Below are 56,439 nucleotides of genomic sequence, written 5' to 3' on the forward strand. Positions count from 1 at the left end.
CACCCAGCGGAACGGGCCTTTGCCCTCGCAGAACAGCGGACGGATATACGCCGGCACGAAGCCCGGGAAATCAAAGGCGTTTTTCACCCCTTCATCCAGCGCTACCTGACGAATGTTGTTGCCGTAATCCACGGTCGGCACACCCATGTGGTGGAAGTCGAGCATCGCCTGTACGTGCTGCGCCATGGAGGCGCGTGCCGCTTTCTCTACCGCTTTCGGATTGCTGACGCGCTCGGCTTCCCAGCGTGCCACGTCCCAGCCCACCGGCAGATAGCCGTTGATCGGGTCGTGCGCGGAGGTCTGATCGGTCACGATGTCAGGCTTCATGCCACCCGCTTTCGCGCGCTGCACCAGTTCCGGGACCAGCTCGGCCGCGTTGCCCAGCAGGCCCACGGAGATCGCCTGGCCGGCTTCGGTGGCGTCTTTGATCAGCGCCAGCGCCTCATCCAGACTGTAGGCTTTATGGTCGAGGTAGCGGGTGCGCAGACGGAAATCGATGCGCGACTCCTGGCACTCAATCGCCAGCACGCAGGCACCGGCCAGCACGCCCGCCAGCGGCTGCGCGCCGCCCATGCCGCCCAGACCGGCGGTGAGGATCCAGCGGCCGGTCAGGTCACTGTTGTAGTGCTGGCGACCGGCTTCGGCGAAGGTTTCAAAGGTACCCTGCACGATGCCCTGCGCGCCGATATAGATCCATGAACCGGCGGTCATCTGGCCATACATCATCAGCCCGGCCTTATCCAGTTCGTGGAAGTGATCCCACGTTGCCCAGTGCGGCACCAGGTTGGAGTTGGCCAGCAGTACGCGCGGCGCATCGGCATGGGTGCGGAACACACCGACCGGCTTGCCGGACTGAATCAGCAGCGTCTCTTCCGGCTGCAGCGCACGCAGCGAGCGCAGAATCTGCTCAAAGCACGCCCAGTTGCGCGCGGCTTTGCCGATTCCGCCATACACCACCAGATCCTCCGGGCGTTCGGCCACGTCAGGATCGAGGTTGTTCTGAATCATGCGGTATGCCGCTTCAATCAGCCAGTTGGCGCAGTGCAGTTCATTACCGCGCGGCGCACGGATTTCACGGGCAACAGCCTGAGTCAAAGTTTCGCTCATCATCGGTTCCTTAATTAGCAGTAGAACGCTGGCTTGGCAGCAGCGCAGTAAGGGTTTCAGGCCAGACGTAACTGCTGGCCCACAGGCGCATGGCATCAATGTCCGGCGCCAGTAAACGGTCCTGATCGAGGAAGGCGACCTGCGCACGAATGCGGCTCATCTCCTGTTCGACCGCGGCAGAGCTTTGCAGCGGGCGGTGGAAGTCGATGCCCTGCGCCGCCGCCATCGCTTCAATGCCGACCACGGCAGCGGTGTTGAAGCACATCTCGCCCAGACGGCGTGCTGCGTAGGTGGCCATCGATACGTGATCTTCCTGATTGGCTGAGGTCGGCAGGCTGTCGACGCTGCCCGGGTGCGCCAGCGATTTGTTCTCCGAGGCCAGCGCGGCAGCGGTAACCTGCGCAATCATGAAGCCCGAGTTCACACCGCCGTCGCGCACCAGGAAGGGCGGCAGGCCGGAGAGGCCGGTATCGAGCAGCAGCGCCAGGCGGCGTTCGGAGATGGCACCGACTTCGGCTATCGCCAGTGCGATGATGTCGGCGGCAAAGGCCACCGGCTCGGCGTGGAAGTTACCGCCGGAGATCACGTCGCCGCTGTCGCTGAAGACCAGCGGGTTGTCAGAAGCGGCGTTGGCTTCAATCTGCAGCACGCGCGCGGCGTGGCTGAGGTTATCGAGACAGGCGCCCATCACCTGCGGTACGCAGCGGATCGAGTAGGGATCCTGCACGCGTCCGCAGTTGCTGTGCGAACTGAGAATTTCGCTGCCTTCGAGCAGCGTCGCTACCGCAGCGGCGACGGCAATCTGCCCGTGCTGGCCGCGCGCCTGATGGATGCGCGCATCAAACGGTTTAACCGAGCCTTTAATTGCTTCCAGCGACAGCGCGCCGGCCATCAGCCCGGCGGCAAACAGATTTTCGGCTTCAAACAGCCCACGCAGCGCCAGCGCGGTAGAGACCTGGGTGCCGTTGAGCAACGCCAGACCCTCTTTTGGCCCCAGCACAATCGGCTGCAGGCCGACGCGGGCCAGGCCTTCGCTGGCGGGCACCAGCTGGCCGTCAATGCGTACCTGGCCTTCACCGAGCAGCATCAGGGAGAGGTGCGCCAGCGGCGCCAGATCGCCGGACGCGCCAACCGATCCCTTCGCCGGGATGCACGGCATCACGCCGGCGTTGAACAGCGCCAGCAGCGCGTCAATCAGTTCCATGCGGATGCCCGAGTGGCCGCGTGCCAGGCTGATGATTTTGCTGGCGACTACCAGGCGGGTGACGTTGTCCGGCAGCAGATCGCCGAGGCCGACGCTGTGTGACAGCACCAGGTTACGCTGCAGTTCCGCCAGGCGTTCGGCGGGGATCTGCGTTTGCGCCAGCTTGCCGAAGCCGGTGTTGATGCCGTACACCACCTTGCCGGAGGCGACGATGGCCTCGACGGTTTCACGGGCGCGGTCAATATCCGCCCGCGCTTCCTCTGCCAGCTGCAGGGTCACCTTATCCTGATAAATACGGCGTAAGGTGGCGAGGTCCACTTCACCGGGAACGAGGCGAATTGCCTGAACCGAACCTGACATAGTCTACTCCTGTCTATACAAGTGATCTGCCACGTTGTGGCGGAGCGCAAGATGCGATGGCATCCGCCAGAGGCGCTATAAGTGTTGTGAGTGAAGCATAAGTGTCTAATCTTGTCTATACAAGTAGCAAGCGCTGTGCCAGATTGATCGTATTCTGTGAAACGCGCCGCAATGCGGGTGCGGCAACCTTCAGCCTGGTGCGCTGCACCAAAAGCGGGCGGCAGCTGCACCACGCAGGCAGGCTATGCACCATTGGATGTATATACATTTAGGCGGCGAGACAGTAAACTTCACACATCATTTGGAAAAGGAACAGGAAATGGCGGAGCAAACGGCAATCGCACAGCTGGCGGCAGCGATGGGGGATGAACCCGCGCCCATTTACCAGCGCGTTAAGCAGGCAATCGTCAGCCAGATCCGCGAAGGTCACTGGAAAGCCAATCAGCGGGTGCCGTCGGAGAGCGAGCTGGTCAATGAACTGGGCGTCAGCCGCATGACCATCAACCGCGCGCTGCGCGAACTCACCAGCGAAGGGTTTCTGGTGCGCATGCAGGGCGTAGGGACCTTTGTCGCGGAGATGAAGGGCTACACCGCAATGCTGGAAGTGCATAACATCGCCGATGAAATTGCCCAGCGCGGCCACACGCACAGCTGCAAAATTCTCTCGATAGGTCAGATGAAGGCCGATCCGGAACAGGCGGCGGTGCTGGGACTCTCCACCGGCCAGACGCTGTATCATTCGCTGATCGTGCACTACGAAAATGAGCTGCCGGTGCAGCTGGAAGATCGTCTGGTCAATCCGCTGGTCGCGCCTGACTACCTCAGCCAGGATTATCACAGCCTGACGCCGTACACCTATCTGATGCGCGTCGCCCCGCTGACCGCCGGTGAGCATATCGTTGAAGCGGTACTGCCGGATTTGCGCCAGCGTAAGCATCTGGCGCTGGACGAGCACGAGCCGTGCCTGCTTATCCGTCGCCAGACGTGGAGCGACAACAAAATCGTCACCTATGCGCGCCTGCTCTATCCAGGCTCACGCTACAAATTGCTGGGCCGCTTCAGGGGACACGGCTAAGCGCGATAAACAGCAGGCTGGCCTCTGCCGTTTGCGGCACCAGCTGCTGCTGCTCCTGCTCCTGCAGCCACCACATTCCCTGCTGCGCCTGCAGCGTCTCGCCCGCACTGCTGCGCCATGTACCGGCCAGCACATACGCCACGCCATGCAGGCTGCTGACCGTCTGCTGCTCCACGCTTACCGCCGCGCGCCAGCTGTCGCGCCGCGTCATGATGTTGAAGTCCTGACAGCTGCCGCTGACCTGCGCCTCTATCGCCCATTCGCCGGGAAAGGCCCACGGCTGATGGGGCAGCAACGTCTGTTCGGCCTGTTCACAGCGCAGCAGCACGCTATCGCCGTGCAGTAAAGTGATCACCCGATCGACGCCGGGGAAGGGCGAGAACGGCCCGTCGGCGTCGATGGTGGCGATGCTGGCGCGCCACTGGAACTCTGCTGCGCCCGGCGGATAGCTGATAATTTCGCGCGTCTCCCCGCCGCCATTGCGCCAGCGGCTGACCGGCAGCTGCGCGTAGTCAAAGCGCGCGTTCATTGCAGCGCCCGCATCGCCCGGGCAAAGCCAGCGGCGGCCGCTTCTTCCGCCGCGTGGTGGCCTTGCTGAATCACCGGCTGTCCGGCAACAAACACGTCACGAATCTGCTGGCTGCTGCCGGCAAAAAGCCAGCGATTGATCAGCGCGGCGGAGCTGACGCTGGCCAGCAGCGCATCCTCCTCCAGCACCAGCCAGTCGGCGCGTTTGCCCACCGCCAGCTCACCGCTGGCAATGCCACAGGCCTGCGCGCCGCCCTGCGCCGCCTGCTGCCACAGCAGATCGCCGACCGAGGGTTGATCGGTTAGCGTGATGCGGTTGCGGCGACGATCGCGCAGCCGCTGGCCATACTCCAGCCAGCGCAGCTCCTCGAGCGCACTGAGCGAAACGTGGCTGTCGGAGCCAACGCCCCAGCGCCCGCCGCGCCCGATATACTCCACCGCCGGGAAGATGCCGTCGCCGAGATTGGCTTCGGTGGTGGGACACAGCCCGGCAATCGCGCCGCTGTCCGCCATGCGCGCGATCTCCTGCTGATCGAGATGGGTGGCGTGAATCAGACACCAGCGCGCATCAACGGCAAAGCGATTATACAGCCACGCCACCGGCCGTTCGCCGCTCCATGCCAGACTGTCATTAACCTCTTTTTCCTGCTCGGCAACGTGAATGTGTACCGGCAGATGCGCAGCGCTGGCGGCCAGCACCTCATGCATCTGGGCTTCGCTCACCGCGCGCAGCGAGTGGAAACACAGGCCGTGGTTGATCAGCGGCTGCTGCGCGCTCCACTGCGCGACGCGCTGCTGCTGCTGCAGATAGGCATCGGTGTGCTGAATGAAGCGTCGCTGACCGGCGCTGGCCGGCTGCGCACCGAAGCCGCTGTAGCTGTACAGCACCGGCAGCAGCGTCTGGCCGATACCGGCGGTGTGCGCTGCCTGCATCAGCTGTTGCAGCATCGCATCGTCGGCATACGGCTGGCCGTGCGGATCGTGATGCAGATAGTGAAATTCCGCCACCTGGCTGTAGCCGCCCTTAAGCATATCTATGTAGAGATGGGTGGCGATGGCACCGACCTGCTCAGGCGACAGGCGCTGCACCATGCGGTACATCAGATCGCGCCACGTCCAGAAGCTGTCCTGCGGATCGCCTGCCACTTCCGCCAGCCCGGCCATGGCGCGCTGGAAGGCATGGGAATGCAGGTTGGCCATCGCCGGAATCACCGGGCCGGCCAGGCGCACGGCGTCACCGGGCGTACTGTTGGCGGTAAGGGCGCGAATAAATCCCTGATCGTCGGTCGCGATCAGCACGTTTTCCTGCCAGCCGTCGGCCAGCCGTGCGCGTGGGGCAAAATAAACTGCCATGGTTGATCCTCAATGGCGGAAAGTTGTATATACATATACATACTTTGAGGCGCAGTGTAAATCGCCAGACAAAAGGGGAGTGGGATGGCAAGTAAACAGATCGACAGCCTGTGGCTGGGGGCCGATGTGGTCACCATGCGTGACGGTCGCTATAACCTGATTGAGGATGGCGCCGTGGCGGTGGATAACGGCGAGCTGGTGTGGGTCGGCCCGCGCAGCGCATTACCGGACTTTGCCCCGCGCCGGCAGCAGCAGTTTGACGGCGGCATCATTACGCCCGGTCTGGTGGATTGCCACACGCATCTGGTGTTTGGCGGCGATCGCAGCCAGGAGTTCGAACAGCGGCTCAACGGCGTGAGCTATGCGGAGATCGCCGCGCAGGGCGGCGGCATCCTGTCGACGGTGCGCGCCACGCGCGCGGCCAGCCAGCAGCAGCTGGTGGCGTCGGCGCGCTGGCGGCTCGATCGCCTGCTGGCCGAAGGCGTTACCACGGTGGAAATTAAATCCGGCTACGGGCTGGACGAAGAGAGCGAGCTCACTCTGCTGCGCGCTATCCGCGAGCTGGCGCAGTCGGTGCCTGCCGATGTGCAGGCCACCTGCCTGGCGGCGCACGGCTTCCCGCCAGAGTTCAGGGATAACCCGCAGGGCTGGATCGATATTATCTGTCAGCACCTGTTACCGCGGGTGAAAGCGGAGGGGCTGGCGGATGCGGTCGACGCGTTTTGCGAACACCTGGCGCTGTCACCGCAGCAGGTGAGCGCGGTATTTGATGCCGCCAAAGCGCTCGGCCTGCCGGTGAAGCTGCACGCTGAACAGCTGTCGGCACTCGGCGGGGCCGCACTGGCGGCGCGCTATGGCGCGCTCTCTGCCGATCACCTCGAATATGCCACCGAACAGGATGCGCGCGCGATGGCGGAGCATGGCACGGTGGCGGTACTGCTGCCCGGAGCGTTCTATCTGCTGCGCGAGACGCAGCGTCCGCCGGTCGAACTGTTCCGCCAGCACGGCGTGCCAATGGCGCTGGCCAGCGATGCCAATCCGGGCACGTCACCGGCGCTGTCGCTGCGGCTGATGCTGAACATGGGCTGTACGCTGTTTGGCCTGACGCCGGAGGAAGCGCTGGCCGGCGTCACGCTGTGGGGCGCAAAGGCGCTTGGCCTGCAGGCCACGCACGGCTCGCTGGAGCCAGGCAAAGTAGCCAATTTTGTCCACTGGCCGCTGGCTCGCCCGGCTGAGCTGGTTTACTGGCTGGGCGGCGAACTGCCGTGCCAGGTTATCTATCGTGGAGAAGCGCAATGACCCCTTTTCATTTCACCGCCGGTAAGCTGCCGCTGCTGGTCAGTATTCCGCATGCCGGTACCCAACTGACGCCGGAGGTTGACGCCGGGCTGAGCGAGGCCGCGCGCGGCCTGCCGGATACCGACTGGCATATTCCGCTGCTGTACGACTTTGTGCGCGACCTCGGTGCCAGCGTGCTGATCGGACACTACTCGCGCTTCGTGATCGATCTCAACCGTCCGCCGGACAATCAGCCGATGTACAGCACGGCCACCACCGGGCTCTATCCGGAGACGCTGTTTGATGGCACGCCAACCTTCAAACCCGGCATGACGCCGGACAGCGCGGCGCGTCAGCGCTATCTGGAGACTATCTGGCAACCCTATCATCAGCAGATTCAGCAGGAGCTGGCGCGGCTGAAAGCCGAACATGGCTATGCGCTGCTGTTTGATGCGCACTCCATCGCTTCGGTGATTCCGCGCCTGTTCGACGGCCAGCTGCCGGACCTGAACATCGGCACCAACGATGGCGCCAGCTGTTCGGCGGCCAGCATCGCGGCGATTGAGCAGGTGTGCGCCGCGCAAAGCGACTACAGCTGGGTGGTGAACGGACGCTTCAAAGGCGGCTACATCACGCGCGCTTACGGCCAGCCAGCGCAGGGCGTGCAGGCGGTGCAGCTGGAGCTGGCGCAGCTGAATTACATGGATGAGGCGCCGCCGTTTGCCTGGCAGCAGGATCGCGCCACGCGGTTGCAGCACGTGCTGAAGCCGCTGCTACAGGCGTTTCTGCAGGCGGGGAAAGCCGTTTAATTGATGCGGGTCGCCATCACGGTGACCCCGTTTCTCATTTGGCGGATGTACATCCGCTGCCTCACTCCCCAATGCTGTGCAACCCCTGCCCTGAAAGTGTGCACGACGCGTTTCGTCTGACGCCGATCCCCTCCGTTTACCGTCTTTGCCGATCTGGCACAGCCCTTGCTAGCTTGTATGTACAAGTAAAGACCGCGCGGCAATGATGACTATTTATTCTGGCTGGCTCACAAAAAGCTTATGCCAACAATGATCTGCCGCAAGCTAACTTGTATATACATGAAATGTCATTTGCGCTGTATCAGCCAACAGAGACAGCCAGATTTGTTAACCACCAGGAGAAGACGTATGACACACCGTGCCCCGTTTCGCCGTTTTTGCCTTACCACGCTGTTTGCCAGCCTGATGCTGGCCGGCGTGGCTGCCGAGGCTAAAGAGTGGAAATCCATCACCATCGCCACTGAAGGCAGCTATGAGCCGTGGAACCTGACGCTGCCGGGCGGCAAGCTGGGCGGCTTCGAACCTGAACTGATGGAAGATCTGTGCAAGCGCATGAGCATTCAGTGCAAGCTGGTGGTGCAGAACTGGGACGGGATGATTGCCGGACTGAACGCCGGGAAATATGACGTCATCATGGATGCGATTGTGATTACGCCGGACCGGAAAAAAGTGGTCAACTTCACCACGCCGTACGCGTCAACGCCGGCGACCTTCATCACCAGCAAAGATAACCCGCTGCTGCCGGCCGATAAGAACATCATCAAACTGCACGACGACGAGGCTGCCATCAATGCGGCCATCGCCCCGCTGAAGGCGGCGCTCAAGGGCAAAACCATCGGCATTGCCTCCGGCACCGTGTATACGCCGTTTATCGATAAATACTTCAAAGACGTGGCCGACGTGCGCGAATACACCGCTTCGGCGGATGCGATTCTCGATCTGCAGGCGGGCCGCATTGATGCGGTGTTTGATGACGTGACCTTCGCGCAGTCGATGCTGGCGCGTAAAGAGAACAGCAACCTGACGTTCAGCGGCCCGCAGCTGGGCGGTCCGATCTGGGGGGAAGGCGAAGCGATGGGCGTGCGCATGGCTGATAACGATCTGAAGGCCAAACTCGATGCCGCCATTCACGCTGCGCTGGCGGACGGCACGGTGAAAAAGCTGAGCGAGAAGTGGTTTAAAACTGACGTAACGCCGTAAGTGAGGTGAAAGATGATGAGCCTGCTGAGTTTTGGTGCAGATGGCTGGGGTCGCCTGATTCTGAGCGCCGCCGGTACCACGCTGCTGCTGTCGCTGGCGGCGCTGATGATTGGCGCCGTGGTCGGTTCCGGCGTGGCGGCGGCGAAACTCTCGCACCAGCGCTGGCTGCGCTGGCTGGGTGAAAGCTATTCGGTGGTGTTTCGCGGCATCCCGGAACTGCTGGTGATCTACCTGTTCTACTTCGGTGGATCGGGGTTGATCACGCTGGTCGGCCAGCTGTTTGGTGCTGACGGCTTTATTGAAGCACCGCCGTTTCTGATTGGCGCGCTGGCTATCGGGCTCATCTCCGGATCCTATCAGGGTGAAGTGTATCGCGCTGCGCGCCTGGCGCTGGCGAAGGGCGAAGTCGAAGCGGCGGTAGCCATCGGGATGCCGCGCTGGCGTATCGCCCAGCGCATCCTCGTCCCGCAGATTGTGCGCTACGCGCTGCCGGGGATGTCCAACGTCTGGCAGATGAGCCTGAAAGATTCGGCGCTGGTGTCAGTGACCGGCATCGTCGAGCTGATGCGCGCCAGTCAGGTGGCGGCCGGGTCAACGCGCGATTACTTCACCTTTTACCTGATTGGCGGTGGCTGCTATCTGCTGCTGACACTGCTGTCGAACCATGCGTTTCGCCGCGCGGAATCGCGCCTCGGCCGCGCATGGCAAAGTCGCACTGCGGCACAGCACTAAGGAGCAGCAGCATGATCGACTTCGCTTTTCTTGCCGACACTTTTCTTAAGCTGAGCGCGGCGCTGCCGGTGACGCTCGGGCTGTTTATCAGCGCCTTTGTTTGCGGCGGGCTGCTGGCGCTGGGCATTCTGGCGCTGCGCATGAGCCGCTGGCGACTGCTGAGCGGTTTTGCGCGCGGCTATATTCTGGTGTTTCGCGGCTCGCCGCTGCTGATTCAGCTGTTTCTCATCTACTACGGGCTCGGCCAGTTTGGCGTGATTCGCCACAGCTTCGTCTGGCCGTTTCTGCGCGAGCCGTTTATCTGCGCGGTGCTGGCGCTGTCGCTGTGTACCGCCGCTTACACCGCTGAGATCCTGCGCGGTGCGCTGCTGGCGGTGCCGGCAGGTCAGGTCGAAGCCGGGCTGGCCTGCGGCATGTCACGCTGGCTGCTGCTGCGCCGCATCATCGCGCCGATCATGCTGCGCTATGCGCTGCCGGCGTACTCCACCGAGGCGATTCTGCTGGTGAAATCCACCGCGCTCGCCAGCCTTGTCACGGTGTGGGATGTCACCGGCGTGGCGCAGCAGATCATCCAGCGTACCTATCGCACTATGGAAGTGTTTGTCTGCGCTGCGGCGATCTACCTGATTCTCAACTTTATTATCGTCCAGCTGTACGCGCTGTTAGAGCGCCGTCTGACCCCGGTGCACCGCGCTGAAAAAAAGCCGCTGCCCGCCGTTAAACCGCTTGCCGGAGAGTAATATGCATTCCACTTCACCAGTCACCTTATCCGCCACTGATATCCATAAATCCTTTGGCGCTATGGAGGTGCTCAAGGGCATCTCGCTGCAGGCGCATCAGGGCGATGTTATTTCAATTCTCGGTGCCAGCGGCTCGGGCAAAAGTACCTTGCTGCGCTGCATCAATCTGCTGGAAACGCCGGATGCCGGCGTGGTGAGCGTCGGCGGCGAAACCATTGAAATGAAGCGCCACGCGCGCGGCCATCAGCTGGCGGCGAATCCTAAGCAGATTGAACGCCTGCGCTCGCGGCTGGGCATGGTGTTTCAAAGCTTCAATCTGTGGTCGCACATGACGGTGCTGCAGAACGTGATTGAAGGTCCGCACTATGTGCTGAAGCGCGATAAAAAGAGTTGTATCGCCCAGGCAGAGCAGTTGCTGGATCGCGTCGGGCTGCTTAACCGCAAGGATTTTTATCCGGCGCAGCTCTCCGGCGGCCAGCAGCAGCGTGTGGCAATTGCCCGCGCGCTGGCGATGGATCCGGAAGTGATGCTGTTTGATGAGCCAACCTCGGCGCTCGACCCGGAACTGGTCGGCGAGGTGCTCAAAGTGATGCGCAGCCTGGCGGAAGAGGGGCGCACCATGCTGGTGGTGACGCACGAGATGGGCTTCGCGCGCAACGTCTCTAATCGCGTGGTGTTTATGCATCAGGGCAACATTGATTGCGAGGGCACGCCGGAAGCGATGTTTGGCGCCAGCGGTTCATCGCGCTTTAAGCAGTTTATCTCCAGCCATCAGAGCCATCACGCGGAGCAGCCAGTATGACCGTCGTCTGGGGCGATGCGCCGCTGACCTGGCAGGCGCTGGTACAGGTAGCGCGACATAACGCCGAACTGACGCTGAGCGCCGCCGCCTGGCAGCGCATTGCGCGCGGTCGCGAGATCGTCGAACAGATCGTTGCCAGCGGCCAGATTGCCTATGGCATCAACACCGGGCTGGGGGCGCTGTGTAACATCACGCTGCCGGAAGACCAGCTCAGTCAGCTGTCACGCAATACGTTGCTGAGCCACGCCTGCGGCGTCGGTCCGCTGCTGACGCGCGAGCAGACGCGCGCCATTCTGTGTGCGGCCATCGCCAACTACAGCCACGGCAAATCCGGCGTTTCGGTGGCGCTGGTGCAGCATCTGCTGGCGCTGCTCAATCAGCAGATCACGCCGCAGGTGCCGTCGCAGGGTTCGGTCGGTTATCTCACCCACATGGCGCATATCGGGCTGGCGCTGATTGGCGTGGGCGACGTTGAGTACCAGCAACAGGTGATGCCGGCGGAGCAGGCGCTGCGGCTGGCCGGTTTACAGCCGTATCGCCCCGGTGCCAAAGAGGGCCTGAGCCTGGTCAACGGTACGCCGTGCATGACCGGGCTGAGCTGTCTGGCGCTGGACGATGCGGCGCGGCTGCTGGATTGCGCGGATGTCACCGGCGCGATGAGCTTCGAAGCGCTGCGCGGTCAGCTGGCGGCGTTTGATGCCGAGGTGATTGCGCTGAAAGCCAGCCCCGGCATGCAGCACAGCGGCCAGCGTCTGCGTGCGCTGCTGAGCGACAGCCCGCTGCTGGCGGCGAGCTGTGGCATACGCACCCAGGATGCACTCAGCCTGCGTTCGATGCCGCAGGTGCACGGCGCCAGCCGCGATCAGTTCGCCCACGCGGCGCGTCAGGTTGAGATCGAGCTGAATGCCTGCACCGATAATCCGCTGGTGCTGGGCACGCCGGACGACTGGCGCGTGGTGTCACAGGCCAATCCGCACGGTGAATCGGTCGCCATGGCGGCCGATCTGCTGGCGATTGCCATGGCGGAGATCGGCAGCATAGCCGAGCGCCGGCTGGACCGGCTGGTCAATCCGCTGGTCAGCGGGCTGCCGCCGTTTCTGGTGGCGCAGCCGGGCGTCAACTCCGGGATGATGATCGCGCAATACGTGGCGGCTTCCCTGTGCGCGGAGAATCGTCAGCTGGCGCAGCCGGCGGTGCTGGACAATTACGTCACCTCGGGACTGCAGGAGGATCACCTCAGCCTCGGTACCGGCGCGGCGCTCAAGCTGATCAGACTGCTGAATAACCTCTGGCAGGTGCTGGCGATTGAGTACCTGCTGGCGGCGCAGGCGCTGGATTTTCACGGTGAGGCGCAGCTGGCCCGCGGCACGGGCCGGGCGCTACGCGCGCTGCGCGCTGAGGTTGCCACCTGGCAGGAGGATCGCTGGCTGGCACCGGAGATAGCCCGGGCGGTGAAGGTGTTACAGACGCTGGCCTGCTAGCGGCGCGAGGTGACGCGCCGCCAGTGTCCAGATTTAACCGCGGCGCGCGTCCGGGCGCACCAGATCAAAACGCTGATCTTCGCTGATCGCGTAATAGGCGGAAGGACCGCCGGCGCGCAGAATCGGCTGCGCTTTGGCGGTCTGGTAGATGCCGTTCTCCAGCAGCGCTTCATCGATATGAATCGCCACCGCTTCGCCTAGTACCAGCCAGCTCTCCAGCTCGCCTCCCTGTGCATCCTGCAGGCGAATCAGCTGCGTCAGGCGACACTCAAAGTTGACCGGGCTCTCCGCTACCATGCTGACGTTAACGTGGGAAGCGGCCAGCGGCGTCAGGCCGGCGAGGGCAAACTCGTCGTGATCGGGCGGTACCGAGGCGGAGCTCTCATTCATGGCTTCTGCCAGCGGACGCGTCGCCAGGTTCCAGACGAACTCGCCGGTTTCACTGATATTCTGCACGCTGTCTTTCCAGCCGCTGCTGGCAAAACCAATGATTGGCGGATGGTAGTTAAAACAGTTAAAGAAACTATAGGGCGCCAGATTGCGCTGGCCGCTGGCGCTTTGCGAGCTGACCCAGCCAATCGGGCGCGGGCCGACGATGGCGTTGAGCGGATCGTGAGGCAGACCGTGTCCACTGCGTGGCTGATAAGTGTAACGTTGACGCATTTGCGCTCCTGATTCGTCCTTTATACTGCGTGTTCCGGCGGCGCTGGCGGCTGGACGCAGTATTGCGGATGCAGTTTTAGGGAGAATAGATTTAAATTCGTTGCACTAAATTTTCCTGGCGGATTGTGCGCTGCCGTCATCCAGCGTATCTTACGCGCGCATTAATGTCCGGAGAATCTATGAACAAGCCTGCCGCTACCGCGCTCTTTCATCCGCGTAACCGCCATCAGGGCCGTTATGATTTTGCTGCCCTGACTGCCGCGCATCCGCCGCTGGCGGACAAAGTGCGCCCCAACGGTTACGGTGAGCTGTCGGTTGATTTCGCCGATCCGCACGCGGTGCTGCTGCTGAACCAGGCGCTGCTGAAACTGTTTTATAACCTGAACTGGCAGCTGCCGGAAGGCTATCTGACGCCGCCAGTACCAGGCCGCGCTGACTATATCCATGCGCTGGCGGATCTGCTGGCCAGCGATAACGGTGGCGTGCTGCCGCGCGATCTCGACGTGATGGATATTGGCTGCGGCGCCAACTGCATCTATCCGCTGATCGGTCACGCGGAGTATGGCTGGCGCTTTACCGGCACCGACATCAGCGCGGACGCCGTTAACGCCGCCAGTCAGATTGTGGCCAGTAATCCCGGCCTGCAGCGCGCCATTCGCCTGCGCCGTCAGAAGCACGAGAGCGCGATTTTTGCTGGCGTGGTGCACAAGAATGAACGCTATCACGCGGTACTGTGTAATCCGCCGTTCCACGCCTCGGCGGCCGATGCGGCGGCCGGCAGCCAGCGTAAAGTGCGCAATCTCGGCCTGAGCAGGCAGGCACCGCTTAACTTCGGCGGTCAGCATAACGAGCTGTGGTGCGACGGCGGTGAGCGTGCGCTTATCGGCCGGATGATCGATGAAAGCGTCGCATTAGGCGATCGCATCGTCTGGTTTACCTCGCTGGTGTCGCGCAAAGAGCATCTGCCCGAGCTGCGCGACCGGCTGAAGGCGCACGACGCTTATCAGGTACGCATCGTCGACATGGCGCAGGGCCAGAAGCAGAGCCGCTTTATCGCCTGGACATTTTTACCGCCCGCCACGCGCGCGCAGCGGCTGGCACGCTAAGCGCTGCTCAGGTAAAAAAAAAGCCGCTACGGGGATCCGCAGCGGCTTTGTTGTTTTTACGCCGTATTAAGAGACGTGCTGCAGGAACTCACGCAGACGGTCGCTCGGCGGGTTAGTGATCAGATCGTCCGGATTGCCATCTTCCGCGATGGTACCTTTGTCGATAAAGATCAGGCGCGACGCCACTTTCTGTGCGAAGCCCACTTCATGGGTCACGATCACCATGGTCATGCCTTCTTCCGCCAGATCCTGCATCACTTTCAGCACTTCGTGACGCAGCTCGGGATCGAGTGCCGAGGTAGGCTCATCGAACAGCATCATCTTCGGCTTCACCGCCAGCGCACGAGCAATCGCCACGCGCTGCTGCTGGCCGCCGGACAGCTCAGAAGGGAAGTGGTGGGCGCGCTCGGCGAGGCCGACCTTGCCCAGCAGCTCACGTGCCAGTTTGTGTGCGGCGTCTTTCTTCGCCCCGCGCACGCGGATCGGACCAAAGGCCACGTTGTCCAGCGCGCTCATCTGCGGGAACAGATGGAACTGCTGGAACACCATACCGGCTTCCTGACGGATCAGGCGTTCATCCACTTTCGGATCGTTAACCTTCATGCCATCGACAATCAGTTCGCCACTGCTGATCTCTTCCAGCTTGTTGATGCAGCGCAGCAGGGTAGATTTACCGGAGCCGGACGGCCCGATGATTACCACCACTTCACCCTGATTAATTTTCAGGTTGATGTCGTGCAGTACCTGAGTCTGGCCGAAGTTTTTCGAGACGTTTTTAAATTCAATCACAGGATTTTCACCCTTTTCTCAATACGGCGCAGCACAAAGCTCAACACCAGCGTAATAACCAGGTAAATGATGGCAACGGCGCTCCAGATCTCCAGCGCGCGGAAGTTACCGGCGATGATCTCCTGGCCCTGACGGGTCAGTTCCGCCACGCCAATCACGATGAACAGCGAGGTATCTTTGATGCTGACGATCCACTGGTTACCCAGCGGCGGCAGCATGCGGCGCAGCGCCAGCGGCATGATTACGTAGCGCAGCGTTTCGCGGCGCGACAGGCCAAGCGCCAGGCCGGCTTCACGGAAACCTTTGTTGATCGACAGCACCGCACCGCGGGTAATCTCCGCAATGTAGGCACCGGAGTTGATCATGATGGTCACGACGGCGGCGGTGAACGGGTCGATGCGCAGGTCCGGGAAGGCCATCGGCAGGGCGAAGTAGATGAACATCACCTGCACCACGATCGGCGTGCCGCGAATCAGTTCAATGAACACTAACGCGATGTTGTTGGTGATCCAGCCGCCGTAGGCGCGGGCGAAACCGGCTACGAGGCCGATAACCAGGCCGCCAATCAGGCCGAGGATCGAGATAAGCAGGGTCATTTTGGCGCCTTCGATCAGGATCGGTAAGGCGGGCCAGATGACGCTCCAGTCAAACTCCATGGTGTGACTCCAGAATCTGTTGCAGTGGAAATGTAAAAAGCAGGGAGAACAAAGCTCCCTGCTGATAAAAAGGCGTCAGGCCTGAATTATTTAGGTTCGCTGCCGAACCATTTTTTATAGATAGTGTTGTAGGTACCGTTGTCGTGCAGGGTTTTCAGTGCGCCATTCACTTTCTCACGCAGGTCGTCGCTGCCTTTCGGGAAAGCGATGCCATACTGCTGCGCTTCGATGGAGTCACCGACGGCTTTGAAACGGCCTTTGCCAGCGGTGTGGATGAAGTACAGGATGTTTGGCGTGTCGTGCAGCACGGCGTCAGCACGGTTAGTGCCTAACTCCATGTACGCGTTATCGATGTTCGGGAACTGGCGCAGATCTTTGGTTTTGATATGCGCTTTGGCGTAATCCACCGAACCAGTGCCGCTTTTCACTGCGACCACTTTACCGTTCAGATCGTCGATGCCTTTGATGTCGTTTTCGTTGTTACGCACCATCACCAGCAGGCCGCTTTTGTAGTAGCCGTCAGAGAATTCGATGGCTTTTTTACGTTCTTCGGTAATGGTGATGCCGGCCAGCGCCAGGTCAACGTTTTTGGTTTGCAGCGCCGGAATGATGCCGCTGAAATCCATCGGCTTCAGGGTGTAATCCAGCTTCAGCTGTTTAGCGATAGCGTCCCACAGGTCGATATCAAAGCCGACGTACTTGTCGCCCTGTTTGAATTCAAACGGAACGAAGGCGGTGTCGGTAGCGACCACCAGTTTTTTGTCTGCTGCAGTGGAGGAAAGCGAGAAGGCCAGCGCCAGCGCGGCCACGGAGACTTTAATCAACGACTTCATCATTTTTTTCCTTATTACCCGTCAGGCCTGGTGGCCTGATGTACGGCTCATCATATGAAAAAATTATGCCAACTTTTCTCAAACGCGAAAATCAACAGATTGCCGGGGCAGGCTGACACGATTCTGCACGCCGGGAAAAGTTTGCACCAGAATGAATCACCAAAATGGTGCATTGTGCTGTGGTGGTGCAGGCACAGTGTGCATCAGAGTGATAATAAGGGAAAGAAAGGATTAAGGAATTGTTAACGGCGTCAAAAAAGCCGGGCGGGTAGCAGGCATAAAAAAGGCGGGATAACCCGCCTGTTTGAGCATTACTCGATATTTGATTCGATAAACCACAGGAACTTATCAAGGTCACGCGATGCGGCAGTAAAGATATCGGCCGTATCTTCGTCTTTCACTTCACTGATGGCTTTACGCGTATCGTTAGCGACGACGGCGTAACGATCGGCCAGCGCTTTCAGGTGATCCTGTACGCTGTGAATATTCAGCGGATAGCTTTTCAGCGGTGACTTGTCGTTAACCACCTGCGTGGTGCCCAGCGCAACGCCGCCCAGCTGTACCACACGTTCTGCAATGGTGTCCTGGTGATCGGTAATCGCGGTACGGAAGCCATCCAGCATTTCATGTACGCCAATGAAGTTCGCGCCACGCATGTTCCAGTGCGCCTGCTTGGTGATCAGCGACAGGTCAATAAATTCCACGACCAGACGGTTGAGCACCTCGATGGTAGCTTTCTTCTCGCTATCAGCCACGTCATTGCGGGTATAAATCAGATCGGAAGATTTTGTTTTAACCAGTTTTGCGGTACTCATCATTAATGTCCTCTTATTGATGGTTGTCCTAATCAAGCACGGGAATAAGTATAGCAGCAGTTTTTCGCTCTGCAGGATTGATTAAATCAATGACAGGAATAGCTAAAGCTTAATGTTAAGCCGCGAAAATAGCGGTTTTATTAAAATCGATTAAAATCAGTTTGTTATGGTGAATGTTAATTAATCTTCTATCATGTTGCAAAATAATAACAGCTTACCGTGTGGCTATTTAAGAAATGATAATGAGAATGTGTCTATATACAGCCGGTTAAATAACCGGCTGACCTGTACGGCTTATTGCGGCGTGTTGATATCCACTTCATTTATATGTGCCGCTTTCTGTTTCATGGTGAGCGTCGAGCCGGCAGACGCGGCGATGATCGCCAGTAGCGCCAGCCATTGCTGCAGCGTCAGCAGCTCGCCGAGGAACAGCATGCCGGAGAGCGCCGCCATCGCCGGTTCCAGACTCATCAGCGTGCCGAAAATGCGCGCCGGCAGACGCGTCAGCGCCATCATTTCCAGCGAGTACGGAATGGCGCTGGAGAGCAGGGCGATGAGCAACGCCAGCGGCAGAATTTCCCACTGCCAGATACCGGGCGCGGCAAAGGTCAGACCGAGCGGCACAAAAATCACTGAGGCGATCAGCGAGCCCATTGCCACCGTGGCCGGGCCGTGTTCCGCGCCTGCCCGCTGGCCCGCCAGAATATACACCGCCCAGCAGGCGCCGGCACCCACGGCCAGTAGCGCGCCGGTGGGATCGATATGGCTGAGGCCATGACCAATCGGCAGCAGGAACCACAGGCCGGTGACCGCCAGCAGCACCCAGAGAAAATCCAGCGGACGGCGTGCGCCGGCCAGCGCCAGCGTCAGCGGGCCGAGAAACTCCAGCCCCACTGCTACGCCCAGCGGCACGGTGCGGATCGAGAGATAGAACAGGTAATTCATGCTGCCCAGCGCCAGTCCATACATCAGCAGCGGTTTGCGCTGCTTTGCACTGAAGCGCAGGCGCCAGGGTTTGAAAATCGCGCACAGGATGAGCGTGCCCAGTCCCAGACGCAGCGCGGTAATGCCAGGCGCACCGACGGTGGGAAACAGCGATTTCGCCAGCGATGCGCCGCCCTGCAGCGACAGCATGGCGATCAGTAATACGGCAACCGGCAGCACTACCGGCGCCAGTTTGGGGTGGGAAAGAGGTGCAGACATCCTGTGATCAATTCCTGTGATGATGAATAACCAGGCAACGAGTAGCCAGTGTAAAGCAATCGGCGGGAAATAAGGAGGCGGCTGAGGTAATGATGCGGGGTTTCTGTCACCGCTTTATCATCGGGCGCGGCCGCCTCGCATCATCTGGCGTCAGTGACACCTCATTTACACCGCTTTTCGGGCGAAATTTCCGGCGAATAAAGCGCGACGGCGGAAAAAATGCACCAGCGACTGGCTGAAAAAACGCCATTTTCAGGGCCATTTCCGTAAAGAAATGTCAGGTTAGTTTAGGAATTTACTTAAACCGATAATTTTCTGTGCGCAGGATTATTGCAGAAAGATGATGCTTTTTATAAGAAAAATGAATGACATACGAAAGTTCATTAACTTTCTGTTACACCAAACAATCTGTTAGACAACAAAATGCGGGCAGAGTTTCTTGCTAAGTTTTGTTATATTTTTAGCGTTGTCAGGAGAGAAGTATATTCACATTTGAGGTGGTTATGAAAAAAATTGCATGTCTTTCAGCACTGGCTTGTGTACTGGCAGTTTCCGCTGGTTCCGCCATGGCACAGAGCACCGTTTCTGCCGGCTACGCGCAGAGCGACTATCAGGGCGTTGCTAACAAAGCTAACGGCTTCAACCTGAAATACCGCTACGAAGACGGTTCTAACCCACTGGGTTGGATCGGTTCTTTCACCTACACCGAAAAAGATCGCACTGAAGATGGCGTGTACAACAAAGGTCAGTACTACGGCATCACCGGTGGTCCGGCTTACCGTCTGAACGACTGGGCCAGCATCTACGGCGTAGTAGGTATCGGCTACGGCAAATACCAGCAGAACCAGACTGCCGGTCAGTCTAAAACCGACAGCAGCGACGTAGGCTTCTCTTACGGCGCAGGTATGCAGTTCAACCCAATCCAGAACGTTGCTCTGGACGTGGGCTACGAGCAGAGCCGCATCCGTAACGTCGACGTGGGCACCTGGATTGCTGGCGTAGGTTACAGCTTCTAAGTTTTTGCTTAGACCAGAGTTGCACAGAAACGGCCCTTTACGGGCCGTTTTTTTATGCCTGAAAACGCTGCCGTGAAGGGCGTTTTTCGCAGGCAAAATAAAACCCGCTGCAGGCAGCGGGTCAGACTGTGAAGCCCTGAGGAAACTCAGCCGCGCCAGATCAGATTCGGGCAGGGCTGCGCGGCGATTTTTTTGCCGGTCAGTTTTTCAAGCAGCATCAGGCGCAGGGCAAAAGGCGAGCGGCTAAACAGACACAACAGCGACTTCAGCTCAAAAGCCGGTTTGCTTTGTACGGTCTGGAAGCATTTGCCGCAGTCGAGGCAGCTTTTCATCGTGCTCATCTTTACCTCCTGGAAAACGGGTAACTCAACAGTAAGCACAGCCCTGCAATAAACAGCAGGAAAAGGAGCAGCAACAGCCAGGGTTCGTTCATCGTTGCCTCCTTTGTAGGCTATTCGCTTACAACATGTACAAAGATAGCACTGGCTATACTCTTTAGCCAACACTATTCAGGAAAAATTTGTGCTTATTTGTGCCTGGTTTACAATGAGCGCAGCCAGCCCGCACCGCAGGTAAAGTGCGGCAGATAATAAAGAGGAAGCTGAATGAGTCGTCGTGCGAAAAGCGCCACCCACATGCCCCAGGGGCCGCTGAAAGATATTGAGGAGCATGTCGAAGGATTTCGCCAGGTACGCGAAGCGCATCGCCGTGAGCTGATTGATGATTACGTTGAGTTAATCTCTGATTTAATTCGTGAATTTGGCGAGGCGCGCCAGGTCGACATGGCGGCACGCCTGGGCGTTTCGCAGCCGACCGTGGCCAAAATGCTGAAGCGTCTCAGTACCACCGGTCTGGTTGAGCAGGTGCCGTATCGCGGCGTGTTCCTCACCCCGGAAGGCGAGAAGCTGGCTGAAGCCAGTCGCGTGCGCCATCACATCGTTGAAACCTTTCTGCTGGCGCTGGGCGTCAGTCCGGAAACCGCCCGCCGGGATTCCGAAGGGCTCGAGCATCACGTCAGTGATGAAACCCTCGCCGTGTTCCAGAAATTTTACGAGAATCGCTAACCTACAAGGCCTTCTGCCATCATGCCCATCGTGCTTCGTTCCTTAATGCGTGACCGCGTTTTGCATTTACTGTTGCTGTTGGGCGTGATTCTGTTGCCGCTGGCGGATTACCGCTGGCCGCAGCTGCCCGCCGCCGTTGACTGGCACACCATCATGACGCTCACCGGTTTGCTGATGCTGACAAAAGGGCTGGAAAACAGCGGCTATTTTGATGTGCTCGGTGCGCGGCTGGCGCAGGGCTTCCAGCACGAACGCACGCTGGCGCTGTTTATGGTGTGTGCGGCGGCGCTGCTCTCGACCTTCCTGACCAATGATGTGGCGCTGTTTATCCTGGTGCCGCTCACGCTGACGCTGCGCAAGTTCTCGCGCCTGCCCATCTCCCGGCTGATCATCTTTGAAGCGCTGGCGGTCAACGCCGGCTCGTTGCTGACGCCGGTCGGCAACCCGCAAAATATCCTGCTGTGGAGCCACGGCACGCTCAGCGTGGCCGGTTTTATCGGTCAGATGGCGCCGCTGGCGGCGATGCTGATGCTGACGCTGGTGGTGCTGACGTGGTTTAGCTTCCCGGCGCGCAGCATTGAGAAGCATGATGCACCAGGCAACCAGCAGTGGCAGAAACCGCTGTTTATCGTCAGCGTCCTGCTGTACGTGGTGTTTATCGTCGCGCTGGAGCTGAAACTCACCGGCTGGGCACTGCTGCTGGTTGCGGCCTGTTTTCTGCTGATGGCGCGTCAGGTGCTAGCGACCATCGACTGGAGCCTGCTGCTGGTGTTCGTGGCGATGTTCATTGATGTCTTTTTACTGATGCACCTGCCAGTTCTGCAGCCGCATTTTGCCGCCATCGGTCAGCTGGGCGAGGGCGGTATCTATCTGCTGGCGATTGGCCTGTCACAGGTGATCAGTAACGTACCGGCCACCATTCTGCTGTTACAAAAAGTCCCGCCTTCCGAGGTGCTGGCCTGGGCGGTGAATATCGGCGGTTTTGGCCTGCTGCCGGGATCGCTGGCCAACCTGATTGCGCTGCGCATGGCACAGGACGCCAAAGTGTGGTGGCGTTTCCATCTGTTTTCCCTGCCGATGCTTGCCTGGTCGATGCTGTGCGGCTGGCTGTTGTTACAGCTGCTGCGTTAACCCTGACCAACCTGTCCGCCTCTGCAAGACGCGCTGATTTATCAGCGCGTTAAGTGATGTGGCAGAAAATGCGTCGGATGTTAGCTTATGTAAAGTTACACTGGCATTTGTCAATTTCCCATCTAAGGTTAAGTTGACCGTTTCGCCCCGGGGATCGGGATTACCAGCCAGTGATGACAAATTATGAGTGAAAACCACAATCCGCCATCCGCCGATGAGCAAAAAGACAACAACACGTCAGATTCCAGTCAGGATAACGAGCAATCACCCCGTAAACGCCCCGGCAAAAAGCCGCTGATCATTCTGGCGATTGTGGTGGTGATTATGCTGCTGGTGGGATTCTGGTTCTGGTTTAGCACGCGCAACATTGAAACCACCGATGATGCGTTCACCGAAGGCGATGCCGTGACCATCGCGCCCAAAGCGTCGGGCTACGTGGTGCAGCTGCTGGTAAAAGATAACCAGCGGGTGAAGAAGGGCGATCTGCTGGTGCTGATCGACCCGCGTGATAACGCCGCACAGCGCGATCAGGCCAAAGCACAGCTCGGTCTGGCGCAGGCGCAGCTGCATCAGGCGCAGGCGCAGCTGGCGCTGGCGCGAGTGCAATATCCGGCGCAGCGCGATCAGGCGCTGGCCGACCAGGCGCGGGCGCAGGCCAATTTACTCAATGCGCAGGCAGATTACCGTCGTCAGCGCGGTGTTGACCCGCGCGCGACCTCGCAGCGCAATATCGATACCGCCGCCGCGCAGTTACGCTCGGCTGAAGCGCAGCTGCAAAGCGCCAAAGCGCAGGTCGAAGTGGCCTCGCAGGTGCAGTTGCAGATTCGCCAGCAGGAAACCAATGTTGAAGCGCGGCAGCAGCAGGTCGAACAAGCCCGGGCTCAGCTCAACACTGCCGAGCTTAACCTCTCTTACACCGAAGTACGCGCGCCGTATGACGGTTTCGTCACCAAACGCAACGTGCAGCCCGGTACGCTGGTGCAGGCCGGCAGCGCGCTGTTTTCGCTGGTATCGCCGGATATCTGGATCACCGCCAACTTCAAAGAGTCGCAGCTGGCGCGCATGAATCCGGGCGATAAAGTGGAGATTGGCGTTGATGCCTGGCCGGACATGAAGCTGGAAGGGCACGTTGACAGCGTACAGATGGGCTCCGGCTCGCGCTTCTCTACCTTCCCGGCCGAGAACGCCACCGGTAACTACGTGAAGATTGTGCAACGCGTGCCGGTGAAAATTGTGATTGATAAAGGGCTCGACCCGAATCATCCGCTGCCGCTTGGCCTGTCGGTTGAACCGAAGGTGACGGTTGAATGAGTGCGAGCGAAAGCTGGCGTCCGGCCAGCAATCCCTGGCTGGTTGCCATCACGGTAACGCTGGCGGTGTTCATGGAAATTCTGGACACCACCATCGTTAACGTCGCACTGCCGCACATCGCCGGGTCGCTGTCATCCAGCTACGATGAATCCACCTGGGTACTGACCTCCTATCTGGTCGCTAACGGCATTGTGCTGCCGATCTCGGCCTTTTTCAGCCGCCTGTTTGGGCGCAAGCAGTTCTTTCTGATCTGCATCGTGATGTTTACTATCTGCTCCTTCCTGTGCGGCATTGCCACCGAGCTGTGGCAAATCATTCTTTTCCGCGTGCTGCAGGGCTTCTTCGGCGGCGGGCTGCAACCGGTGCAGCAGTCGGTGCTGCTGGATTACTTCAAGCCGGAAGATCGCGGTAAGGCTTTTGGCCTGTCATCGATTGCCATTATTGTCGCGCCGGTAATTGGCCCGACGCTCGGTGGCTGGATCACTGATAACTACAGCTGGCGCTGGGTGTTCTTTATTAATATTCCGGTGGGGATCCTCACGGTGCTGGCGATCTATCAGTTGCTGGAAGATCCGCCGTGGGAGCGCAAGTGGGCGAAGGGCCGGCTGAAAATCGACTATATCGGTATCAGCCTGATTACCCTGGGTCTCGGCTGTTTGCAGGTGTTTCTCGATCGCGGTGAAGACGAAGACTGGTTCGCTTCACACTTCATTCGCCTGTTTGCCATGCTGGCGGCCGTCGGCATCGTCGGTGCGGTTTACTGGCTGCTGTATGCACGCAAGCCAGTGGTGGATATCACGGTGATGAAGGATCGTAACTTCTGGGTGGCCGGTCTGCTGATGGCGGGCATGGCGATGATTCTTTATGGCAGCTCGGTGGTGTTACCGCAGCTGGCGCAGCAGGATCTGGGTTATACCGCCACCTGGTCCGGGCTGGTGCTGTCGCCCGGCGCGGTCCTGATCGTGCTCACCATCCCGCTGGTGCTGAAGCTGATGCCGATTGTGCAGACGCGCTACATCATCGCCTTTGGCTTTACCTGTCTGGCGCTGGCCTTCTTCTATTCCAGCACCCTGACGCCCAACGTGGATTTCACCACGCTGGTGCTGATGCGCAGCGCGCAGTCGATTGGCCTCGGCTTCCTGTTTGTGCCGCTCACCACCATTGCCTTTATCACCGTCCCGCAGCGCCTGAATGCAGATGCTTCCGCGCTGTTCACCATGTTCCGTAACGTGGCCGGTTCGATCGGCATCTCGCTGGCCACTGCCGGCATCACCGAACGTGAACAGGTGCGATCGGCCCACATGGTGCACAACATGTCGCCGCTCAATGAGCAGTTCAACCTCACGCTGCAGCACTGGGCGCAGGCGATTCGTGACTTTACCAGTGCGGTGGGCGATCCGCTGACGCTGGCCAGCGGTCAGCTCTATCAGGAGATGATTGCCCAGGCGCGTATTCTGGCTTACATCGACGTGTTCATGGGCCTGAGCATTGTCGCCGTGCTATTGATTCCTTTTTGTTGGTTGCTTTCGCCGATCAAGAGCGAAGGCAGTGCAGGAGCACATTAACATGATCACCTCTTCGCGCGTTACGCCGTCGCTGACGCTGCTGGCGCTGTCCATGCTGCTGGCGGGTTGTGCCGTCGGGCCCGATTATCAGCCGCCGCAGGCGCACACGCCCGGTAGCTACCGTGATTTGCCCTCTCAGGAAGCCTCAAAACCGCTGGCGTCCGCGACCAATCCTTCATGGTGGAAAAGCTTTAACGACCCGCAGCTCGATAGCCTGATTGAGCGCGCCATCGCCGGCAACCTGACGCTGCAACAGTCGGTGCTGCGCATCGCCGGTGCGCGCGAACAGCTGGCGCAGGCACGTGGCGGGCTGTTCCCGTCGCTTAACGGCTCGGCCAAAGTGACGCGTCAGCAGCTCGGCCTGAAAGGCATGCTGAAATCCAACGGGGTATACGATCAGGTGGATGATGACGTGGCGGATCAGCTCAACGGCCTGACCCATTCGGTCACGCTGTATCAGGGCAGCTTTGACGCCAGCTGGGAACTGGATTTATGGGGCAAAGTACGACGCCAGATGGAGATGGCGGACGCGCAGCAGCAGGCGGCGATTGAGCAGCGTAACGATGCGCTGGTGTCGCTGGAAGCTGAGGTCGCGCGCGCGTATCTGCAGCTGCGCGGCGCGCAGGCGGTGCTGGCGACGCTGCAACAGCAGATTAACGTGGCGCAGCAAACCTGGGAGCTGACGCAGAGCCAGCAGCGTAACGGTCTGGCGCCGCTCACCGACGTTGAGAATGCCCGTGCGCAGCTGGCCTCCCTTAACGCGCAGCTGCCACAGTATCAGGCCCAGGAACGTCAGGCGATGAACGGGCTGGCAATGCTGCTGGGCAAAACGCCGGGCGCGCTGGATAACGAACTGATGAGCAGCAAAGCGCTGCCGGCGTTGCCGAAGCTGGTGGCGGTGGGCATTCCGTCTACGCTGGCGCGTCGTCGTCCGGATATCCGCCAGGCCGAAGCGAATCTGCATGCGCAGACCGCCAATATCGGCGTATCAGTCGCGAACCTGTTCCCCAGCCTGTCGCTTACCGGGCAGCTGGGCGTGCGCAACACCGATGCCAGCTACCTTGACGACTGGAGCAGCCACTTCTTCAGCGTCGGCCCGACGCTGTCGATCCCGATTTTTCAGGGCGGACGTCTGGTTTCCAGTGTGAAACTGGCGCGCGCGCAGCAGGCGAGCGCGGCGCTCGATTATCGCCAGACGGTATTGACGGCGCTGCAGGATGTGGAAAATGCGCTGGTCAGCTACCGCGCCGATCAGCAGCAGGTCACCGCGCTGGATGAGACCACCGGCGCACTGCAGCGCGCCTTTGACCTCGCCAGTGACAGTTACAAACAGGGCATCTCCACCTTCCTTGAGGTGCTGGATGCCCAGCGTCAGCTGGCGCAGTCGCAGGCGCAATCCACCCAGGCGCGCATGCAAAGCGCGCTGGACCTGGTAGCGCTGTATAAAGCGCTGGGCGGCGGCTGGGAGCCGTATCAGCAGGTGACGCTGCCGGACTATGACGTCTTTGGTCCGGCCACCGCAGTCAATTAATCTGCCATCGCTGACCGCATTCACTGCGTGCGGTCAGCGCCTTCCGTGAAATAAATATTCTCCCTTCTGTTTGTTGTGCAAAATTTGCACTGCCTTCTCTGCGCCCTGAATCAGGTTGTGTGATCATTATCTCAATTAAAGGCAAAGATAATGACCCGTGGCGCAAAATTTAAATTTCATATTTATTCATTGTGGTTGAAATAATCTATTTTAAGGCTTCTTATCTCAGGAAAGGAGTTGGTTATGTCCCGCGAAACCTGGATGACGCCCAATCCGGCATCAGGGCCAAACAGCAGCACGCGCACCGAGCCTTTTGTGAAGGTCATTGCGCTGATTGCCACCCTCGGTGGTTTGCTGTTTGGCTACGACACCGGCGTGATCTCTGGCGCACTGTTATTCATGGGCGACGATCTGCATCTCACCCCATTTACCACCGGGCTGGTGACCAGCAGCCTGCTGTTTGGCGCGGCGTTTGGCGCACTGGCTTCCGGTCACTTTGCCGCCGCGGTCGGGCGGAGAAAAATTATTCTGGTACTTGCGATTATTTTTGCACTCGGCGCGCTGGGTACCGCACTGGCACCCGATGTCAGCTGGATGATTTTCTTCCGCCTGGTTCTTGGCGTGGCCGTGGGCGGTGCGTCCGCCACCGTACCGGTGTATATCGCCGAAATGGCACCGGCCAACAAACGGGGTCAGCTGGTGACCATGCAGGAGCTGATGATCGTTTCCGGCCAGATGCTGGCCTATATGTCGAACGCCGGCTTCAACGCGGCCTGGGGGGGCGACACGACCTGGCGCTGGATGCTGGCGGTCGCCACGCTGCCGGCGGTGCTGCTGTGGTTCGGGATGATGTTTATGCCGGACACGCCGCGCTGGTATGCCATGAAAGGCCGTCTCGCTGAGGCGCGCAAGGTTCTGGAACGCACCCGCGCGCGCGAAGACGTTGAGTGGGAGATGATGGAGATCGAAGAGACGCTGTCGGACGAGCAACAGCAGCGTCCGCGTCTGCGGGAACTGCGCCAGCCATGGCTGATCAAACTGTTCCTGATCGGTATCGGTATTGCCGCCATCCAGCAACTGACCGGCGTAAATACCATCATGTACTACGCGCCGACCATGCTGAAAGCAGTGGGGATGAGCAATGACACTGCGCTGTTTGCCACCATTGCCAATGGCGCGGTCTCGGTATTAATGACCTTTGTGGGGATCTGGCTGCTGGGGCGCATCGGTCGCCGCACCATGGCGATGATAGGTCAGTTTGGTTGTACCGCTTGTCTGGTGTTTATTGGCACCGTCAGTTACCTGATGCCGGAAACAGTTAACGGTCAGCCGGATATCTTGCGCAGTTATATGGTGCTGCTGGGCATGCTGATGTTTCTGAGTTTCCAGCAGGGCGCGTTATCGCCGGTGACCTGGCTGCTGCTGTCAGAAATTTTCCCCACACGGTTACGCGGTATTTTTATGGGCGGCGCGGTATTTGCGTTGTGGATCGTCAATTTTCTTATTTCTCTGCTGTTCCCGGTTCTGCTGGCGTCGGTTGGCTTATCCGGCGCGTTCTTTATTTTCGCGCTGATTGGCATAAGCGGCGCGATTTTTGTTATTCGCTGGGTACCGGAAACACGCCATCGTTCACTGGAGCAGATTGAACATTATTTGCACGACCGGCTGTCTGATGCGCCGGCGCCCCAGCTATTGCGACCGGCAGTGAAGAAAAGCGGATAACCACAGACATACGATTTTTGCATGATGGCCGGTGAACAACCGGCCTTTTTTTATTTATTTAATGGCAAAATGAGATATTGCTCGCATCTGTGACGCTAATGCCATCCGCGTTAAAAACGGATTTTACTTACACTATTAATGTTTTTTTACCTTTATGCTGACTACTGCCTCAGCGCACAATAAGCGCTAAACGCTTGTTTCCTACGCGTGAATAAGCAATGAAATCGATTCCAGTTCCAGCCGGTGGTACTGAACCGCTGATGTTAATTCACCGTTAATTCACGCCGCACATTGGGTTTAAACGCGCCTGCCAGGAATAGGCTAATCCATTCGGATTAATCCGGTCTGCAAAATTAATTTATTTTTTTATTTGAATTGGGTAATCTTGCCACTACAGTTTATTTAACCCCCTTAAGCAAGGACATTGTGATGAGTGACGCATTTAAAGTTCTGAACAACATTCGCACATTACGTGCACAGGCTCGTGAACTGCCACTGAGCGATCTGGAAGAAATTCTGGAAAAATTAACCGTCGTGGTGACTGAGCGCCGCGACGAAGTTGAAGCGGAAGAAGCGCAGAACCGCGAAAAAGAAGAGAAGCTGTCTAAATACCGTGAAATGCTGCTGGCAGACGGTATCGACCCGAACGAATTACTGGGTGCACTGGAAACCGGTAAAAAACGCGCCAAGCGTGCGCCGCGTCCGGCGAAATATTCTTACACCGACGAAAACGGTGAAGAGAAATCATGGACCGGTCAGGGCCGTACCCCAGCTGCGATTAAAAAAGCGCTGGATGCAGGTAAAAGCCTCGACAGCTTCCTGATCAAATAATCTGCACAATCCTTGTAAGCGGGAGCCGGAGGCGTCAGCGTCTCCGGCTTTTTTATTGGCCTCGCTCCAGGCACGGGCGGCGGTTCATTTCCCGCGCCGTGGATAACCTGTCCGGCACGGTCGCAATTATTTTACCTCTGGCAACAAGGTGTTCTCCGCCTTGCCTCTGCGTATCCGGGTGCAGAGGTGGCTCATCCAGGCCGCTTCTGGCATAATGCCCGCTGTTTTTTCCTCCACTGCGTAACAAAGGTCAATGCCGTGTTAGTTTCCAGCAATATCACTATGCAGTTCGGCAGTAAGCCACTGTTTGAGAATATCTCCGTTAAATTTGGCGGCGGTAATCGTTACGGTTTAATCGGTGCGAACGGCAGCGGTAAATCGACCTTCATGAAAATACTGGGCGGCGACCTGGTTCCGACTAACGGAAATGTTTCCCTCGACCCTAATGAGCGCATCGGTAAGCTTCGCCAGGATCAGTTTGCTTTCGAGCAATATAGCGTGCTGGATACCGTGATTATGGGTCACCAGGAATTGTGGGCGGTGAAGCAGGAGCGCGATCGCATATATGCATTGCCGGAAATGAGCGAAGAGGAAGGCTATAAAGTCGCCGACCTTGAGGTCGCCTACGGTGAAATGGACGGTTACAGTGCCGAATCACGCGCCGGAGAATTATTACTCGGCGTGGGCATTCCGGTGGAGCAGCATTACGGTCCGATGAGTGAAATTGCCCCAGGCTGGAAATTGCGTGTGCTGCTGGCGCAGGCATTATTTGCTAACCCGGATATTTTGTTACTCGACGAACCGACCAACAACCTGGATATTGACACCATTCGCTGGCTGGAGCAGGTGCTTAACGAACGTGACAGTACCATGATCATCATTTCGCATGACCGTCACTTCCTGAATATGGTGTGTACGCACATGGCGGATCTGGATTACGGTGAGCTGCGCGTTTATCCCGGCAATTATGACGAATATATGACGGCGGCGACCCAGGCGCGCGAGCGTTTATTAGCGGATAACGCCAAGAAGAAAGCGCAAATTGCCGATCTGCAATCCTTCGTTAGCCGCTTTAGCGCCAACGCCTCAAAATCGCGTCAGGCCACTTCGCGCGCGAAGCAGATTGATAAAATCAAACTGGATGAGGTAAAAGCCTCCAGCCGTCAGAACCCGTATATTCGTTTCGAGCAGGATAAAAAGCTGTTCCGTAATGCGCTGGAAGTGGAAGCGCTGACTAAAGGATTTGATAACGGCCCGCTGTTTAAAAATCTTAACCTGCTGCTGGAAGTGGGTGAGAAACTGGCCATCCTCGGCGCCAACGGTATTGGTAAATCCACGCTGCTGAAAACGCTGGTCGGCGAACTGCAGCCGGATAGCGGCACGGTAAAATGGTCGGAGAATGCGCGCATTGGTTACTACGCGCAGGATCACGCCGAAGATTTTGCTGACGACCTGAGCGTGTTCGACTGGATGAGCCAGTGGAAGCAGGAAGGCGACGACGAGCAGGCGGTGCGCAGTATTCTTGGTCGTCTGCTGTTCAGCCACGACGACATCAAGAAGCCAGCGAAAGTGCTGTCCGGTGGTGAGAAGGGCCGCATGCTGTTTGGCAAGCTGATGATGCAGAAGCCAAACATCCTGGTGATGGACGAACCGACCAACCACCTGGATATGGAGTCGATCGAGTCACTGAACATGGCGCTGGAGATGTACGAAGGCACGCTGATTTTCGTCTCGCACGACCGTGAGTTCGTCAGCTCGCTGGCGACGCGCGTCATCGAGATGAAAGGCGATCGCATCGTTGACTTTACCGGCAACTACGAAGATTACCTGCGCAGCCAGGGCATCGTCTAACGGCGTAGCCGTTTAGCAGCCGCCATCATCAGCGGCGCAATTTATCGCCTGATAAATTGCGCCGCTCAGCAATACCTGACGCTTATGTCACGCCCCGGCGTTATTCCTCACGCTTGCCACACACTTCACATTGCGCATCCTGCGCCACTTTCAGGCTGCGAAACTCGGCGCTCATCGCATCGTACATCAGCAGTCGCGCGCTGGCCGGCTGGCCAAAGGCGCTCAGCACCTTTAGCGTTTCCATCGCCTGCATCGCACCCACCACGCCGACCAGCGGAGCCATCACGCCGGCTTCGACACAGCTCAGCGTCTGCTCGCCGAACAGACGGCTGATGCAGCGGTAGCAGGGCTCGCCGGGCTGCCAGGTAAACACGCTGAGCTGGCCTTCCATGCGGATGGCGGCGCCGGAGATCAGCGGCACCCGATGCTGAAAACATCCGCGGTTCACCTGTTCGCGCGTGGAGACATTGTCGCTGCAGTCCAGCACCGCATCGTGACGCGCAATCAGTTCGCCGAGCGCGGCTTCATCCAGCTGCGCATCGATCGCCTCCAGCGTGCAGTGTGGATTGAGCGCCGCCAGCTGCTGACGGGCCGAGGCGACTTTTGCCATGCCGATGCGCTCATCGCTGTGCAGAATCTGGCGCTGCAGATTACTCAGGCTGACGCGATCGAAATCCAGCAGCGTCAGATGACCGACGCCGGCGGCGGCAAGATAGGGCGCGGCAGCACAGCCCAGTCCGCCCAGGCCAACGATAAGCACCCGTGAGGCTTTCAGCCGTTCCTGGCCGTCGAAATCGAAGCCGCGCAGCACAATCTGCCGGTTGTAGCGCAGCATCTCTTCATCGCTCAGCTCTGTGTGCATTAGCCCTCCAGCAGGCTGTTGAAGGCCTCGACATCAACCCATTCGCCCGGCTCAACGTCACCACGATCGCGCTCCAGCACAATAAAGCAGTCGGCCAGCGCAAAGGAACTGAACACGTGCGAGCCCTGCGCACCGGTGCTGCGTACTTCCAGTACGCCATCATCGCCGCGACTGAGGATGCCGCGCTGAAAATCGAGTCGGCCCGGCGCTTTCTTCAGACGCTGCGTTGCGCGCGCGCGCTGGCGCAGCGGCATGATGCGCGTGGTCTGGCCGGTCAGCGTGGCCAGCAGCGGCTGCACCAGCTGATAGAAGGTCACGGCCGCCGACACCGGATTGCCCGGCAACCCGCAGAACCAGCTGTTGGCCAGACGGCCAAAGGCAAACGGCTTGCCGGGTTTAATCGCCAGTTTCCAGAAGGTAATTGCACCCAGCTCTTCGAGCATCGCTTTGGTGAAATCCGCTTCGCCCACCGACACACCGCCGGTGCTGATCACCACGTCGGCCTGGCGATCGGCTTCGCTGAAGGCCTGGCGCAGCTTAGCGGGATCATCAGCGATCACGCCGAGGTCGATCACCTCGCAGCCAAGTTTGCGCAGCATCAGCGCCACGGTGAAGCGGTTGGTGTCATAAATCTGGCCTTCAGCCAGCGGCTGGCCGACCGCCTGCAGTTCGTCACCGGTGGAGAAAATGGCCACGCGCAGCTTACGCAGCACGCTGACCTCCGCAATACCCAGCGACGCCAGCAGCGGCAGCTCCGCCGCACCAAGCCGCACGCCGGCATCCAGTACCTGCTTACCGGCCTGAATATCCTCCCCGATGCGGCGAATATTTTGCCCGGCACGCACTGGCGCGGTGATGACAATGCCGCAGTCACGCGATTCGGTTTGCTCCTGCATCACCACGGCGTCACAGCCGGCAGGAATCGGTGCGCCGGTCATGATGCGAATCACGCTGCCGGCTGGCCACTCGCCATTAAACGGGGCGCCGGCAAACGCTTTGCCCGCTACCGGCAACACGCGGTCAGCGGACAGGTCGCTCAGACGCAGCGCGTAGCCGTCCATCGCGGAGTTATCGAACGGCGGCACGTCCAGCGGCGAAATCACCGGCTTCGCGGTAATGCGCCCGGCGGCATCGGCCAGCGCGACGCTCAGGCAATCACTAATCGGTTGCAGCTGCTGCAGCATTTTCTGCTGCGCGTCTTCAAGGGAAATCAGTCCGGCGGTAAAAGGTTCCATGTCCATCTCTGTCGGGTTAAAGGCGAATGCTGCCTATTATGGTGGCTGTTGTCGGCTGAGTCACATGCGAGATCAAAGGGAATGGAAATTTAGTGCGCGGTGACGTATCCGCCGACGAACATGCTTTGTCTCAGACTGAGAGTGATAGTCATGTTAACAACCGTGCTGAAGTTATGATGTGAGTGCGGCAGATACTTTCTTATGCACCAGTGACAGAAACGCGCCCGCAGTGGTATCCCAGTTGGCCGGAACAAACTCTCTTTTATAGCGGTCGCGGAAATCAGATTCGACGTCATCGCACTCTGCCAGAAACAGCTCAATGTCTGCCAGCATGGCGTGCAGGTTTCCTTTATGCGCTTCTCTGATATACGCCTCGATTTTGGGCTCGATCTCATCACCCGGTTCAAACAGGTCATAATCCTGCCCAAACCAGATGCCAATAAAATTATCCAGTTCACTGATACTGATACGGTCCATCATAACTCCGGGAAAGCGGTAATGATAAAGTAAGGTTTGCCGTTGTAGGGCTTAAAATCCAGTATGACGCGAACGGCGTAGCAGATCTCAACCTCTTCACGCCCTTTACTCACGACTATACCAACCGGATGTGAAAAACGCCGACTCAGGCGCATACGGGCTTGTAAGCCTGGAGGGATATTTTTCACCCACATCTGAATTTGATGCTTATTATCTGCCAGCACCTTACTGATCAGTGCTTCCGCCTCGCTCAGAGACTTAAAGCTACTGGCCTCATCGAGACGAGGCCGGTTACGAAGCCTCTCCCGCAGCTCCTCCGGCGTTTTGCCGATATGTCGCTCAATCGTGTGCCCACCGGGTGCTCGCCCTGAAAGCGACTCATGCTCGGCGATTTTGACCCGCCCGGCACGCACCGCGATGACGCGCTCTGCTCCGGCTGCAAAGGCAAATGCCATCGGAATGGCGATATCTACCGTCAGGCCGACATTCATGGCGGTCTGATGGTCAGCGCCGAGCGATTCTGCGAGTGACACGGCCGAATTAAACGTGTCGGTAGCGACCTGTCTGCCAGTCCATACCTGGCGCAGGCTGGCCTGAAGCGTGTCGAGACCGTGAGTGCCGACAAAGACGCAGCCAGCTTTGGTCAGCATGGTGGGCTCAGGCACGACGCACAGTGCGCCAGCACCAAAAAGCTCAATCACCCCGCCAGCGAGCCCGAGCCCTCCAAAAATGCGGTTGCTGGTCGTTTCACCCTCGCTGACGCTGCGATCTGAAAGGATGGCTGCCAGCTGCACCGGGGAGAGTGCAATCCTTAGCCCTTTTTCATCTTCCACTGAATATTCCTTTTCATGAATGGGCCTTTAACTTACCCGATTTTTAACCGGCACTGAAGCCACATAAAAAGTAAGGGCAAAGAGGTTGTTCACTGCCTTGCCGGTGCCAGACGTAAGCGCGCCAGCCATAATATTAAAGCTGGTGCGTTTTCTCCCTTAATTCACAAAAAAGCATAATCCACATTAAAAGGTTATGACCGCTGATACACTTTCTGCTTTACAAGCAGGGAGGGGCTTTCTATAGTCGAAAATTGCCAAAAAAAGATGAAAACCATTCTAAATCAGTGTTTTTGGCTCTTATTCCTTGACAGGGTAACGGTTATGGCTAAAGCAGTTATCGCAATTCACGGCGGCGCCGGCGCGATTACGCGTGCGGCAATGAGCGCCGAAAAAGAGCAGCACTATCGTCAGCAGCTGGCCGCGATTGTCAGCGCCGGCCAGCAGATTCTGGCCAGCGGCGGTAGCGCGCTGGATGCCGTGACTGAAGCGGTGCGGCTGCTGGAAGAGTGCCCGCTGTTCAATGCCGGCAGAGGGGCCGTGTTCACCCATCAGGGCACCCATGAACTGGATGCCAGCCTGATGGATGGCCGTACGCTGGATATCGGCGCCGTCGCTGGCGTCAGCCGTATCCGCAATCCGATTCTTGCCGCGCGTAAAGTGCTGGAAGCCAGTCCGCACGTGCTCTTTATTGGCAGCGGGGCGGAAGCCTTTGCCGCGCAACAGGGGCTGACGCCGGTCGAACCCGATTTCTTCTCGACGCCAGAACGCTGGGAGCAGCTGCAGCGCGCGCTGGGCAGCGAACAAATGCTGCTGGATCATGATGGCGCGGCGCAGGGGAGCGATCCGCTGGACCCGGATCGCAAATTTGGCACCGTGGGCGCGGTGGCGCTCGATTTGCAGGGTAATCTGGCGGCCGCCACCTCCACCGGCGGCATGACCAACAAGCAGGCGGGCCGCGTCGGCGATTCACCGCTGGCGGGCGCCGGCTGCTATGCCAACAACGCCACCGTGGCGGTCTCCTGTACCGGTACCGGCGAAGTGTTTATTCGTACGCTGGCGGCTTACGATGTCTCGGCGCAGATGGAATATGGCGGTCGTTCGCTGCAACAGGCCACCGCCAGCGTAATTCATGACAAAGTGCAGGAGCTGGAGGGCAGCGGCGGGCTGATTGCCGTTGATGCCCACGGCAACGTGGCGCTGCCGTTTAACAGCGAAGGCATGTACCGCGGATTCGCTTATGTGGGCGGCGAGGTTGAGGTGGCGATTTACCGCGACAGCTAAGGAGCAGGCATGACGGATCTACAGCAGCAGTTTGCGCCGCAGCAGGTGCTGGCGGTACGCGATCTCTGCGTGCGCTTTGAGCATGAAGGGCGCGTGACGGACGCCGTGCGGCAGCTTTCGCTCGATCTGCACCGCGGAGAAACGCTGGCGCTGGTGGGCGAATCGGGCTCGGGTAAATCGGTGACGTCGCTGGCGCTGATGCGTCTGATTGCACAGGCCGGCGGCACGGTCAGCGGTGAAATCCTGCTGCAGCGGCGCAACGGCGAGGTGCTGGATGTGATGCGGGCGTCCGCCAGCCAGATGCGCCGGGTGCGCGGTGCGGACATGGCGATGATCTTTCAGGAGCCGATGACGTCGCTCAACCCGGTGTTCACCGTCGGTGAACAGATCGCCGAATCTATTCGTTTGCATCAGGGGAAAAGTCACCAGCAGGCGCAGGCCGAAGCGCGACGCATGCTGGATCTGGTGCGCATTCCGGAAGCGCACAATGTGCTGTCGCGCTATCCGCATCAGCTCTCCGGCGGTATGCGCCAGCGCGTGATGATCGCCATGGCGCTGTCGTGCAAGCCGGCGCTGCTGATTGCCGATGAGCCGACCACCGCGCTGGACGTCACCATCCAGGCGCAGATTCTGCAGCTGATTCGCGTGCTGCAAAAAGAGATGCAGATGGGCGTCATCTTTATTACCCATGATATGGGCGTGGTGGCGGAGATGGCCGATCGCGTGCAGGTGATGTATCGCGGCGATGTGGTTGAGCGCGCGCCAGTGCAGCAGCTGTTCGACGCGCCGCAGCAGCCGTATACCCGCGCGTTGCTGGCGGCCGTGCCAAAGCTCGGGGCGATGAGCGGCCAGCCGCTGCCGGCGAAGTTTCCGCTGCTGCATACCAACGGCCGCGAAGAGGCCAGCACGCCGCAGGATACCGTGCGTCACGATCGTCCGCCGATTTTACAGGTGCGCGATCTGGTGACGCGCTTTGATATTCGCGGCGGGCTGCTCAATCGGGTGAAGCGCCGCGTCCACGCGGTGGAAAAAGTCAGTTTCGATCTTTATGCAGGCGAAACCCTCGCGCTGGTGGGCGAGTCCGGCTGCGGTAAATCCACCACCGGACGCTCGCTGCTGCGGCTGGTCGCCAGCCAGGGCGGCAGCATCACCTTTGACGGCCAGCGCATTGATGCACTGCAGGGCAGGGCGCTGGCCACGCTTCGCCGCGACATTCAGTTTATCTTTCAGGATCCGTATGCGTCGCTCGATCCGCGCCTTACCGTCGGCTTTTCAATTATGGAGCCGCTGCTGGTGCATCGCAGCATGGTGCGCGCGCAGGCCGAGAAACGCGTCGCCTGGCTGCTGGAACGCGTCGGTCTGCTACCCGAACACGCGCAGCGCTACCCGCACGAGTTTTCTGGCGGTCAGCGCCAGCGTATCTGCATCGCACGCGCGCTGGCGCTCAATCCTAAAGTGGTGATCGCCGACGAGTCCGTCTCCGCGCTGGATGTGTCGATCCAGGCGCAGATCATCAATCTGATGCTGGATTTACAGCGTGAATTTGGCATCGCCTTCCTGTTTATTTCGCACGACATGGCAGTGGTGGAGCGCATCAGCCATCGCGTGGCGGTGATGTATCTCGGACAGATTGTGGAGATGGGACCGCGTCAGGCGGTGTTCGAACAGCCGCGCCATCCTTATACCAAAAAACTGATGGCCGCAGTGCCGGTGGCCGATCCGGCGCATCGGCATCGCGAGCGGGCGCTGATGGTCGATGAGATCCCCAGCCCGATTCGCCCGCTGGGTGATGAGCCTGAAGTGGCACCGTTACTGGAAGTGGCGCCGGGCCATTTTGTCGCCCGCCATGCCATTAGCGGCGCCTGAGCAGCAACCAACCGCGCCCTCTGTGCAGGGCGCGCAAGACAGGGACTACAGGAGAACGATAACGATGCACCATATCATGCGAAAAGGGGTTATCACTGCCGGGTTGTTGAGTTCGGCGCTGGCGCTGCCCGCCTGGGCGGCCAAAGATGCGGTGATTGCCGTGGCGTCGACCTTCACCACGCTGGATCCGTACGACGCCAACGACACGCTGTCGCAGGCGGTGGCCAAGTCTTTCTATCAGGGCCTGTTCGGCTTCGATAAAGACATGAAGCTGGTCAACGTACTGGCCGAAAGCTATCAGGCCAGCAGCGATGGGCTGACTTACACCATCAAACTGCGTCCGGGCGTGAAATTCCAGGATGGCACGGATTTCAATGCCGAAGCGGTGAAGGTCAACCTCGACCGCGCCAGCAATCCGGACAACCATCTCAAGCGCTATAACCTGTTTAAATATATCGCCACTACCGAAGTGGTCGATCCGTCCACGGTGAAAATTACCCTGAAGCAGCCGTTCTCAGCGTTTATCAACAATCTGGCACATCCGGCTGCGGTAATGATCTCGCCAACCGCGCTGAAAAAATATGGCAAGGACATCGGTTTCCATCCGGTAGGCACCGGACCTTATACCTTTGACACCTGGAACCAGACCGACTTTGTCAAAGTGAAAAAGTGGTCGGGCTACTGGAAGCCGGGCTATCCAAAACTCGACAGCATTACCTGGCGTCCGGTGGTGGATAACAACACCCGCGCGGCGATGCTGCAAACCGGTGAGGCCAGTTTTGCTTTCCCGGTGCCGTTAGAGCAGGCCAAACTGCTGCAGGGCAATAGCAAGCTGGATGTGGTGACCACACCGTCGATTATGCAGCGTTACATCAGCCTCAACGTGACGCAAAAGCCGTTCGATAACCCGAAAGTGCGTGAAGCGCTGGAGTACGCCATCAATCGCCAGGCGCTGGCTAAAGTGGCCTTTGCCGGTTACGCCACGCCAGCCACTGGCATCGTGCCGCCGCGCATTGATTTTGCCCAGAGCTATCCGGCCATCAAATACGATCCGGCCAAAGCGCGCGAGTTGCTGAAGGAAGCGGGCTACCCGAACGGTTTCGAAACCACGCTGTGGTCATCGCATAACCACAGCACCGCGCAGAAAGTGCTGCAGTTTACCCAGCAGCAACTGGCGCAGGTGGGTGTGAAGGTGAAAGTCACGGCGATGGATGCCGGCCAGCGCGCGGCGGAAGTGGAGAGTAAAGGGCAGAAAGAGAGCGGGGTGCGCATGTTCTACACCGGCTGGTCAGCCTCCACCGGCGAAGCCGACTGGGCGTTGACGCCGCTGTTCGCTACCAGCTCGTGGCCACCGGCGATCTTCAACACCGCGTTCTACAGCAACCCGCAGGTGGATAAAGACCTGGCGGATGCGCTGAAGACCACCGATCGCGACCAGAAAGCCAGACTGTATAAAGACGCGCAGGACCGCATCTGGAACGATCACCCGTGGATTCCGCTGGTGGTGGAGCAGTTGCTGTCTGCGAACAATAAAAACCTGACCGGTTTTTACGTCATGCCCGATACCTCATTCAATTTTGATGAGGCGGATCTGAAGTAACAGACGCGGCCAGCCTTACGGGGCTGGCCGATGCTGCGCGGGATTTCGCATGCTCAACTATTTTCTTAAACGCCTGCTCGGGCTGATTCCCACGCTGCTGATTGTCGCAGTGCTGGTGTTCCTGTTCGTGCATCTGCTGCCGGGCGATCCGGCGCGCCTGATTGCCGGACCGGAAGCGGATGCCTCAGTGGTGGCGCTGGTGCGTCAGGAGCTGGGGCTCGATCAGCCGCTGATTCAGCAGTTCTGGCACTTTATCCTCAATGCTTTGCAGGGTGATTTTGGTCAGTCGATGGTGTCAAAGCGGCCGGTCTCTGCCGAAATTGCCGCGCGCTTTTTTCCTACTCTGTGGCTGACGCTAAGCAGCATGGTGTGGGCGGTACTGTTTGGCATGGCGATCGGCATCGTTTCGGCGGTATGGCGCAATCGCTGGCCGGACCGCATCGGCATGACGCTGGCGGTTTCCGGCATCTCCTTTCCGGCGTTTGCGCTGGGCATGCTGCTGATGCAGGTCTTTTCGGTCGAGCTCGGCTGGCTGCCAACGGTGGGCGCCGACAGCTGGCAGCACTACATTCTGCCGTCAATTACGCTCGGTGCCGCCGTGGCCGCGGTGATGGCGCGCTTTACCCGCGCTTCGTTCGTTGAGGTGATGCAGGAAGATTATATGCGCACCGCGCGGGCCAAAGGGGTGCGCGAATCGCTGGTGGTGGTCAAACACGGGCTGCGCAATGCCATGATTCCGGTGGTCACCATGATGGGGCTGCAGTTCGGCTTTCTGCTCGGCGGCTCGATTGTGGTGGAAGTGGTGTTTAACTGGCCCGGACTGGGCCGTCTGCTGGTGGATTCGGTGGAGATGCGCGATTACCCGGTGATTCAGGCCGAGGTGCTGCTGTTTTCGCTGGAGTTCATTCTGATTAACCTGATCGTCGATATGCTTTACGCGGCGATCAACCCGGCTATTCGCTACAGGTAAGGAGTCGCAATTGAAGAACTGGCGACGCGATGCGGCACTGAAATCCCTGCCGCTGATGACGGAAAACCGGGTTCGCACGCCGTGGCGTGAATTCTGGCGGCGCTTTCGCCGTCAGCATGTGGCGCTGCTGGCAGGCGCGTTTGTGCTGCTGCTGATTGTGGTGGCGTTTATCGCCCCGTGGATCGCCCCGTTTGATGCCGAAAACTATTTTGACTACGACCGGCTCAACGAAGGGCCGTCGTGGATGCATCTGTTTGGCGTCGATTCCCTTGGGCGCGATATCTTCAGTCGGGTGCTGGTCGGGACGCGCATTTCGCTGATCGCCGGCTTCTTCTCGGTGGCGATTGGCACGGTGATCGGCACCGTGCTGGGGCTGCTGGCGGGCTATTACGAAGGCTGGTGGGATCGTATCACCATGCGCATCTGCGACGTGTTGTTTGCGTTTCCCGGCATCCTGCTGGCGATCGCGGTGGTGGCGATCATGGGCAGCGGCATGAGCAACGTGATTGTGGCAGTGGCGATTTTCAGTATTCCGGCATTTGCCCGTCTGGTGCGTGGCAATACGCTGGTGCTGAAACATCAGACTTATATCGAGTCGGCGCGCAGTATTGGTGCTTCCGACTGGACCATTATCATGCGTCACATTTTGCCCGGTACGGTATCGTCGATTGTGGTCTATTTCACCATGCGTATCGGTACTTCGATCATCACCGCTGCCAGCCTGTCCTTTCTCGGCCTGGGCGCGCAGCCACCGACGCCGGAGTGGGGCGCGATGCTCAACGAAGCGCGCGCCGATATGGTGATTGCGCCGCACGTGGCGATCTTCCCCAGCCTGGCGATTTTTCTCACCGTGCTGGCGTTCAACCTGCTGGGCGACGGCCTGCGCGACGCGCTGGACCCGAAACTGAAGAGCTGAGGGTGAACACCGCATTGCAGTTGTAGCGGCGCGATTCATCGCGCAATAAATTGCGCCGCTACGATAAGTGCAATGCCTGGCGCATGACTCTTAATCAGGCCACTGATTTTATAAACACTTCAGCGCATCAAAACGTTTCCCAGTTGTCGTTACCGTGGCTCACCGCTGCGGGCAGGGCGCGGGTCGGGGCGGGCAGCACCGGTTTCACCACCCGCTCGGTTACCGCAGCGGTCGGGCGTGCGCCGGTGTTGAAACGCGCCACCGCTGATGACAGCCGGCTGGCCTGCTGCTCCAGCGATGCCGAGGCGCTGGCCGATTCCTGCACCAGCGTGGCGTTTTGCTGCGTCACGCGATCCATCTCATTCACCGCCTGGCCAATCTGGTCAATACCGCGGCTCTGCTCATCGGAAGCCGAGGCAATCTCGCCCATGATATCGGTGACGCGCGTCACCGCGCTGACAATCTCCTGCATGGTATCGCCAGCGCTGCTGACCTGCTGCGAACCGAGGTCCACGCGCTGCACGGAGTTTTCAATCAGCAGTTTGATCTCTTTTGCCGCCTGCGCGCTGCGCTGGGCCAGGTTGCGCACTTCGCCCGCCACCACTGCAAAGCCGCGCCCCTGCTCACCGGCACGCGCCGCTTCTACCGCGGCGTTAAGCGCCAGAATGTTGGTCTGGAAAGCGATACCGTCAATGACACTGGTAATGTCGGCGATTTTCTTCGAGCTGTCCGCAATGTCGCGCATGGTTTTCACCACGCCTTCCACCACGTTACCGCCTTTGTCGGCGGTGTCCGACGCGGTTTTCGCCAGCTGCGTAGCCTGACGCGCGTTGTCAGCATTCTGCTTCACGGTTGCGGTCAGTTGTTCCATACTGGCGGCGGTCTCTTCCAGTGAGGCAGCCTGCTGTTCGGTCCGCGCCGAGAGATCGTTATTACCGTTGGCGATGGCACTGGCGCTGCCAAAAATGGCATCCGCGCTGTCGCGCACGTTGTTGATGGTACCGAGCAGCGCCTGCTGCATATGATTCAGGCTGGCGGCAATGGCCGCCATTTCACTGCGGCCTGCCACCTGCAGGCTGGCTGACAAATCGCCTTCGGCAAAGCGCTCGATCTGCTGCTGCACCTGCTGCATCGGTGCCAGCAGCACGCGGCGCACCAGCGTCCATACCGCCGCCACCATCAGCACCACCACCAGCGCAATGACGGCAATCATGATTAGCACCTGCTGATAGTTGCTGTCATTTTGCAGGCTGCGCTGATTGATCAGCTGCATGTTTTCATCGCGCCACTGCTGATAAGCCTGTTCCAGTTCATCCTGCGCCTGCTGCGCATCGAGGTTGCCGTAGGCCGCGTAGTTATTGGCTTTCAGAAACACGGCGGACTGCTGCAGCAGCGCGGAAAACGCTTTGAATTTATTGTCGATCAGATCGGCGGTCGACGCACTCTGGCCGTCGATGCGCGGATAGCTTCTATACTGATTGAAGTGCTGCTGCGCCGCTTCCAGCGAGGCACCGGCTGCCAGCAGCAACTTGTTGATCGCCGCCAGCGACTGCTCGTCGGTCTGATTTTTCAGAATACGGATCGCCACGCGGTTGATGGTGACGCGGGTTTTCACCAGCGTTTGCCAGCCGTCGCCCAGCTCGCGCTGCTGATGAGACAACTGATTGCTGGCGGTGAAATTATGTTGTCCCGCGCGCAGCGAGGAGAAAAAGAGCGAGCCGGATATGGCCTGCATGGCTGTGAATACCACCAGAATAACCACAATGGCGGTCACAATTTTCATCTTGTTGAACATGTGAGCATCTCTTAGCAAATGAGCCGGTAGTTATGTTATCGGTGGAAAAAAGCATCACTAAAGTGCGGCAGCGAAATAATTCACCGCAGTAATGGTTACGGACAGGAGGCCAGGGGATGAAACCCTTCAATTACCAGCAGGATTTTAAACAGCTCGACTTCCGTCAGCATCCGGAGCTGTATCAGGTCGGACGCGGCGAGCAGGGGGTGCTGATGGTGGAACCTTATAAGAGCGAAATTCTGCCGCACTGGCGCTTTCGCACTGTCGAGCTGGCGCAGCAGTCATCAGAAAAAATCATGCAGCTGTTCGAGGCGTATCGCGCGCAGGATGATTTTGTCGGTATGGATATGGCGCGCAAATTTATTCAGATGGGTTATACCCGCGCGCGCCGCTACAGCAATCATCAGGGCGGACGGAAATACGGTGCCGACGGCAAAGAGCTGCCGCGTACGGTAGAGAAAGAAAAGGCCGCTGCGGCGGCCGTGTTCAAAGCGTGCTGGGACCGGCTGCGCGCCGATAACGATTATCTGGCGCGCAAAAAAGCGCACCAGCAAAAGTACGGTTAAACGCGCGTGCCCCACAGGTCGTATTCGTCGGCGTGTTCGACTTTAACGCGCACCACTTCGCCGACCTTCACCTGGCGATCGCCATTCAGGTAGACCGCACCGTCGATTTCCGGGGCGTCGGCCATGCTGCGGCCGACCGCGCCTTCTTCATCCACTTCATCAATGATCACCAGAATCTCGCGACCGATTTTCTCCTGCAGACGCTCTGCGGAGATCTGCTGCTGCAGCTGCATGAAGCGGTCGAAACGCGCCTGCTTGACGTCGTCCGGTACCTGATCCGGCAGCTGGTTAGCCGTGGCGCCTTCCACCGGGCTGTACTGGAAGCAGCCAACGCGATCGAGGCGCGCTTCACGCAGGAAGTCGAGCAGCATCTGGAAATCTTCTTCGGTTTCGCCCGGGAAACCCACGATGAAGGTGGAACGCAGCGTCAGCTCCGGACAGATTTCACGCCAGCGTTTGATGCGCTCCAGCGTGCGCTCAACCGCGCCCGGACGCTTCATCAGCTTCAGGATACGCGGGCTGGCGTGCTGCAGTGGAATATCGAGGTAAGGCAGGATTTTACCTTCGGCCATCAGCGGGATCACATCATCCACGTGCGGATACGGATAAACGTAGTGCAGACGCACCCAGACGCCGAGTTTCGCCAACTGCTCACACAGGCTGACCATGCTGGTTTTTACCGGCGAACCGTTCCAGAAACCGGTGCGGTGTTTAACATCGACGCCGTACGCGGAGGTGTCCTGTGAGATCACCAGCAGCTCTTTTACGCCCGCTTCCACCAGACGTTTGGCTTCATCGAGTACTGCGCCAATCGGACGGCTGTCCAGATCGCCACGCATTGACGGGATGATGCAGAAAGTACAGCGATGGTTACAGCCTTCGGAAATTTTCAGGTAAGCGTAGTGGCGCGGCGTCAGTTTCACGCCCTGTTCCGGCACCAGGCTGAGGAACGGGTTGTGCTCGGGTTTTGGCACGTAAGTGTGCACGTGCGACAGCACCTGCTCGTAGCTGTGCGGGCCGGTGATCTCCAGCACTTTCGGATGCACTTCGCGGATCTGATCCACTTTGGCGCCGAGGCAGCCGGTGACGATCACTTTGCCGTTCTCGTTCAGCGCTTCACCAATCGCTTCCAGTGATTCCTGTACGGCACTGTCAATAAATCCACAGGTGTTAACGATGACGATCTCCGCATCATCGTAGCGTGGCACCACGTCGTAGCCTTCTGTCCGCAGCTCCGTCAGGATGCGTTCAGAGTCGACGAGGTTTTTTGGGCAGCCGAGAGAGACGAAGCCTACACGCGGCGGATTTTTGACATGGCTCATAAGGATAAAAATTCATCATAATTAAGGTGGACAGGAGCGCGATTGTACAGAGGTTGACGGGGAAAATGTATAGGCTGCGTGAGAATCTGATTGGCGGCAAAAATTGATGTTAACGCTATGCTTGCTGAGGGTAACCCACGCTCAATAGTCACTGGGTGGCGGACATCCGGGTTGTGCAAGCGGGTCGATTTTGCTTAAATATCGGGTTGGTAATTGTAAGTTATTATCGACATTACAGAATTTTAAAGCGCGCCAGCGGTGAGTTTCTCTCTGCCGGGGCTGAAGTGGATAATGTGAGAGCAGACAAATGCAAGAGATCGTCAAAGGTTTTCTGAATTTTCAACAGAATGTGTTTCCTGAAAGGAAGGATCTTTTCAAGAGTCTGGCGTCCAACCAGAATCCTAAAGCTTTATTCATCTCCTGTTCGGATAGCCGTCTGGTACCAGAGCTGGTGACACAGTCGGAGCCGGGCCAGCTGTTTGTGATCCGTAACGCCGGTAACATTGTCCCGCCGTTTGGTCCGGAGCCGGGTGGCGTGTCAGCAACCATCGAGTATGCGGTGGTCGCGCTGGGCGTAACCGAAATTATCATTTGTGGTCACTCCAACTGCGGTGCGATGAACGCGATTGCGTCCAACGCCGATCTCGAGAGCATGCCGGCGGTTGATCACTGGCTGCACTACGCCAATGCAGCAAAAGCGGTGGTGGAAGAGCGCAACTACGAATCGGTTGAGAAACGCCTCAACGAAATGGTGAAAGAGAACGTGATTGCCCAGCTCAACAATATCAAAACGCATCCTTCCGTTTCGGTCGCGCTGCGCAAAGGTAAGCTGCGCCTGCACGGCTGGGTTTATGATATTGAAAGCGGCGGCATTATTGCCCTGACCAAAGGCGGTGAATCCTTCATTTCACTGTCGGAAAACCCGGAAACCTGCTTCGAATAATCCTGCCTGCTACAAGCCCGGCCACTGCGCCGGGCTTAATGTTTTGTAAATCCTGCACATCCTTTCTTACTGGCTGACTACCCTTAACGGCAGACTGTGAAAAGGAGAATCCCATGCGTTTATGGCGTGTTGCGCTGCTGGCTGGCGCGCTCAGCGGTTCCTTTACCGCGCTGGCGGCCGATGTCCAGGTGCAGGTATTACAGGACAAGCTCGATCATCCGTGGTCGGTGGCGTTTCTGCCCGACCAGCAAACTCTGCTGATTACCGAACGTTCCGGACAGCTGCGCAGCTGGCAGCCGGGCCGCGGGCTATCGCAGCCGATTAGCGGCGTACCAAACGTGTGGGCCAGGCGCCAGGGCGGTCTGCTGGATGTGGTGCTGGCGCCGGACTTCGCGCAAAGCCGTCGGGTGTGGCTCAGTTATACCACCGCCGATGACACCGGCCGCGCGGGCGGCGTGGTGGGTTTCGGCACGCTCAGCGCAGATCTCCGTCAGCTGCAGGATTTTAAGGTGGTGCTGGAGCAAACGCCGAAACTCTCCGGCGGTGCCAACATCGGCACGCGACTGGCGTTTGATCGCCAGGGCTATCTGTACATCGCGTTCGGCGATAACTTTGCCAGCCGCAGCGCGCAGCAGCTGGACAAACTGTCGGGCAAAATTGTTCGCCTGACGCAGGACGGCAAGGTGCCGGCGGATAATCCGTTTAACCATCGTCAGGGCGCACGCGCGGAGATCTGGTCTTACGGCGTGCGCAACCCGCAGGGGCTGGCGCTTAATCCGTGGACGCAGCAGATGTGGGAGAGTGAACACGGCCCGCGCGGCGGCGATGAGGTGAATCTGGCGGCGAAGGGCAAAAATTACGGCTGGCCGCTGGCGACATACGGCATTGATTACAGCGGGCAGAAAGTGCCGGAAGCGCAGGGCAGCGCCGTTGCCGGCACCGAGCAGCCGCTGTTTTACTGGCAGCAATCGCCGGCCATCAGCGGCATGGCGTTTTACAATAGCGCGCGCTTTCCCCAGTGGAAAAACTCGCTGTTTATCGGTGCGCTGAAAGATAAAAGTCTGATCCGACTGCGCGTTAACGGCGAGAAGGTCGAAGAGGCGCAGCGGCTACTGGGCGATCGTGGCGAACGCATCCGCGATGTTCGTCAGGGGCCGGATGGTTATCTGTATGTGTTGACCGATGAGGCCAATGGCAAGCTGCTGAAAGTCGGGCTGGCGGAGGCCGCCAGCGCCGCGCACGGTTAATCAGCGCACCCAGTTACACACCTGCCAGCCGCGCTGCTGCGCTTCCTGCTGCAGCAGCGCGTCCGGGTTAATCACCCATGCATGATCGGCATGCGACAGCAGCGGCAGATCGTTCATCGAATCGCTGTACGCCCAGGTGCGCTCAAAGCGTCGATCCTGCTGCAGCGCTCGCCAGTCGCTGAGTCGTGAAACTTTGCCTTCACGGTAAGTGGCGGTGCCGTAAATTTCACCGCTGTAGCGTTCATCGACCACTTCCACGCCAATCGCCAGCGCGCCGTGTACGCCCAGCCGTTCCGCAATCGGCACGGCGAGGTGATCGCCGCTGGCGGTGATAATCATCACCGTGTCGCCACGCTGCTGATGCCACTGAATGCGTTCGCGCGCGGCGGGAAAGACGCGCGGCAGGATATCGCGATGAATAAAGCGCCGCACCCAGCCTGCGACGGTGAGCGTCGCCATGCCGGTGAGCGGTGAGAGCGTGGTGCGCATGTACTCTTCAATCGACAGGCTGCCGGCGTGGTATTGCGCCATCAGCGCCTGCTCCTGACGAATGATCTCTTCCGGTGCAAACCCCTGCGAAACCAGCCAGCGCAGCCAGAGGCTGGTGCTGTCTTCACAAATCAGGGTTTCATCCAGATCGAAAACGGCTAAGTCCATCATGATTCTCCTCGGGCTGACTGGCATCAGGTTAGCGGAATTTTGTGACTGGCTTAACTCTTCTGCGAAAATTCGGAATTTCTCGCAATTTTTCCTCTGCCCTGACGCCCGCGCACTGGCAGCGCAGCGGCCTTAATGCCAGGGTTACTCTAACAAACTCTAAAAAACTTTACGGTTTGGCGGTTTTTTTCACCGGCGTGAACCGTTAGCGTTTGGTAAGACATGTCTTACCTGCACAAATCCGTGATTTTACAAGGACAATTGGGTCACGCTCATGAGAAAAACATCCCTGACTTCAGTCTGGCGGCCACTGGCGGCCAGTTCATTATTGTTGCTTTTCGTCCCTGTCACCACTCAGGCCGAGCAGGCACCCGCGGCACCGCAGATTGAGGCAAAGGCCTGGATTCTGATGGACTACAGCAGCGGTAAAGTGCTGGCAGAGTCCAATGCCGACCAGCGTCTTGATCCCGCCAGTCTGACCAAAATGATGACCAGCTACGTGGTCGGCCAGGCGCTGAAATCCGGCAAAATCACCAGTAACGACATGGTGACCATCGGCCAGGATGCCTGGGCCACCGGCAATCCGAAACTGCGCGGGTCGTCGCTGATGTTCCTCAAGCCGGGCGATCGCATCCCGGTCTCGGAACTGAATAAGGGCGTGGTGATCCAGTCGGGGAATGATGCCTGTATCGCGCTGGCGGACTATGTCGCCGGCAGTCAGGATGCCTTTATTGGCCTGATGAACAATTACGTTAAAGCCTTTGGCCTGCAAAACACCCACTTCATGACGGTGCACGGTCTGGACGCCGAAGGCCAGTACAGCACCGCACGCGACATGGCGATCATCGGCCAGCGCCTGATTGCTGATGTGCCGGAAGAGTATGCGCTGAACAGCGAAAAAGAATTTACCTTCAATAATATCAAACAGATGAACCGCAACCGCCTGCTGTGGAGCAGCAACCTCAAGGTTGACGGCATCAAAACCGGGCATACCTCGGGGGCGGGCAACAATCTGGTTGCTTCAGCAGTGGACGGCGACATGCGCCTGATTTCGGTGGTACTGGGCGCGCAGACCGATGCCATTCGCTTTCGCGAGAGTGAAAAGCTGCTGACGTGGGGCTTCCGTTTCTATGAAACCGTTACGCCGATTAAAGCGGATAAACCGTTTGCCCAGCAGCGCGTGTGGTTTGGCGAAAAAAGCCAGGTCAACCTCGGCGTGGCGAAGGATGCGGCGATCACTATCCCAAAAGGGCAGATGAAAAATCTCAAAGCCAGCTTTACCCTCAACGCACCGCAGCTGGAAGCGCCGCTGAAAAAGAATCAGGTGGTGGGCACTATCGATTTCCAGCTGGATGGCAAAACCATTGAACAGCGTCCGCTGGTGGCGATGGAGGATGTACCGGAAGCCGGCTTTATTGGCCGCATCTGGGATTTCATTATGATGAAATTCAACGGCTGGTTCGGTAAGTGGTTCAGTTAATCTCAGGACGGCGGGTCAACCCGTGGCTAACCCGCCTGCCGGCTGAGTTTATCCGCGCACCCAGCCTTTTTTAATCGGCATCGCGAACAGGGCGCGGTAGAGTTGATGCGTCAGCGCCAGCATGCGCTGACCGTACAGCTGCCACGCCAGATGCGAAGCCAGACAGCCAAGCAACCCCACCAGAAAACCGCCCAGCATATCCAGTGGCCAGTGCACGCCGAGATACACGCGTGACCAGGCAATAGCGCTGCCAATCGCCAGCAAAACCACCCCGGACCACAGACGGTGCCAGAAAATAAACGCCAGCGCGAAGGTAAAAATTGTGGTGCCGTGATCGCTGGGATAGGAGTCATCAGCGGCGTGTGACAGGAACTGGTGACCAAAGCCAATGGCGAACGGGCGCGGGTGTGGCAGCAGCTGGCCCACGCACCAGGAGATGCTCAGCGCATAAATCAGCGCCATGCCGGTTTTCAGCACCAGCGCGCGCTGCGACTGCAGCTGATCGCGCGGCCCCCACAGCCACAGGGCGACGATCAGCAACGGTACAATCGCAATCACATCTTTGGCGATAAAGGTCGCCAGGCTGAGCAGCCACGCGGGTGAATCCGGCGTGGCGTTAATCCATAAAAAGAGGGTGTGGTTAAGAGCTTCCATCACGTTTCCTCGTCCTCGTCTTGTTTACCCAAAAAGAAATTGCGGCAAAAATCAGCAGCTGGCTGAGCCACACCCACCAGCCCGCCCACAAATTGTGGGAGAAAAAGTGCGCACCACGCATCACCTGGCCATAGCCCATCAGCAGGCCACTGGCGATTCCCACTGCCAGCGCCAGCAGCGCGCGGCGTGGACGCTCCGGCCACCACAAAAAAAACAGCGCCATCAGCGCAAAGCCGCTGGAAGCATGGCCGCCCGGAAAGCACTGGCCCGGGCCGCTGTTGGCCGGCACCGCCGCCAGCAGCGGAAAGCTCGCGGCATTGCCACCGAACAGCGCCAGATCCCACGGACAGGAGTGCGCGCTGTGCGCCTTCAGTATGCCCACCACCAGCGGCCCCATGCCAAACAGCAGGGCCACCAGCACACGCCGGGCGTCGCGCTGTTTCAGGCCGCGCAGTAACAGCAGCACCGCGCCAGCGATAATCACATCCTTCATCAGCCGATGGTTAATCAGATCCAGCCAGCGGTTGTGCTGCCACGGAAAACGCCGGGTGAGCGGATCAAACCAGCGCTGGCTGATGGCGATGTCGAGGCTTTCGTGGCGCGACCACCACAGAAACGCCAGCGCCAGAATTGCCAGCAAAATAAGGTTGATAGCGTAGAAGCGCGCGGACAGAGAATAAATAGCCGCGCTCCGAATCTCACTGCGGGTTGTTGGAGTGTTTAACTTTGATGAAAGTTGCATGAATATTTGCAAATAGCGAAACCAGAGTCACAGGGTGGCAAATCACGCTTAGGGAAACCTTAAGGGCGCGCGCGGCAGGCATAAAAAAACCCGCTAGCAGAAGGCTAACGGGCTCCTCAATTTGGGGATTTCAAAGAAAAGCAGTGGCACTTATTCAGACTGCATCGCGTCCGATTAGTTCTGACGCGTGTAAAAATATTTTTAAACAGGCAAAAGCGGCCAGATGATGACGATCAGCGTCCCCGCCAGCGTCAGCAAGACGTTGGCAATGGCGTAGGTGCCGGCATAGCCGAGCGCCGGAATGCTGCTGCGCGCGGTATCGCTGATGATCTCCATGGCCGGTGCGCAGGTACGCGCGCCCATGATGGCACCAAACAGCAGCGCGCGGTTCATGCGCAGCACATAAGCGCCGAACAGATAGCAAATCACCACCGGTAACAGACTCACCAGCAGGCCGCTCAGCAGCATCAGCGCGCCCGCACTGCCGAGACCGTGCTGCAGCCCGCTGCCGGCGCTCAGGCCAACTCCGGCCATAAACACCATCAGGCCAAACTCTTTCACCATGGTCAGTGCGCCCTGCGGGATGTAGCCGAACGTCGGGTGGTTGGCGCGCAGGAAGCCGAGCATGATGCCGGCAAACAGCAGCCCGGCGGCGTTGCCCAGGCCAAAGCTGAAGTTGCTGAACTGGAAGGTGATCATGCCGATCATCAGGCCGATGATAAAGAAGGCGCAGAACGCCAGCAGATCGGTCATCTGGCTGTGAATAGCAATGAAGCCGATGCGATCGGCCAGGCTTTTCACCCAACGCGCTTCGCCGCTCACCTGCAGCACATCGCCTTTGTTGAGCATAATGCTGTCGTCGATCGGCATCTCAATCTGGCTGCGAATCACCCGGTTGAGGAAGCAGCCATGATCGGTCAGTTTTAAATGGCTCAGGCGTTTATTCACCGCGTTGTGGTTTTTCACCACGATCTCTTCGGTGACGATGCGCATGTCGAGCAGATCGCGATCGAACACCTCTTTACCATTACGGAAACTGGCGTCGAGACGCGCATGGGCATCCGGATAGCCCACCAGGGAAATCTCGTCGCCGAGCTGCAAAACTGCATCACCGTCCGGGCTGGCGAGAATGCCGTTACGCCGCAGGCGCTCAATGTAGCAGCCGGTCTGACGGTGAATCCCCAGCTCACGCAGGTTTTTGCCGCCGCTCCACTCAACCAGCTCCGGACCAACGCGGTAGGCGCGAATTACCGGCAGGAACACTTTACGCTGGCTGTCCGCATCCAGACCGCGCTCGCGCGCGATTTGCTGGGCGCAGGTCGGCAAATCCTGATGCTGCAGGCGTGGCAGGTAGCGTGCGCCGAAAATCAGGCTGACCAGCCCAATCAGATAGGTGAGGGCGTAACCCAGGCTAAGGTTATCCTGCATGCGCCCCAGCAGCTGCGTGTCGCTGATGCTTTGCCGCAGCGTATCGCCTGCGCCCACCAGCACCGGCGTTGAGGTCATCGAGCCGGCCAGCATGCCAGCGGTGAGGCCGATATCCCAGCCAAACAGTTTGCCGAGCGTCAGCGCAATCAGCAGGGCGCTGACCACCATGACGATCGCCAGAAAGAAATAGTTCTTACCGTCGCGGAAAAAGATGGAGAAAAAGTTGGGACCGGCTTCCACCCCGACACAAAAAATAAACAGCATAAAGCCCAGACTTAAGGCGTCAGTATTTATCGCGAAGTGTTGCTGACCCAGAATCAGCGAAACCACCAGCACACCAATAGAATTACCGAGTTGTACGGAGCCAAGGCGTAATTTACCCAGGCACAGGCCGAGGGCTAATACGACAAATAATAACAGAACGTCATTTCCGCTTAACAATTCTGCGACGTTAATGTTCACGGTTTAACTTCTTATTTACCTGTAACGGGTTGATGGAAGGGGATTTTTTCGCTATCTTGTGACGGCAGCGCACGGCCCGGTCACCGAATGTTCTTAATCTGTGACCCACATAAAGCGGCGCCATTCTAATCATAATTAACACCCTCAGCTATCAGCAGTTTTCATTCCTTCTGCCTTCAGCTGTTTCTTTTTATTTCCACGTAAGCGCATCAGGGCAGTTAAAAGTTTCAATATTGTTAACGTCAAAGTTGAGGAGAGGTATGTTGCAGCGCAATAATCGCTGGCCAGCATCGGTTCTGGGCGTGATGCTTTATACGCTGGTGTTTATTTTTGCACATCATTTTTGGTCCGCCGCCGCGACGCAGGCGGTGCGTGGACAGCCGGAACTGCTGCTGTTTCTGCTGCCGGGCATCGTGATGGCGCTGCTGCAGCCGGACAGTCCGCTGATCGGCACACTGTGGATCGCGCTGGGCGGGACGCTGCTGGGTATGATGTGGGTGTGGCTGGTGATGCCGATGACGCACAGCTTGCTGCTGGTGACGGCGTGGAGCCTGAGTGCTCTATTCTGGGCGGGGTGCGGTGCGCTGCTGGTTCGCCTGTTGCGCATTATGCTGGCGATGCGGACCAGCTGAGTGAAGCGAAGACGGGCCCGCAGGCCCGTCAGGTCAGGCTTCGATGCCGAGGTTTTCTTTGGTCCACGCCGCAAATTCGGTGTAACCACCGATGTGCTGGTCGTCGAGGAAGATCTGCGGCACGGTAGAAACCGGTTTGCCGGCACGCGCTTCCAGATCGGCTTTGGTGATGCCGGTCGCCTGGATATCGACGTACTGATAATTAAAATCGTCGCGCTCGCTGGTTAACTTCGTGGCTAACTCTTTTGCTCGTACGCAGTAAGGGCAGCTGGAACGGCCAAAAATCACTGCAATCATTGCTTCTCTCCTTCCGCTGCTGTTTTGTGACTTGTCTCACATCACAGCGTGAATAATGCGTCACATCATGCCCGCCCATCCTGCTTAAGAAAAGCAGAAATTGCCTGTTACTCTAATGCGCGCTGTCTATACCCGGTCACAATGCCGTACTACAGTATTCGGGTATCACCTGCAGCAGAAACAGATGAACACTGAGGAGCCCTGAACCATGCGTAATCTGGCGACATTGCCCAAACCCGTGCTACTGCTGGAAGCGCTGGGCGTGCTGGCAGTGACTGGCGCGCTGCTGCTGGTCAACGACTGGCTGGCGGCACCGGCATTCATGGCGAAAAAACCGCTGGCAACGCTGCTGTTTTTCCTCGGCATTGCGCTGATGCTGCCGGCAGCGTGGCTGATGATGTGGCGCACCGCAAAGGCGATGGCACCGCAGTTGTTCAATCACACCGACAAAAAGAAGTAACCGGAGAGGATTATGACGCCGACTATTGATTTGCTTTGCAGCCACCGTTCCATTCGCGCCTTTACTGAGCAGGGGATTGATGACGCCCAGCGCAGCGCGATTATCGCTGCGGCGCAGGCGGCCTCGACCTCCAGTTTTTTACAATGTTCCTCCATTGTCCGTATCACCGACCGCGCTCTGCGCGAGCAGCTGGTGCAGCTCACCGGCGGCCAGCCGTGGGTCAGCGCCGCAGCGGAGTTTTGGGTATTCTGCGCCGACTTCAACCGCCACCAGCAAATCTGCCCTGAGGCTCAGCTGGGCCGTGCCGAACAGCTGCTGCTGGGCTGTGTCGATACCGCGCTGATGGCGCAGAATGCCATGGTAGCCGCGGAATCGCTCGGTTTAGGCGGCGTGTTTATTGGCGGCATTCGCAACAGCATCGCGCAGGTGACGGAGCTGCTGGGGCTGCCGAAGTTTGTGCTGCCGCTGTTTGGCTTCTGCATCGGCCATCCCGACGCGTCACCGGACGTCAAGCCGCGCATGCCGCAGGCGATGCTGGTGCATGAAAACCGCTACCAGCCGCTGGATAAAGCGGTGCTGGCGCAATATGACCAGCAAATCACCGCTTACTATCAGCAGCGCGACAGCAATCAGCGCTCAGAAACCTGGAGTGAACTGATTCAGCGTTTGATCATTAAAGAAACGCGACCGTTCATGCTGGACTACCTGCATCAGCAGGGCTGGGCAACGCGCTAAGTACAGGGACCGCTGCAATGAAGATGGCCATTCTCACCCGTGACGGCGCGCTCTACTCCTGTAAACGCCTGCGTGAAGCCGCGGAAGCGCGTGGCCATCAGGTGCAGATGATCGATCCGCTTTCCTGCTACATGAACATCAACTCCGACTCGCCGGCGGTGCACTATCGCGGTGAGGCGCTCGGCCATTTCGACGCGGTGATCCCGCGCATTGGCACCGCCACCACCTTTTACGGTACGGCGGTGCTGCGCCAGTTCGAGATGCTCGGCAGCTATCCGCTCAACGAGTCAGTGGCCATTACCCGCGCACGCGACAAGCTGCGCTCGCTGCAGCTGCTGGCGCGCGAGGGCATCGACATGCCGGTTACCGGCTTTGCCTCGTCGCCGGATGATACACAGGATGTGATCGCCATGGTCGGCGGCGCGCCGCTGGTGGTGAAACTGGTGGAGGGGACGCAGGGGATCGGCGTGGTGCTGGCGGAAACCCGCCAGGCGGCAGAGAGCGTGATCGATGCGTTTCGCGGTCTCAATGCGCATATTCTGGTGCAGGAGTTCATCAAAGAGGCGCGTGGGCGCGACATCCGCTGCCTGGTGATTGGTGACGAAGTGGTGGCGGCGATTGAGCGGGAAGCGAAAGAGGGCGATTTCCGCTCTAATTTGCACCGTGGCGGCAGCGCCCGCGCCGTCACCATTACCGATCAGGAGCGCGAGATCGCGGTCAAAGCGGCCACGACGCTGGGATTAGCCGTGGCGGGCGTGGATATTCTGCGCGCCAACCGGGGTCCGCTGGTGATGGAGGTCAATGCCTCACCGGGGCTGGAGGGCATCGAAGGCAGCACCGGTTTAGACATTGCCGCCATGATGATCCGCTGGATTGAGCAGCACGCCTGTCCCGGTTATCGTCCGAAAACCGGGGGCTGAACCGCGCTTTTGCGCGGTTTTCGTGGCATCTGCGACTGTTTTTCCGTAAGCTAAGGCGCTTATTTATTCACCCCACAGGATACAACGATGGATTCACTGGTCGTTCCTGACATCGACATGCTGCGTCGCTGGCTGGATCAACAAAATATCACCTGGTTCGAATGCGACGCCTGCCAGGCTTTGCATCTGCCGCATATGCAGAATTTTGACGGGGTGTTTGACGCGAAAATCGACCTGGTGGATAACGTTATCCTCTTCTCGGCGCTGGCAGAAGTAAAGCCCACCGCGCTGATCCCGCTGGTTGGTGAACTGTCGCAAATCAATGCCAGTTCGCTGACGGTGAAAGCCTTTATCGATATACAGGATGACAACCTGCCGAAGCTGATTGTCTGCCAGTCAATCAGCGTAAGCGCCGGCATCACCTTTGGTCAGTTCACCCACTTCATGAAGCAGAGCGAAGAGGGGATTTCGATGGTGATTATGGAAGCGTTCGCCAATCATCTGCTGATGATGGGCGAAGACGAGGAGCGTCCGCCGAGCGTCAGCAGCCACAGCATGCTGCACTGATTTTTCCCCTCCTGCTAACTGCCGCTTTTTGCGGCAGTTTTCATTTCAGGCCCACCACTTTTTATTCTGCATTTTGCCCTTTATTGCCAGATATTAGTCGTGCTTTATGCCGCTAGTGCCAGAGTGCATAGCAGAAACATGCATAACTTATCGCAAAAAGGCGTTTTTTAAGCTGGGATCTGGCACGCAGGAATCAGGGGGGCTATTCTTGCGGGGCTGTCTGATACGTGCAACTACGGCGCAGCTATAGGTTTTTGCTATTAAACTCCCGCTGAATATTGATTCATTGTGTGGCTGTAATTTAACAGACAACGCAACGACCGGATCGCGTGTATGCAGCGTTGTGATGACCCGCTCAGGAGGAAGAAAAACATGATCAACCAGTCAAAAAAATGGTTGCCAGGTGTGGTTGCAGGTGTGCTGATGGCTGCGGCCGTGGGCGCTCAGGCAGAGGATAAAACGCTGCACGTTTATAACTGGTCCGATTATATTTCGGCCGACACCGTGCCCAATTTTGAAAAGCAGACCGGCATCAAAGTGGTCTACGACGTGTTTGACTCCAACGAAGTGCTGGAAGGCAAACTGATGGCCGGCAGCACCGGCTATGACGTGGTGGTACCGTCGTCGAGCTTCCTCGCGCGTCAGCTGCAGTCTGGTGTGTTCCAGGAGCTGGATAAGAGCAAGCTGCCTAACTATAAAAATCTCGATCCCGATCTGATGGCGAAAGTGGCCCAGC

Annotated in this window: 55 protein-coding genes (2 of these 55 only partly in view); 33 read left to right on the top strand and 22 right to left on the bottom strand. The window is 58.7% G+C overall.

Features of this window, described 5'->3' with window-relative positions; translation table 11 throughout:
• Both hutU and hutH read right to left on the bottom strand, forming a co-directional pair.
• Nucleotides 1–1,107, bottom strand: the 5' portion of a protein-coding gene (gene hutU, locus CBW22_RS07695) for a urocanate hydratase (RefSeq protein ID WP_058757813.1). The gene continues 579 nt to the left of window position 1, outside the view; 1,107 of the gene's 1,686 nt are visible here — the first part of the coding sequence; its start codon is at nt 1,105–1,107; its stop codon lies off the left edge, out of view.
• Between the two features lie 10 nt (nt 1,108–1,117).
• Complete coding sequence (gene hutH, locus CBW22_RS07700; protein WP_088516384.1) at nt 1,118–2,671, bottom strand: histidine ammonia-lyase; 1,554 nt, start codon at nt 2,669–2,671, stop codon at nt 1,118–1,120.
• A gap of 319 nt (nt 2,672–2,990) precedes the next feature.
• Here hutH and hutC point away from each other — a divergent pair, with 319 nt between their 5' ends.
• Nucleotides 2,991–3,746 carry a histidine utilization repressor gene (gene hutC, locus CBW22_RS07705; RefSeq protein ID WP_021508436.1) on the top strand — a complete coding sequence of 252 codons (756 nt, stop codon included), beginning with the start codon at nt 2,991–2,993 and terminating at the stop codon, nt 3,744–3,746.
• Here the strand turns inward: hutC and CBW22_RS07710 are convergent.
• Together CBW22_RS07710 and CBW22_RS07715 are read right to left on the bottom strand one after the other, a co-directional pair.
• Nucleotides 3,730–4,275: a HutD/Ves family protein gene (locus tag CBW22_RS07710; RefSeq protein WP_088516385.1), complete on the bottom strand. Its 546-nt coding sequence runs from the start codon at nt 4,273–4,275 to the stop codon at nt 3,730–3,732. The two genes, hutC and CBW22_RS07710, sit on opposite strands and share 17 nt — an antisense overlap.
• On the bottom strand, nt 4,272–5,627 hold the full coding sequence (locus CBW22_RS07715; protein ID WP_088516386.1) for a formimidoylglutamate deiminase: 1,356 nt from the start codon (nt 5,625–5,627) through the stop codon (nt 4,272–4,274). Before CBW22_RS07715 ends, CBW22_RS07710 begins: the two co-directional genes overlap by 4 nt.
• 84 nt (nt 5,628–5,711) lie before the next feature.
• Between CBW22_RS07715 and hutI the strand changes: the two genes are divergently transcribed.
• The 7 genes from hutI to CBW22_RS07750 all read left to right on the top strand — a co-directional run bounded on the left by hutI (nt 5,712) and on the right by CBW22_RS07750 (nt 12,669).
• Nucleotides 5,712–6,926, top strand: a complete 1,215-nt coding sequence (hutI, locus tag CBW22_RS07720) for an imidazolonepropionase (protein WP_088516387.1) — start codon at nt 5,712–5,714, stop codon at nt 6,924–6,926.
• The gene (hutG, locus tag CBW22_RS07725; protein ID WP_088516388.1) at nt 6,923–7,714 is read left to right on the top strand and encodes an N-formylglutamate deformylase; all 792 of its coding nucleotides are present in this window, start codon (nt 6,923–6,925) and stop codon (nt 7,712–7,714) included. The genes hutI and hutG overlap by 4 nt, the downstream gene beginning before the upstream one ends.
• Nucleotides 7,715–8,062: 348 nt before the next feature.
• Nucleotides 8,063–8,914: a transporter substrate-binding domain-containing protein gene (locus CBW22_RS07730; protein ID WP_058769505.1), complete on the top strand. Its 852-nt coding sequence runs from the start codon at nt 8,063–8,065 to the stop codon at nt 8,912–8,914.
• A 12-nt stretch (nt 8,915–8,926) separates the two neighbouring features.
• Nucleotides 8,927–9,646, top strand: coding sequence for an ABC transporter permease (locus CBW22_RS07735; protein WP_031279871.1), 720 nt, complete (start codon nt 8,927–8,929; stop codon nt 9,644–9,646).
• Between the two features lie 11 nt (nt 9,647–9,657).
• The gene (locus CBW22_RS07740) at nt 9,658–10,386 is read left to right on the top strand and encodes an ABC transporter permease (protein WP_058757808.1); all 729 of its coding nucleotides are present in this window, start codon (nt 9,658–9,660) and stop codon (nt 10,384–10,386) included.
• A gap of 1 nt (nt 10,387) precedes the next feature.
• The gene (locus tag CBW22_RS07745) at nt 10,388–11,188 is read left to right on the top strand and encodes an ABC transporter ATP-binding protein (RefSeq protein ID WP_021508428.1); all 801 of its coding nucleotides are present in this window, start codon (nt 10,388–10,390) and stop codon (nt 11,186–11,188) included.
• Complete coding sequence (locus CBW22_RS07750) at nt 11,185–12,669, top strand: HAL/PAL/TAL family ammonia-lyase (RefSeq protein WP_088516389.1); 1,485 nt, start codon at nt 11,185–11,187, stop codon at nt 12,667–12,669. The genes CBW22_RS07745 and CBW22_RS07750 overlap by 4 nt, the downstream gene beginning before the upstream one ends.
• A 33-nt stretch (nt 12,670–12,702) precedes the next feature.
• Here the strand turns inward: CBW22_RS07750 and CBW22_RS07755 are convergent, their stop codons facing one another.
• Nucleotides 12,703–13,332 (bottom strand): flavin reductase family protein, encoded by a 630-nt coding sequence (locus CBW22_RS07755; RefSeq protein ID WP_021508426.1) that lies wholly within the window; start codon nt 13,330–13,332, stop codon nt 12,703–12,705.
• A 179-nt stretch (nt 13,333–13,511) separates the two neighbouring features.
• Between CBW22_RS07755 and rlmF the strand changes: the two genes are divergently transcribed.
• Nucleotides 13,512–14,438, top strand: coding sequence for a 23S rRNA (adenine(1618)-N(6))-methyltransferase RlmF (gene rlmF, locus CBW22_RS07760; RefSeq protein ID WP_088516390.1), 927 nt, complete (start codon nt 13,512–13,514; stop codon nt 14,436–14,438).
• Between the two features lie 66 nt (nt 14,439–14,504).
• Here the strand turns inward: rlmF and glnQ are convergent, their stop codons facing one another.
• The 5 genes from glnQ to rhtA all read right to left on the bottom strand — a co-directional run bounded on the left by glnQ (nt 14,505) and on the right by rhtA (nt 18,734).
• Entirely contained in the window at nt 14,505–15,227 is a 723-nt protein-coding gene (gene glnQ, locus CBW22_RS07765; RefSeq protein WP_021508424.1) for a glutamine ABC transporter ATP-binding protein GlnQ, read from the bottom strand.
• Complete coding sequence (gene glnP, locus CBW22_RS07770) at nt 15,224–15,883, bottom strand: glutamine ABC transporter permease GlnP (protein WP_021508423.1); 660 nt, start codon at nt 15,881–15,883, stop codon at nt 15,224–15,226. Before glnP ends, glnQ begins: the two co-directional genes overlap by 4 nt.
• 86 nt (nt 15,884–15,969) lie before the next feature.
• The gene (glnH, locus tag CBW22_RS07775) at nt 15,970–16,716 is read right to left on the bottom strand and encodes a glutamine ABC transporter substrate-binding protein GlnH (protein ID WP_021508422.1); all 747 of its coding nucleotides are present in this window, start codon (nt 16,714–16,716) and stop codon (nt 15,970–15,972) included.
• A 311-nt stretch (nt 16,717–17,027) separates the two neighbouring features.
• Nucleotides 17,028–17,531 (bottom strand): DNA starvation/stationary phase protection protein Dps, encoded by a 504-nt coding sequence (gene dps, locus CBW22_RS07780; RefSeq protein WP_021508421.1) that lies wholly within the window; start codon nt 17,529–17,531, stop codon nt 17,028–17,030.
• A gap of 294 nt (nt 17,532–17,825) precedes the next feature.
• Nucleotides 17,826–18,734 (bottom strand): threonine/homoserine exporter RhtA, encoded by a 909-nt coding sequence (rhtA, locus tag CBW22_RS07785; protein WP_088516391.1) that lies wholly within the window; start codon nt 18,732–18,734, stop codon nt 17,826–17,828.
• Between the two features lie 503 nt (nt 18,735–19,237).
• Here rhtA and ompX point away from each other — a divergent pair.
• Nucleotides 19,238–19,750, top strand: a complete 513-nt coding sequence (ompX, locus tag CBW22_RS07790) for an outer membrane protein OmpX (protein WP_031279869.1) — start codon at nt 19,238–19,240, stop codon at nt 19,748–19,750.
• Between the two features lie 146 nt (nt 19,751–19,896).
• On the opposite strand, the gene CBW22_RS07795 is transcribed toward ompX, so the two are convergent.
• On the bottom strand, nt 19,897–20,091 hold the full coding sequence (locus CBW22_RS07795) for a hypothetical protein (protein ID WP_021508417.1): 195 nt from the start codon (nt 20,089–20,091) through the stop codon (nt 19,897–19,899).
• A 264-nt stretch (nt 20,092–20,355) separates the two neighbouring features.
• On the opposite strand from CBW22_RS07795, the gene mntR reads away from it, so the two are divergent.
• The 8 genes from mntR to CBW22_RS07835 all read left to right on the top strand — a co-directional run bounded on the left by mntR (nt 20,356) and on the right by CBW22_RS07835 (nt 30,756).
• Nucleotides 20,356–20,814 (top strand): manganese-binding transcriptional regulator MntR, encoded by a 459-nt coding sequence (mntR, locus tag CBW22_RS07800; protein ID WP_021508415.1) that lies wholly within the window; start codon nt 20,356–20,358, stop codon nt 20,812–20,814.
• Nucleotides 20,815–20,835: 21 nt separating this feature from the next.
• A complete protein-coding gene (locus CBW22_RS07805) occupies nt 20,836–21,945 on the top strand; it encodes an SLC13 family permease (protein WP_088516392.1) in 1,110 nt (369 codons plus the stop codon).
• Nucleotides 21,946–22,128: 183 nt separating this feature from the next.
• The gene (locus CBW22_RS07810; protein ID WP_021508413.1) at nt 22,129–23,256 is read left to right on the top strand and encodes an HlyD family secretion protein; all 1,128 of its coding nucleotides are present in this window, start codon (nt 22,129–22,131) and stop codon (nt 23,254–23,256) included.
• Nucleotides 23,253–24,821 carry a DHA2 family efflux MFS transporter permease subunit gene (locus CBW22_RS07815; protein WP_058757803.1) on the top strand — a complete coding sequence of 523 codons (1,569 nt, stop codon included), beginning with the start codon at nt 23,253–23,255 and terminating at the stop codon, nt 24,819–24,821. Before CBW22_RS07810 ends, CBW22_RS07815 begins: the two co-directional genes overlap by 4 nt.
• Nucleotide 24,822: 1 nt before the next feature.
• Nucleotides 24,823–26,352: an efflux transporter outer membrane subunit gene (locus CBW22_RS07820; protein WP_088516393.1), complete on the top strand. Its 1,530-nt coding sequence runs from the start codon at nt 24,823–24,825 to the stop codon at nt 26,350–26,352.
• A gap of 243 nt (nt 26,353–26,595) precedes the next feature.
• Nucleotides 26,596–28,074 carry a sugar porter family MFS transporter gene (locus tag CBW22_RS07825; protein ID WP_088516394.1) on the top strand — a complete coding sequence of 493 codons (1,479 nt, stop codon included), beginning with the start codon at nt 26,596–26,598 and terminating at the stop codon, nt 28,072–28,074.
• 429 nt (nt 28,075–28,503) lie between these two features.
• The gene (locus tag CBW22_RS07830; RefSeq protein ID WP_021508409.1) at nt 28,504–28,905 is read left to right on the top strand and encodes an H-NS family histone-like protein; all 402 of its coding nucleotides are present in this window, start codon (nt 28,504–28,506) and stop codon (nt 28,903–28,905) included.
• Nucleotides 28,906–29,163: 258 nt separating this feature from the next.
• Nucleotides 29,164–30,756 (top strand): ABC-F family ATPase, encoded by a 1,593-nt coding sequence (locus tag CBW22_RS07835; protein WP_031279866.1) that lies wholly within the window; start codon nt 29,164–29,166, stop codon nt 30,754–30,756.
• Between the two features lie 100 nt (nt 30,757–30,856).
• On the opposite strand, the gene moeB is transcribed toward CBW22_RS07835, so the two are convergent.
• The 4 genes from moeB to CBW22_RS07855 all read right to left on the bottom strand — a co-directional run bounded on the left by moeB (nt 30,857) and on the right by CBW22_RS07855 (nt 34,163).
• A complete protein-coding gene (moeB, locus tag CBW22_RS07840) occupies nt 30,857–31,618 on the bottom strand; it encodes a molybdopterin-synthase adenylyltransferase MoeB (protein ID WP_088516395.1) in 762 nt (253 codons plus the stop codon).
• Entirely contained in the window at nt 31,618–32,853 is a 1,236-nt protein-coding gene (moeA, locus tag CBW22_RS07845; protein ID WP_303396002.1) for a molybdopterin molybdotransferase MoeA, read from the bottom strand. The genes moeB and moeA overlap by 1 nt, the downstream gene beginning before the upstream one ends.
• Nucleotides 32,854–33,024: 171 nt before the next feature.
• Nucleotides 33,025–33,330 carry a contact-dependent growth inhibition system immunity protein gene (locus tag CBW22_RS07850; RefSeq protein WP_021508405.1) on the bottom strand — a complete coding sequence of 102 codons (306 nt, stop codon included), beginning with the start codon at nt 33,328–33,330 and terminating at the stop codon, nt 33,025–33,027.
• Nucleotides 33,330–34,163: an RNase A-like domain-containing protein gene (locus CBW22_RS07855; RefSeq protein WP_088516397.1), complete on the bottom strand. Its 834-nt coding sequence runs from the start codon at nt 34,161–34,163 to the stop codon at nt 33,330–33,332. Before CBW22_RS07855 ends, CBW22_RS07850 begins: the two co-directional genes overlap by 1 nt.
• A 321-nt stretch (nt 34,164–34,484) precedes the next feature.
• Here CBW22_RS07855 and CBW22_RS07860 point away from each other — a divergent pair, with 321 nt between their 5' ends.
• From CBW22_RS07860 to gsiD, 5 genes are all read left to right on the top strand, one after another.
• Nucleotides 34,485–35,444, top strand: coding sequence for an isoaspartyl peptidase/L-asparaginase family protein (locus CBW22_RS07860; RefSeq protein WP_058769516.1), 960 nt, complete (start codon nt 34,485–34,487; stop codon nt 35,442–35,444).
• A gap of 9 nt (nt 35,445–35,453) precedes the next feature.
• Nucleotides 35,454–37,310, top strand: coding sequence for a glutathione ABC transporter ATP-binding protein GsiA (gene gsiA / locus CBW22_RS07865; protein ID WP_088516398.1), 1,857 nt, complete (start codon nt 35,454–35,456; stop codon nt 37,308–37,310).
• A 64-nt stretch (nt 37,311–37,374) separates the two neighbouring features.
• A complete protein-coding gene (gene gsiB / locus CBW22_RS07870) occupies nt 37,375–38,910 on the top strand; it encodes a glutathione ABC transporter substrate-binding protein GsiB (protein WP_058757797.1) in 1,536 nt (511 codons plus the stop codon).
• Between the two features lie 49 nt (nt 38,911–38,959).
• On the top strand, nt 38,960–39,880 hold the full coding sequence (gsiC, locus tag CBW22_RS07875) for a glutathione ABC transporter permease GsiC (RefSeq protein ID WP_058769519.1): 921 nt from the start codon (nt 38,960–38,962) through the stop codon (nt 39,878–39,880).
• Nucleotides 39,881–39,890: 10 nt separating this feature from the next.
• Nucleotides 39,891–40,796 carry a glutathione ABC transporter permease GsiD gene (gsiD, locus tag CBW22_RS07880; protein ID WP_058769520.1) on the top strand — a complete coding sequence of 302 codons (906 nt, stop codon included), beginning with the start codon at nt 39,891–39,893 and terminating at the stop codon, nt 40,794–40,796.
• 127 nt (nt 40,797–40,923) lie between these two features.
• Here gsiD and CBW22_RS07885 read toward each other — a convergent pair whose 3' ends face one another.
• Nucleotides 40,924–42,591, bottom strand: coding sequence for a methyl-accepting chemotaxis protein (locus tag CBW22_RS07885; protein WP_088516399.1), 1,668 nt, complete (start codon nt 42,589–42,591; stop codon nt 40,924–40,926).
• A 116-nt stretch (nt 42,592–42,707) separates the two neighbouring features.
• Here CBW22_RS07885 and CBW22_RS07890 point away from each other — a divergent pair, with 116 nt between their 5' ends.
• Nucleotides 42,708–43,157, top strand: coding sequence for a DUF4385 domain-containing protein (locus tag CBW22_RS07890; RefSeq protein WP_021508397.1), 450 nt, complete (start codon nt 42,708–42,710; stop codon nt 43,155–43,157).
• Here the strand turns inward: CBW22_RS07890 and rimO are convergent.
• Entirely contained in the window at nt 43,154–44,479 is a 1,326-nt protein-coding gene (rimO, locus tag CBW22_RS07895) for a 30S ribosomal protein S12 methylthiotransferase RimO (protein WP_021508396.1), read from the bottom strand. The two genes, CBW22_RS07890 and rimO, sit on opposite strands and share 4 nt — an antisense overlap.
• A gap of 307 nt (nt 44,480–44,786) precedes the next feature.
• Here rimO and CBW22_RS07900 point away from each other — a divergent pair, with 307 nt between their 5' ends.
• Complete coding sequence (locus CBW22_RS07900; protein WP_021508393.1) at nt 44,787–45,422, top strand: carbonic anhydrase; 636 nt, start codon at nt 44,787–44,789, stop codon at nt 45,420–45,422.
• Between the two features lie 113 nt (nt 45,423–45,535).
• The gene (locus tag CBW22_RS07905) at nt 45,536–46,669 is read left to right on the top strand and encodes a PQQ-dependent sugar dehydrogenase (RefSeq protein ID WP_088516400.1); all 1,134 of its coding nucleotides are present in this window, start codon (nt 45,536–45,538) and stop codon (nt 46,667–46,669) included.
• Here the strand turns inward: CBW22_RS07905 and CBW22_RS07910 are convergent, their stop codons facing one another.
• Entirely contained in the window at nt 46,670–47,326 is a 657-nt protein-coding gene (locus CBW22_RS07910; RefSeq protein WP_021508391.1) for an HAD family hydrolase, read from the bottom strand.
• A 274-nt stretch (nt 47,327–47,600) separates the two neighbouring features.
• Here CBW22_RS07910 and CBW22_RS07915 point away from each other — a divergent pair, with 274 nt between their 5' ends.
• Nucleotides 47,601–48,806 (top strand): serine hydrolase, encoded by a 1,206-nt coding sequence (locus CBW22_RS07915; RefSeq protein WP_088516401.1) that lies wholly within the window; start codon nt 47,601–47,603, stop codon nt 48,804–48,806.
• 48 nt (nt 48,807–48,854) lie between these two features.
• Here the strand turns inward: CBW22_RS07915 and ybjG are convergent, their stop codons facing one another.
• From ybjG to CBW22_RS07930, 3 genes are all read right to left on the bottom strand, one after another.
• A complete protein-coding gene (ybjG, locus tag CBW22_RS07920; RefSeq protein WP_021508389.1) occupies nt 48,855–49,460 on the bottom strand; it encodes an undecaprenyl-diphosphate phosphatase in 606 nt (201 codons plus the stop codon).
• Nucleotides 49,447–50,202, bottom strand: a complete 756-nt coding sequence (locus tag CBW22_RS07925; RefSeq protein ID WP_088516402.1) for a phosphatase PAP2 family protein — start codon at nt 50,200–50,202, stop codon at nt 49,447–49,449. Before CBW22_RS07925 ends, ybjG begins: the two co-directional genes overlap by 14 nt.
• Before the next feature lie 201 nt (nt 50,203–50,403).
• Nucleotides 50,404–52,092, bottom strand: a complete 1,689-nt coding sequence (locus tag CBW22_RS07930; protein ID WP_088516403.1) for an aspartate:alanine antiporter — start codon at nt 52,090–52,092, stop codon at nt 50,404–50,406.
• Nucleotides 52,093–52,352: 260 nt separating this feature from the next.
• Here CBW22_RS07930 and ybjM point away from each other — a divergent pair, with 260 nt between their 5' ends.
• Nucleotides 52,353–52,724 carry an inner membrane protein YbjM gene (ybjM, locus tag CBW22_RS07935; protein ID WP_021508386.1) on the top strand — a complete coding sequence of 124 codons (372 nt, stop codon included), beginning with the start codon at nt 52,353–52,355 and terminating at the stop codon, nt 52,722–52,724.
• A 33-nt stretch (nt 52,725–52,757) separates the two neighbouring features.
• Here ybjM and CBW22_RS07940 read toward each other — a convergent pair whose 3' ends face one another.
• Complete coding sequence (locus tag CBW22_RS07940) at nt 52,758–53,021, bottom strand: GrxA family glutaredoxin (protein WP_010618314.1); 264 nt, start codon at nt 53,019–53,021, stop codon at nt 52,758–52,760.
• A gap of 208 nt (nt 53,022–53,229) precedes the next feature.
• Here CBW22_RS07940 and CBW22_RS07945 point away from each other — a divergent pair, with 208 nt between their 5' ends.
• The 5 genes from CBW22_RS07945 to potF all read left to right on the top strand — a co-directional run.
• Nucleotides 53,230–53,481, top strand: coding sequence for a DUF1418 family protein (locus tag CBW22_RS07945; RefSeq protein ID WP_088516404.1), 252 nt, complete (start codon nt 53,230–53,232; stop codon nt 53,479–53,481).
• A gap of 12 nt (nt 53,482–53,493) precedes the next feature.
• Nucleotides 53,494–54,216: an oxygen-insensitive NADPH nitroreductase gene (gene nfsA / locus CBW22_RS07950; protein ID WP_058757789.1), complete on the top strand. Its 723-nt coding sequence runs from the start codon at nt 53,494–53,496 to the stop codon at nt 54,214–54,216.
• 17 nt (nt 54,217–54,233) lie between these two features.
• Nucleotides 54,234–55,136 (top strand): 30S ribosomal protein S6--L-glutamate ligase, encoded by a 903-nt coding sequence (rimK, locus tag CBW22_RS07955; protein WP_021508383.1) that lies wholly within the window; start codon nt 54,234–54,236, stop codon nt 55,134–55,136.
• Between the two features lie 87 nt (nt 55,137–55,223).
• A complete protein-coding gene (locus CBW22_RS07960) occupies nt 55,224–55,703 on the top strand; it encodes a YbjN domain-containing protein (RefSeq protein WP_021508382.1) in 480 nt (159 codons plus the stop codon).
• Nucleotides 55,704–56,075: 372 nt separating this feature from the next.
• A protein-coding gene (gene potF, locus CBW22_RS07965) for a spermidine/putrescine ABC transporter substrate-binding protein PotF (protein WP_021508381.1) crosses the window boundary here: on the top strand, nt 56,076–56,439 show its 5' end (the start). The gene runs 746 nt beyond the window's last position; 364 of the gene's 1,110 nt are visible here — the first part of the coding sequence; its start codon is at nt 56,076–56,078; the stop codon falls past the right edge of the window.

Source organism: Pantoea sp. VS1, from assembly GCF_002207995.1.
Classification (GTDB): Bacteria; Pseudomonadota; Gammaproteobacteria; order Enterobacterales; family Enterobacteriaceae; genus Pantoea; species Pantoea dispersa.

Excerpts from the sequence above, each read along its gene's own strand:
- hutH (WP_088516384.1), bottom strand. The coding sequence starts at position 2,671 with ATGTCAGGTTCGGTTCAGGCAATTCGCCTCGTTCCCGGTGAAGTGGAC.
- hutC (WP_021508436.1), top strand. The coding sequence starts at position 2,991 with ATGGCGGAGCAAACGGCAATCGCACAGCTGGCGGCAGCGATGGGGGAT.
- CBW22_RS07710 (WP_088516385.1), bottom strand. The coding sequence starts at position 4,275 with ATGAACGCGCGCTTTGACTACGCGCAGCTGCCGGTCAGCCGCTGGCGC.
- CBW22_RS07715 (WP_088516386.1), bottom strand. The coding sequence starts at position 5,627 with ATGGCAGTTTATTTTGCCCCACGCGCACGGCTGGCCGACGGCTGGCAG.
- hutI (WP_088516387.1), top strand. The coding sequence starts at position 5,712 with ATGGCAAGTAAACAGATCGACAGCCTGTGGCTGGGGGCCGATGTGGTC.
- hutG (WP_088516388.1), top strand. The coding sequence starts at position 6,923 with ATGACCCCTTTTCATTTCACCGCCGGTAAGCTGCCGCTGCTGGTCAGT.
- CBW22_RS07730 (WP_058769505.1), top strand. The coding sequence starts at position 8,063 with ATGACACACCGTGCCCCGTTTCGCCGTTTTTGCCTTACCACGCTGTTT.
- CBW22_RS07735 (WP_031279871.1), top strand. The coding sequence starts at position 8,927 with ATGATGAGCCTGCTGAGTTTTGGTGCAGATGGCTGGGGTCGCCTGATT.
- CBW22_RS07740 (WP_058757808.1), top strand. The coding sequence starts at position 9,658 with ATGATCGACTTCGCTTTTCTTGCCGACACTTTTCTTAAGCTGAGCGCG.
- CBW22_RS07745 (WP_021508428.1), top strand. The coding sequence starts at position 10,388 with ATGCATTCCACTTCACCAGTCACCTTATCCGCCACTGATATCCATAAA.
- CBW22_RS07750 (WP_088516389.1), top strand. The coding sequence starts at position 11,185 with ATGACCGTCGTCTGGGGCGATGCGCCGCTGACCTGGCAGGCGCTGGTA.
- CBW22_RS07755 (WP_021508426.1), bottom strand. The coding sequence starts at position 13,332 with ATGCGTCAACGTTACACTTATCAGCCACGCAGTGGACACGGTCTGCCT.
- rlmF (WP_088516390.1), top strand. The coding sequence starts at position 13,512 with ATGAACAAGCCTGCCGCTACCGCGCTCTTTCATCCGCGTAACCGCCAT.
- glnP (WP_021508423.1), bottom strand. The coding sequence starts at position 15,883 with ATGGAGTTTGACTGGAGCGTCATCTGGCCCGCCTTACCGATCCTGATC.
- glnH (WP_021508422.1), bottom strand. The coding sequence starts at position 16,716 with ATGAAGTCGTTGATTAAAGTCTCCGTGGCCGCGCTGGCGCTGGCCTTC.
- dps (WP_021508421.1), bottom strand. The coding sequence starts at position 17,531 with ATGAGTACCGCAAAACTGGTTAAAACAAAATCTTCCGATCTGATTTAT.
- rhtA (WP_088516391.1), bottom strand. The coding sequence starts at position 18,734 with ATGTCTGCACCTCTTTCCCACCCCAAACTGGCGCCGGTAGTGCTGCCG.
- ompX (WP_031279869.1), top strand. The coding sequence starts at position 19,238 with ATGAAAAAAATTGCATGTCTTTCAGCACTGGCTTGTGTACTGGCAGTT.
- CBW22_RS07795 (WP_021508417.1), bottom strand. The coding sequence starts at position 20,091 with ATGAGCACGATGAAAAGCTGCCTCGACTGCGGCAAATGCTTCCAGACC.
- mntR (WP_021508415.1), top strand. The coding sequence starts at position 20,356 with ATGAGTCGTCGTGCGAAAAGCGCCACCCACATGCCCCAGGGGCCGCTG.
- CBW22_RS07805 (WP_088516392.1), top strand. The coding sequence starts at position 20,836 with ATGCCCATCGTGCTTCGTTCCTTAATGCGTGACCGCGTTTTGCATTTA.
- CBW22_RS07810 (WP_021508413.1), top strand. The coding sequence starts at position 22,129 with ATGAGTGAAAACCACAATCCGCCATCCGCCGATGAGCAAAAAGACAAC.
- CBW22_RS07815 (WP_058757803.1), top strand. The coding sequence starts at position 23,253 with ATGAGTGCGAGCGAAAGCTGGCGTCCGGCCAGCAATCCCTGGCTGGTT.
- CBW22_RS07820 (WP_088516393.1), top strand. The coding sequence starts at position 24,823 with ATGATCACCTCTTCGCGCGTTACGCCGTCGCTGACGCTGCTGGCGCTG.
- CBW22_RS07825 (WP_088516394.1), top strand. The coding sequence starts at position 26,596 with ATGTCCCGCGAAACCTGGATGACGCCCAATCCGGCATCAGGGCCAAAC.
- CBW22_RS07830 (WP_021508409.1), top strand. The coding sequence starts at position 28,504 with ATGAGTGACGCATTTAAAGTTCTGAACAACATTCGCACATTACGTGCA.
- moeB (WP_088516395.1), bottom strand. The coding sequence starts at position 31,618 with ATGCACACAGAGCTGAGCGATGAAGAGATGCTGCGCTACAACCGGCAG.
- moeA (WP_303396002.1), bottom strand. The coding sequence starts at position 32,853 with ATGGAACCTTTTACCGCCGGACTGATTTCCCTTGAAGACGCGCAGCAG.
- CBW22_RS07850 (WP_021508405.1), bottom strand. The coding sequence starts at position 33,330 with ATGGACCGTATCAGTATCAGTGAACTGGATAATTTTATTGGCATCTGG.
- CBW22_RS07860 (WP_058769516.1), top strand. The coding sequence starts at position 34,485 with ATGGCTAAAGCAGTTATCGCAATTCACGGCGGCGCCGGCGCGATTACG.
- gsiA (WP_088516398.1), top strand. The coding sequence starts at position 35,454 with ATGACGGATCTACAGCAGCAGTTTGCGCCGCAGCAGGTGCTGGCGGTA.
- gsiB (WP_058757797.1), top strand. The coding sequence starts at position 37,375 with ATGCACCATATCATGCGAAAAGGGGTTATCACTGCCGGGTTGTTGAGT.
- gsiC (WP_058769519.1), top strand. The coding sequence starts at position 38,960 with ATGCTCAACTATTTTCTTAAACGCCTGCTCGGGCTGATTCCCACGCTG.
- CBW22_RS07885 (WP_088516399.1), bottom strand. The coding sequence starts at position 42,591 with ATGTTCAACAAGATGAAAATTGTGACCGCCATTGTGGTTATTCTGGTG.
- CBW22_RS07890 (WP_021508397.1), top strand. The coding sequence starts at position 42,708 with ATGAAACCCTTCAATTACCAGCAGGATTTTAAACAGCTCGACTTCCGT.
- rimO (WP_021508396.1), bottom strand. The coding sequence starts at position 44,479 with ATGAGCCATGTCAAAAATCCGCCGCGTGTAGGCTTCGTCTCTCTCGGC.
- CBW22_RS07900 (WP_021508393.1), top strand. The coding sequence starts at position 44,787 with ATGCAAGAGATCGTCAAAGGTTTTCTGAATTTTCAACAGAATGTGTTT.
- CBW22_RS07905 (WP_088516400.1), top strand. The coding sequence starts at position 45,536 with ATGCGTTTATGGCGTGTTGCGCTGCTGGCTGGCGCGCTCAGCGGTTCC.
- CBW22_RS07910 (WP_021508391.1), bottom strand. The coding sequence starts at position 47,326 with ATGGACTTAGCCGTTTTCGATCTGGATGAAACCCTGATTTGTGAAGAC.
- CBW22_RS07915 (WP_088516401.1), top strand. The coding sequence starts at position 47,601 with ATGAGAAAAACATCCCTGACTTCAGTCTGGCGGCCACTGGCGGCCAGT.
- ybjG (WP_021508389.1), bottom strand. The coding sequence starts at position 49,460 with ATGGAAGCTCTTAACCACACCCTCTTTTTATGGATTAACGCCACGCCG.
- CBW22_RS07925 (WP_088516402.1), bottom strand. The coding sequence starts at position 50,202 with ATGCAACTTTCATCAAAGTTAAACACTCCAACAACCCGCAGTGAGATT.
- ybjM (WP_021508386.1), top strand. The coding sequence starts at position 52,353 with ATGTTGCAGCGCAATAATCGCTGGCCAGCATCGGTTCTGGGCGTGATG.
- CBW22_RS07940 (WP_010618314.1), bottom strand. The coding sequence starts at position 53,021 with ATGATTGCAGTGATTTTTGGCCGTTCCAGCTGCCCTTACTGCGTACGA.
- CBW22_RS07945 (WP_088516404.1), top strand. The coding sequence starts at position 53,230 with ATGCGTAATCTGGCGACATTGCCCAAACCCGTGCTACTGCTGGAAGCG.
- nfsA (WP_058757789.1), top strand. The coding sequence starts at position 53,494 with ATGACGCCGACTATTGATTTGCTTTGCAGCCACCGTTCCATTCGCGCC.
- rimK (WP_021508383.1), top strand. The coding sequence starts at position 54,234 with ATGAAGATGGCCATTCTCACCCGTGACGGCGCGCTCTACTCCTGTAAA.
- CBW22_RS07960 (WP_021508382.1), top strand. The coding sequence starts at position 55,224 with ATGGATTCACTGGTCGTTCCTGACATCGACATGCTGCGTCGCTGGCTG.